A 45,147-nucleotide genomic window follows, 5' to 3' on the forward strand; every position below is an offset into this window, starting at 1 on the left:
GCTGTGCCGCCACATGGTGATCAGCACGGCCGGCAGCACGAGCAGCATCGTCTCCTTGGTGAGCACCGCGGCCGCGGCCGCCATGCCCGCCCCGAAGTGGTGCCACAGATGACGGTTCGGGGAAGCGGCGAGGGTGAACGCGAGCAGCGTCCACATCACCGCGATGTTGTCCAGGAAGATCTCGCGCTGCAGGACCACCGACAGCGGGGAGAGCCCGAACAGTGCCATCGCGAGCCCGGCCGCCCAGCGGGGCAGCGACAGGCGGCGCGCGAGGACGTACACGAGGACCGCGCTGATCGCGCTGATCAGCAGCATCATGACGCGCATCGAGCCGACGGTCATCGACTCGGGTGCGAAGTACGCGGGGATCCAGGTCAGCACGGCGATCTGGATCCAGCCGAAGGGCGGGTGGTCGTACCAGTAGGTGTAGTGGGCCAGGCCCCGGCCCTCCTGCACGGCCCAGGCCTGCGCGAGGTAGGTGCCCTCGTCGTCGCTGAGGGTCGGGTAGTCGGCGATGTTCCAGCCCTGCACGACCAGGATCGCCACGAGCAGCAGGCCGCACACGATGAGGTCGAGACGGGAGGAACGGAATCTCTTGGGCGGCTTTGCCCGGTGTGTCACACCGGATCTGGGCACAGCTGTCCGCTGCGCGGGGACCTTGACTCCGGTCGCCGCGGGAAGTGTGGAGGTCACGCAGGAACGTCCTCTCGGTTCACGTGCGCGAGATGTGCGCCGACGTGGCTGGTCAACTCCCAGTCGTTACGGCCGCGTTGCTCACGCCACACTGCGCGGACAGCGGCTCCGGCGAGGAGCACCTGGTAGAAGGGCCCGCCGATGATCAGCTTCAGGTAGTGCACCAGACGGACCCGGAGCCCGTACTGCTTGCCGAAGTCGTGCAGCCCGACGAGCTCGAACACGAAGGTGACGAACGCGGTGACGGCCGGCAGGAAGGTGATGAAGGCGACGCCGACCGGCACGTCGAGGAAGAGGGCGATGGCCACGTTCAGCGGGATGATCACGCCGGAGATCGCCTGGAGGTACGGCGTCATCAGGGTGTAGCGGGCGAGCAGCCGCTGACGGAAGCCGGGCAGCTGCTTCCAGTCCTTCTTCCGGTAGACCTGGAGGAAGCCCTGGTTCCAGCGGGTGCGCTGCTTGAGCAGGGACATCAGACTGCCGGGGGTCTCCTCACGGGTGACCATGTCGGAGTCGTAGGCGACGACGACCTTCTTGCCGACGCTGGACAGCCGCACGCCCAGATCGCAGTCCTCGGCCAGGCAGTTGGGGTCCCAGCCGTCGGCCTCGCGCAGCACCTCGGTGCGGACGAAGACCGTGTTGCCGCCGAGCGGGATGAACCCCTTCTGGGCGTGCAGATGAAGCCTGGAGCGGAACCAGAAGAAGTACTCCAGGCAGTTGCGCAGGCTGTACCAGCTGGAGTGGAAGTTGATCAGCTGCACCCCGCCCTGGACCACGTCCGCGCCGGTGGACCGGAACGCGTGGTCGACATGGGCGAGCAGTTCGGGGTGCACCTGGTCCTCGGCGTCGAAGACCCCGACGACATCGCCGCGGCAGTGCGCCAGCGCCGTGTTCATGGCCTTCGGCTTGTTCTTCTTCTCGTGGGTGTCGACGACGACCCGCACGCGCGGGTCACGGGCCTCCGCCCGCCGGGCCACCTCGGTGGTCTCCGGGTCGTCGTGCCCGACGATGACGATGATCTCGAAGTCGGTGTGGGTGGACTCCAGCAGGCGCTGGATGGTGTGGTCCAGTACGGCCTGCTCGTGCCGCGCCGGAAGCAGCAGCGAGAACGACACGTGCTCGGCGCCGTCCGGCCGGCTGAAACGGGTGGAGGCAAGCACTTCGGGCGTACGCCACGCGTGCATCTGCCACCAAAGAGTGAAGGCCGCCATCCAGAACAGGGCAAGCGAAACGGCGGCGATGAAGACAGACGTCAGCAAAAGATCCCCCCAGATCTTCAAAATCCCCCCAGGCGCGGCGGAGCAGTTCGTCCGCCGCGGCACTGTGGAGAGAGTAGGGGGGAAGTGTGAAGCGCGGTAGCTGTTCCGATAAATAGCTTGTTTCGGAACGGGACGGCGCCTAGCGGGACGTGTCCGAACACGTGCCCAATTGCGCAGCCGAGACTGGCGCCTGATCAGGCCTTCAGCGCCGCGCGCAGCCGTTCCGGATCCGTCGTCGGCGCGTCACAGGTGAAATTACGACACACGTACGCAGTCGGTTCGCCGCCCACCAGCGGACGGTCGGCGAGCAACGGGAACTCCTCGCTCCCCGGCACGCCGTACGCGACCACCGCACCCGGCGCGGTGCCGAGAAGTGCCGTGCGGTGCAGGGACCTCGTCGCCTCGTCGTCGAGCGCGGGACCCACGACGGCGACCTCACGCGGCCCGTCCAGCCAGGCCTCCGCGACCGCGAGGCCCCAGCCGATGAACCGCGGCACCCGCGACCCGAGCGCCTTCACCACACCCAACGCCTGCTCGGCGGCCGCGCGATGAGGCTCGGCGCCGGTCTGGGCGGCATAGCTCAGCAGCGCGCCCGCGGCCGCGGTCCAGCCGGACGGGGTGGCGTTGTCGGTCGGGTCCTGCGGACGGCGGATCAGCTTCTCGGCGTCGGCCGCGGTGTCGAACAGGCCACCCGTCTTCTCGTCCCTGAACCGCACAAGGACGTGGTCGAGCAGGAGCCCGGCGAATTCCAGCCAGACACCCTCACCGGTGACGGACGCCAGCGCGAGAAAGCCCTCGGCCACGTCGGCGTAGTCCTCCAGGACGCCCGCGCTGCCGCCGACCCTGCCGTCCTTGCTGGTCCGCGCCAGGCGCGCCTGATCGTCGAGGTGGACGCGGACGAGCAGGTCGGCGGCGGCGACAGCGGCCTCCACCAGGTCGGGGCGGTCGAAGTAGGCGCCGGTCTCGGCCAGCGCGGCGATCGCCAGGCCGTTCCAGGCGGCGACGACCTTGTCGTCCCGTCCCGGCGCCGGACGCTCGGCACGCGCCGCCAGCAGCCGCCGCCTGACGGACTCGACCTTCTGTGCGTCGAACACGCCGTCGGACTGCGGAAGTTGAAGGACCGAGGCGCCCTCCTCGAACGTTCCCTCCTCCGTCACCCCGAAGTACCGGACGGCGAGTTCGGCGTCGTCGTCCCCGAGGACCTCGCGCAACTGCGCGGGCGTCCACACGTAGTACGCCCCCTCGACGTGCTTCCCCGTCCCGTCGTCGCTGTCCGCGTCCAGCGCGGAGGCGAAACCGCCCTGCTCCGTACCGAGTTCGGCGACCAGGAAGTCCGCGGTCTCCAGCGCGACCCGCCGGGCCGGCTCGGAGCCCGTCGCACGCCACAGGTGGGCGTACACCCGGCACAGCAGGGCGTTGTCGTACAGCATCTTCTCGAAGTGCGGCACCACCCAGTCCCGGTCGACGGAGTACCGGGCGAAGCCGCCCCCGAGCTGGTCGTAGATCCCGCCCCGGGCCATCCGCTCACAGGTGTCCTGCGCCATCTGCAACGCGCCCTCGGCGCCCGTCCGGGCGTGATGGCGCAGCAGGAACTCCACGACCATGGACGGCGGGAACTTCGGCGCCCCGCCGAAGCCACCGCGCTGCGCGTCGTACTCCCGGGTCAGCCCGAGCAGCGCCTGCGCCAGCTCCTGCTCACCGGGCGCCTCGGAGCCGCCGAACCCGATCTCCCGCTCCGCGAGATCCCGCGCGATCTTCCCGGCCACGTCGGTGACCTCCGCACGACGGTCCCGCCACGCGGAGCCGACCCCCTCCAGCACCTGCCGGAAGGAGGGCATCCCGTGCCGGGGCGCCGGCGGGAAGTACGTCCCGAAGTAGAACGGCTCGCCCTCCGCCGTCAGGAACACCGTCATCGGCCACCCGCCCTGCCCGGTGGCCGCCTGCACGGCCTCCATGTACACGGCGTCGACGTCGGGCCGCTCCTCACGATCGACCTTGATGTTGACGAAGTGCTCGTTGAGGTAGTCGGCGGTGGCCTGGTCCTCGAAGCTCTCCTTGGCGAGGACATGGCACCAGTGACAGCTCGAATAGCCGACGCTCAGGTGCACGGGGACGTCGAGCCGTCGTGCCTCCTCGAACGCCTGCTCCGACCAGGGCCACCAGTCGACGGGATTGTCGGCGTGCTGAAGGAGGTACGGGGACGTCTCGTGCGCCAGTCGGTTCGGCATACCTCCATCCTGCCCGACGGCGCGGGAGGCTGCCGATACGACCGGCCGGGGGCAGGTGGGGGCGAGCGCGGCGGAGAGCTGCCGGAACGGCCGGCCGCCATCTCCCCCGGCCGGTGATCGCCGCCCTCTCGCCATCGCGGGCTCGCGCAAGGACACTCGTAGGTATGGCAGTTGGCGCCGGAGGGGGACGGGACATGCGGGACGGTCATCGGGTGGAGGCCGAGCGGCTGTTGATACGGGCGGTGGAGGAGGAGGTTCGGCGCTCCGGTGGCCGTAGCGACGGCAAGGTGCTGCTGGCGCGGGCGCGTGGGGAGCTGGACGCGATGGCGCGGACCGCCGCCGAGGAGTACGAGGCCTACACGCGGGCCCTGGACGAGACGGAGGCCGGCCGGCTGACGTTCGGGCAGCGCTACGCGCGCGAAGGGGCCGGTACGCCGCTGGTCGTGGCGGGGGTGGCCGCCGTGGCGGCGGTGGTCGCCGATCTGGCGTTCGGTACGGACACGTCGACGGCGCTCGGCGCGGGCGTGACCGTCGGGGTGGTGGGCGCGGCGACGACCGTGGTGAAGGTGGCCGGTTCGCATCTGCCGGCCGCGCACCACCGGGCCGGTGCGGTGGGCCAGCCGGGAGGGCCGGAACAGCTGCGGTTGCAGTGGCTGACGGCGCTGGAGGTACGCGGTATCCGTCCGTTCCTCGACCAGCAGCGGGTGCTGGCCGCGTCGACCGGTCCGAAGAAGCCCGGGCCCAAGCTGCTGGGCGCGGACAAGAGCGGGGCGGCGCGCGGGCGGAGTGTGCTGCAGCAGTCGTTCGGTCAGCTCCCGGAGCCGGTGGGTCCGTTCGCGGGCCGGCGGCAGGAGATGGCGCGGATCCGGCAGTGGGTGCAGGCGGCGCGCGCCAGTACGCAGACCCGGCCGACGGTGGTCGTGCTGCACGGGGCGCCCGGCAGCGGCCGCAGCACTCTCGCGGTGCGTGCCACTCACGACCTGAAGGACCAGTTCCGCGGCGCGTGCGTGGTCGATCTGCGCGGCGACAGCCGGGACGAGCCGCCGCTGTCCACCCGCGAGGCCCTGCTGCATCTGCTGAACCGGCTGGGCGCGCCGCGCGAGCAACTGCTGTTCCGGGAGCGTTCGTCGGCGGACCAGCAGGTCAAGCGGCTGAGTGAGCTCTACCACCAGCATCTGACGGGTGTGCCCGTCACCGTCGTGCTCGACGACGCCTCGGACCCCGGCCAGGTGCGCGCGCTGGTCCCCGAGCGGTCCGACAGCCTGGTCCTGGTCACCGCGCGGGCGCCGCTCGACCTGCCCGGCGACCTGCCGGCGTGGGTGCACCAGCTGGCCGTCGAGCCGCTCGACACGGCGGGCGCGGAGGAGCTGACGGGCGCGGCGGCGCAGGGCGAGACGGGGCCGTACGACGCCGAGTCCGCCGGCCTGATCCGGCAGTTGTGCGGTGGTCTGCCGCTGGCGCTGCGCATCGCGGGCTCCTCGCTGGGCCCGCGCTCACCCCGTCGGCTGGCGTCCGACCTCGGCGCGTACGGCCCCGTGGACCCGGTCGAGCGCGCCCTGTGGCTGCGCTACACCGACCAGAACGAACCGGCCCGGCGGCTGCTGCGGCGCCTGGCCCTCGTCGGCCGGGCCTCGCTCGGGGCCGCGGCGGCGGCGTCCCTGCTCGCCACCGACGAGGCCGAGGCGTCCCGGCATCTCGTCGCGCTGTCCCGGGCGGGTCTGATCGACCACGTCCGCGGCAGCCGCTACCGCCTGCACGACCTCGTCCGCGCCTTCGCGCACGCCCGGCTGGTGGACGAGGAGGAGGCGCATGAGAGGGCGGCGGCTCAGGAGCGGCTGATCGTGAACTACGCCGACCTCGCCGACTCCGTGCTGCGCCTGGTCGACGGCAACATGTCGACCCGCTCCGACCGCTTCGGCCCGCACGGCTTCACCTCGCTGGACGAGGCGCTGCGCTGGCTGGACGACGAGTCCAGCTTCATCACGGCCGCGCTGCGGCACGCGGAGGGCGTCGATCAGGGAGCCGTGCTGAACCTGCTGGGCGCGCTGTGCGACTACTGCCTGCTGCGCGGCGACCTCTACCGTCTCGGCGAGATCAGCGAACTGGCCCAGGCCGTCGACCAGGGCCTGCTGATCCGGTCGGTCCAGTGGCGCACCGGCATCGCGGCCCGCCAGCTGGGCGAGCTGGACAGGGCGCGCACGACGCTGACGTCGGTGGTCGACCTGTACCGGGAGGCGCACCACGACGCGGGCGCTGCCCGCGCCCTTTGCTCCCTCGGTATCACCCTGCACCACCAGGGCAACCTCACCGAGGCGGCGGCCCGGCTCCGGGAGGCCCTCGACATGCAGGCCGCGCCGTCGCTGGCCACGGACCGGGCCTGGACGATGCACGCGCTGGCCGCGGTGGAACGCGATCGCGCGCACCTCGCCGAGGCCTTCGACCTGCTGAACCGCTCCCTGGAGCTGCACCGCGCCGGAGAGTCCCTGCACGGCGAGGCCTGGGCCCACTTCCAGCTCGGCCAGCTGTACCTGCGCCTCGGTGACGTGCCGCGCGCCGAGGGGGAGCTGCGCGGAGCTCTGGAGCTGTACGGCCGTACGCGCGACGCCCGTGGCCAGGCCTGGGCCCTGACCCAGCTGGCCCGGGCCCGGCTGGTGGCGGGTGACGCGTTCCCGGCGGTGGAGGAGCTGCGCCGGGCGGCGGCCCGGCACCGCGACAACGAGGACGCGCGCGGCGAGGCGTGGACCCTCTTCTACCTGGGCCAGTCACTGGAGGAGGCGGGCGAACTCGACCAGGCGGTCCGCGAGCTGGAGCGCTCCCGCACGATGTTCTCGCGGATGCGTGACGTCTACGGCCTGGCCTGCGCCCGCCACCACTCGGCCCGGGCGACGCGCGACCAGCGCGCCGCCCAGACGGGCTCGCTGCGCAACTCGGGTTTCGCCCGCCAGCTCCTGGTCGACGCCCGCGCCGACTTCCACCGCATCGGCGTCGCCCACGGCGAGGCCTGGACCTGCTTGGAACTGGCCGTGGTCGACGCGGGCAACGCGCGCACTCCGGCGGCGCTGGCGCTGTGCGACGAGGCGGTCGGCCTGTTCGCGTCGTACGGCGACCGCCGCGGTGAGGACTGGGCCCGCTTCCTGCGCTGCACCCTGCTGCCGTACGCCGCTCCCGGTGGTGTGGAGGTCGGTACGGCGGTGGCGCAGGAGGAGCTGGCCCAGCTGTCCCGGGCCGGCCATCCGGCACGGGACGAGAAGCTGGACGACTATATGGAGGCCTACCAGCTGCTGCTGGAACGGGGCGTGGAACTGGAGGCCGGCTGGCAGGCCTGGCGCCTGGGAATGACCCCCGGCCGCCACGCCCGCGAGGTGATGGGGGTGGCGGTGGCTACGCCGTCCTGAGGCCGGGAGGACCACGGGGCGCAGCGGTACGCGGATCCAGGTCCGGGGGACCGCATGCCGGCGGATCGGCGGGCCTGCTGCGCCCCGCGAGCGCACGCTCCAGGCGGCCTTGCTGCCCCGCGAGCGCACGCTCAGGCGGCCTTGCTGCCCCGCGAGCGCAAGCTCAGGCGGCCTTGCTGCCCCGCGAGCGCAAGCTCAGGCGGGCCTGCTGACCCGCTCGGGTGCACGCTCGGGCCGCCCCGCTGGCCTCGCGAGCGCACGCTCAGGCGGGCCTGCCGACCCGCTCAGGCGGCCCCGCTGGCCCCGCGAGCGCAAGCTCAGGCGGCCCTGCCGACTCGCGAGCGCGCACGCTGCAACCGGGGGCGCGCACGCTCAGCGGCGACCCGCGGGCGCACGCTCAGTCCCACGGGCCCACGCTCAGGCGGGTGCCACCCGAGGGCGGACGCCCAGACGCAATCCGCGGACGCACGCTCAGGTGCGCCCGCGGAGCAAGTGGTCCTCGTCGCTCTCCCCGGCGGGCCGGCCGCTCAGGCCTGGGACGTCCTGCCCGGAGTGCCGGTTTCCGCCGTGTCCCTGCCGGAGGTCCCCGCCGGGTCCGGGGCCTCCTTGAAGTCGACCCGGCCCATGTGCCGGCTCATCGACTTCATCAGGCCCCAGACGGCCACGGCCATCACCGCGAAGACGATGAAGCCGAGGACGCCGGGGGTCACCTTGTCCTCGTCGATCTCCTTGGCGAGGGTGACGAGGTGGGTCATTGCCATGCTCGCGCTTGCGCTCATGTCAGGCATTGTCCCGGACGCCCGCGAAGAGGTCGTCCTCGGGGAGGGAGGTATCGGCGAGCGACTTCGCGAGCTCGTACTCCTCGGTCGGCCAGACCTCCTTCTGAAGCTCCAGCGGCACCCGGAACCAGCCCCCGTCGGGGTCGATCTGCGTGGCGTGCGCGATCAGCGCCTTGTCACGGATCTGGAAGTAGTCGGCACACGGAACGTGCGTGGTGAGCGTGCGGTCCTTGTGGCCGAACTCGTCCCAGCGCTTGAGCCACTCCCCGTAGGGGGACTCCATGTCACGGTCCAACAGCGCCTTGTGCAGTGCCTCGGTACGCGGCCGGTTGAAGCCCTGGTTGTAGTACAGCTTCAGCGGCTGGTACGCCGGGCCGTACTCGGACTCCGGGTACTTCTCGGTGTCCGCCGCGCCCTCGAACGCCACCATCGAGATCTTGTGGGTCATGATGTGGTCGGGGTGCGGGTACCCGCCGTTCTCGTCGTAGGTGGTGATCACCTGCGGACGGAAGGACCGGATCTTCCTCACCAGCTCACCGGCCGCCTTGTCGACGTCCTCCAGGGCGAAGCAGCCCTCCGGCAGTGGGGGCAGCGGGTCGCCCTCGGGCAGGCCGGAGTCGACGAAGCCGAGCCACTCCTGCTTGACGCCGAGGATCTCGCGCGCCTCGTCCATCTCCTTCTTGCGTACTTCGTGGATGTGCTCCTCGATGTACTTGTCGCCCTGCAGCTTGGGATTGAGGATGGAGCCGCGCTCCCCGCCCGTGCAGGTCACGACCAGCACGTCCACCCCCTCGGACACGTACTTCGCCATCGTGGCCGCGCCCTTGCTCGACTCGTCGTCGGGGTGCGCGTGGACGGCCATCAGTCGCAGCTGGTCAGTCAAGACTCAATCCTCGTTTGGTCGGCGCCCGGTGTGACCGGGTGCGAACGGCGGCTTCTATAGTGACCGAATCGGGGGGCGATTAATTCCGGGGGTACGGCCCGGAAGCCCCTTCGGGACATGGATCCCGCCCCGGCCGAGAGGACGATCATGAGCACGGCGAGCACTCGACTGCCCGAGGGCCGTTACGGCCGTTCCTCGGACGAGCGCGCCGACCGCACCCTCAAGGTCGTCGGTCTGGCCCTTGGTGCGGTGCTCATCGCTGTGATCGGTTATTTCGCCTACCACTACGTCGCGCAGAACAAGATCAGCGCCGAGGTGATCAGCTTCGATCTCTCGGACAACGCGGTGAAGGTCGAGCTGGCGGTGGAGAAGGACGCGGGCGCCTCGGGCTACTGCACGGTCCGCTCCCAGGCCGCCGACGGCGCCGAGGTCGGCCGGGCCGACTTCCGCTTCGGCGGGGACGCCGAGCGTGTCACCGAGGTGGTCACGCTGCGCACGACCGCTCCGGGCACCACGGCGGAGCTGCTGGGCTGCCACGCCGACTGACGTCACTCCTCATCCGCAGGCTCTGACCTGCGCTGACGTGATTTTGGGCACGAATGTCCTACCCCTTCCGCCCCTGAATTGTTAGGCTCGTGGTTTCGCCCACTCGCTGAGGAACATTCTTCTGGGTAGGGCGATGCTTTGTATCCCCAGTACCGACGAGGAGCACCTGTGACCCAGACCAGCGAGAACGTCACCTGGCTGACCCAGGAGGCGTACAACAAGCTCAAGGATGAGCTTGAGTACCTTACTGGTCCTGCGCGCACGGAGATCGCCGCCAAGATCGCGGCCGCGCGCGAGGAGGGCGACCTGCGCGAGAACGGCGGGTACCACGCGGCCAAGGAGGAGCAGGGCAAGCAGGAGCTTCGTGTGCGCCAGCTGACCCAGCTCCTCGACAACGCCCAGGTCGGCGAAGCGCCGACCTCGGCGGACGGCGCCGTGGCGCCCGGCATGGTCGTGACGATCGCCTTCGACGGTGACGAGGACGACACGCTGACGTTCCTGCTCGCCTCGCGCGAGTACGCGAGCGCCGACATCGAGACCTACTCGCCGCAGTCCCCGCTGGGGGCCGGCGTCATCGGAAACAAGGTCGGCGAGGACGCGGAGTACGAGCTGCCGAACGGCAAGAAGGCCTCCGTGAAGATCCTGAAGGCCGAGCCGTACAGCGAGTGAGCTGACGGGAGGCGCGGCGGCGAACCGCTGCCGCGCCGCCTCGGTCCGCCCACTCCCGACAGCCCCCGGCGTCCGCGCGACGCCGGGGGCTTCGTCATGCTCAGGTCAGCCGCAGTGGCCGGCCGACCGGACCCGGGCACGGATGCCTCACGCCGTGGCCGAGCGGTACTTCCGTACCGCGAGGGTCCGGAAGATGACGATGATCACGGCCGAGTAGATCAGTGAGGCCCAGACCGGGTGCTGCATGGGCCAGGCGTCCGACTGGGAGACGCCGGGGTTGCCGAAGAGCTCGCGGCTGGCCTGGACCGTGGCACTGAACGGGTTCCACTCGGCGATGTGCCGCAGCCAGGGCGTCATCTGGCTGGAGTCCACGAACGCGTTCGACACGAAGGTGACCGGGAAGAGCCAGACCAGTCCACCGGAGGTGGCCGCCTCGGGCGTCCGCACGGAGAGGCCGATCAGCGCGCCGATCCAGGTGAACGCGTATCCCATCAGAAGCAGCAGCCCGAACGCGCCGAGCACCTCGCCCACGTTGGTGTGGGTGCGCCAGCCGACCAGCAGGGCGACGATCGCGAGCACCAGCAGGGTGAGCGACGTCTGCACGAGGTCGGCCAGGGTGCGCCCGGTCAGCACCGCCCCACGCGCCATGGGCAGCGAGCGGAACCGGTCGACCAGGCCCTTGTGCATGTCCTCGGCGATGCCCGCGCCCGCGCCGGCCGTGGCGAAGGTCACGGTCTGGGCGAAGATGCCCGCCATCAGGAACTCGCGGTAGACGCCGGGCTCCGTGCTGCCGCCGATGTTCATGGAGCCGCCGAACACATAGCTGAACAGCACCACGAACATGATCGGCTGGAACAGCCCGAAGATGATCATCTCGGGGATCCGGGACATCCGGATCAGGTTGCGCCTGGCGACGATCAGGGAATCCCGGACGGACTGGCCGAGCGGATGCGGACGCGCGGCCCGCGGGGTGGCGTCGGTGACGGCACTCACTTGACGGACTCCTTCTTGCGCTTGCGGCCCTTGGCGTCGGCGGACGTGTCGCCGGCCCCCTCGGCCTTCTCCTCTTCCCTGACCTCGGCCGCGTGTCCCGTCAGGGACAGGAACACGTCGTCGAGGGTCGGGCGGCGCAGGCCGATGTCGTCGATCTCTATACCGCGGACGTCCAGTTCGCGGATCACCTCGGCGAGGAGCTTGGCGCCGCCGCTGACGGGCACGGTCAGCTTGCGGGTGTGCTCCTCGACGGTCGTCTCGCCCTTGCCGAAGCCGGCCAGCACCTCGGCGGCGGCGGCCATGTGCTCGCGCTCGTGCACCACGACCTCGACGCGCTCGCCGCCGGTGCGGGCCTTGAGCTGGTCGGAGGTGCCCCGGGCGATCACGCGGCCCTGGTCGACCACCGCGATGTCGTGCGCGAGGTGGTCGGCCTCCTCCAGGTACTGCGTGGTCAGCAGCAGCGTCGTACCACCGGAGACGAGCTGCTTGATGACCTCCCACAGCTGCTGGCGGTTGCGCGGGTCGAGGCCGGTGGTCGGCTCGTCCATGAACATCACGGGCGGCGAGACCACCAGCGCCGCGGCCAGGTCGAGCCGGCGGCGCATGCCTCCGGAGTAGGTCTTGGCGGGCCGGTCGGCGGCGTCCGCGAGATGGAACTGGTCGAGCAGCTCGCCCGCGCGGGCCTTCGCGGCCTTCGCGCTCATCTGGTAGAGCTGGCCGACCATCTGGAGGTTCTCCCGGCCGGTCAGGTACTCGTCCACGGCGGCGAACTGGCCGGACAGGCCGATGGAGCGCCGCACCTCGTCGGGGTGCGCGAGCACGTCGACACCCGCGACGACGGCACGGCCGCTGTCGGGGCGCAGCAGGGTGGTCAGACAGCGGACCGTCGTCGTCTTGCCGGCGCCGTTCGGCCCGAGCAGGCCGAGGACGGTGCCCTCGGGGACATCGAGGTCGACGCCGTCCAGTGCCCTTACGTCGCCGAAGGTCTTGACCAGACCTTCGGCATAGATGGCGCCTGGCATATGAGTCTCCACGTCGGTTGGGGTGCTGCGAGAGCACTGGGTCTGCGGGATTCGTCCCGGCTGATGGGCGGGGCCACGAGACACACCATAACGCGATGTATCGCGTCTCTCAATGACAGTTGCCCGAACGAGTGACGAAGAATTGGCGATCTTGACCCGGTCCTGGCCCGACCTGGGCCTTCGCGAGCAGTCCGCCGCCCGGCGGCGGCTCAGTCGATGACGGTGTAGCCCGCCTTGCGCAGGGCCTCCCCGACCTCGACGCAGTGCGCCGGGCCCTTCGTCTCCAGGTGCAGTTCGACCTCCGCCTCCGTGAGCCCGAGCCGAGGATCGGTCCGTACATGACTCACGTCGAGGACGTTAGCGTCCACCACTGACAACGCCCCGAGAAGCGTCGCGAGGGCACCCGGCCGGTCCGTCAGCCGCAGCCGTACGGCCAGGTAGCGGCCTTGCGCCGCCATCCCGTGCCGCAGCACGCGCTGCATCAGCACCGGATCCACGTTGCCGCCCGAGAGCACCGCCACGACCGGGCCCCCGAAGGCACCCGGATCGCTCAGCAGCGCCGCCACCGGACTCGCCCCGGCGGGCTCCACGACCAGCTTCGCCCGCTCCAGACAGAGCAGCAGCGCGGTGGACAGCTCATCCTCGCTGACCGTACGGACCTCGTCCACCAGATTTCCGACCAGTGCGAACGGCACGTCGCCGGGCCTGCCGACCTTGATGCCGTCGGCCATCGTCGCCGGGTTCTCGATCGACACCGGGCGTCCCGCCGCCAGCGAGGGCGGGTAGGCCGCCGAGCCCGCCGCCTGCACACCGACGATCCGCACCTCGGGCCGCAGCGCCTTCACCGCGACCGCGACACCGGCCACCAGTCCGCCGCCGCCCATGCCGGCGACGATCGTGCGCACCTCCGGGCACTGCTCCAGGATCTCCAGGCCGACGGTGCCCTGACCCGCGATCACGTCCGGGTGGTCGAACGGGTGGATGAACACCGCGCCGGTCTCGGCGGCGTACTCCTGTGCGGCGGCCAGGGTCTCGTCGACCACGTGTCCGTGCAGGCGTACCTCCGCGCCGTAGTCCCGCGTCGCGCTGATCTTGGGCAGCGGAGCGCCCTTCGGCATGAACACCGTGGAGTGGACCCCCAGCAGCGAGGACGCCAGAGCGACGCCCTGCGCGTGGTTGCCGGCGCTCGCCGCGACCACGCCGGCGGCGCGCTCCTCGGGAAGCAGGCCGGCGATCCGGACGTAGGCGCCGCGCAGCTTGAACGAGCCCGTCCGCTGGAGGTTCTCGCACTTGAGGTGTACGGGGGCGTCCACCAGCTGGGTCAGATACCTGCTGCCCTCCATCGCGGTGACCCGTGCGACGCCGCTCAGCATCTTCTGCGCACCGCGTACGTCGTCCAGGGTGACCGAGGGCAAGGAGGGGGCCTTGCGGTAGTTCATGACTCAAGTCTCGCAGTTCACACACCGCGAAACGCGTTGTGACCAACGTCCGAGACGGGTTTGCGCAGCGCCGGTACGACCCGCCTCCCGGCCGCGTACCCTGTCCCCCAACCCAGCACCCAGCATGAAGTGAGCCCCCGGCCATGCCCACAACACCTGAAATGTCGATGGACATGACGACCGTCGGTGACACCGGCCTTCTCGACGCGCTGCAGCACGAGGTGGCCGTGTTCGCCCGACGTGCCGAACAGACCCGGCTCGGCGGGGTCGGGCAGGTCCGCAATTCCATGGACCGCGCCGCGTACCTGCTGCTCAACCGGCTCGACAAGGAGGGGCCGATGGGTGTCAAGGCACTCGCCGCGAGCATGGGCATCGACTCCTCGACCGTCACCCGGCAGGTTGCTCCGCTCGTCGACACGGGCCTGGTCAAGCGGACGTCGCACCCCGAGGACGGGCGGGCCGTGGTGCTTCAGCTCTCCCCGCGCGGGTCGGCGCGGCTGGAGGAAGTGCGCTCGTCGAGGCGTCAGTTGATGGCCGAGCTGACGCAGGAATGGGACCCCGAGGAGCGCGAGGCGTTCTGCACCCTCCTCACCCGCTTCAACCACGCCCTCTCGGCCCGGATGGCCGTACCGGGCGTGCCGGGGGCGGAAGCGCCGTCGGCTTCCTGAGGTCCGTGGCCCCTTGAGGAACCGCGTCGCCTGACGGCCGTGGCCCCGCATGCCCCCGTCGCGGCCCGCATTCGGCATCCCACCGTGCGCGGCTCTTGACCGAAAGGGCGCGCCTGCCCTCATATGAGACCGGGTCCCCGCGGACGTACGCGGGCGCGCGACCGGCAGGCCGGGTGCGCCGGGTGCGGAGGCGGGATCCCCTTCCTCAGGTCGGCCTCAGGCGGGAGGCGCGGTGCGAGAACGGCAAGCGTTCCAAGGTGCCCGCCGGGCCCGGGAGTTCGAGGCGTTCGTCGCCGGCGCGGCGGGGCGGCTGCTGCACACCGCAACGCTGCTCACGGCCGAGGCCCCGAACGCCAACCCGCGCGCGCGGCGCCTGCTCACGCTGGCCCTGGCCCGGACGTACGCCTCCTGGGACCGGCTGCGCGGCGAGGACCCGTACGACCGCACGCGCGCGTGCCTCGCCGTCCGCTTCGCGCACCACTCCTGGCATCGGTACGGCGCCCTCGGCCGGGCCCGCCCGCACCCCGCCGGCACGCTGGCCGGGCTGACACCGCAGGAGCGCCTGGTCGTGGTCCTCAGGCTGTACGAGGGCGTAGGCGAGGAACAGACGGCGGCCCTGCTCGGGCTGCCCACGGAACGGGTCCACGCCCTCTGCGACCGGGCGACGGCGACCCTGCTGTACCCGCCCCGGCCGCCCACGCCCGCGGTGACCGGCGCCGAGATGGCGGCGTCATGACCGGGAGGTCCCCGTGAGCCGGGCCGAACGGGAGTCCGCCGCGCGGCGGATCATGGAGCGGACGCCACCCCGGGTGCCGCCGGACCTGGGCGCCGACGCCGTACGCCTCGGCGACCGCCTGCTGCGGCGCCGGGCCCTCGCCCTGCGTCTGGCCTGGCTGCTGCTGTTCGCGGTGACCGTGGCCTTCACCGTCTGGGCACTGACCGAGCGTCCCTGGGTGGAGCCGCCGTCGGAGACGACTCCACCGCTCACCGGCTGGTAGCCGTCAGGACCCGCCGAGTGCCTGCTGGAGGTCTTCCAGCAGGTCCTCGACGTTCTCGATGCCCACCGAGAGGCGCACCAGGTCGCCGGGGACCTCCAGGGCCGAGCCGATCACGGAGGCGTGCGTCATCCGGCCCGGGTGCTCGATCAGCGACTCGACACCGCCCAGGGACTCACCGAGGGTGAACACCTGGGTGCGGTTGCAGACCTCGACGGCCGCCTCCTCGCCGCCGTCGACCAGGAAGGAGATCATGCCGCCGAACGACCGCATCTGCTTGGCGGCGATCTCGTGCCCGGGGTGGTCGGGCAGCCCCGGGTAGAGCACGCGCGTCACGCGCGGGTGCCGGGTGAGCATGTCGGCGACCTTGACGGCGTTCTCGCTGTGCCGGTCCATGCGCACGGAGAGGGTCTTGGTGCCGCGCAGCACCAGCCAGGAGTCGAAGGGCCCGGCGACCGCGCCCATCGCGTTCTGGTGGAACGCCAGCTCCTCGCCGAGTTCCGTGTCACCGACGATCAGCGCGCCGCCCACCACGTCCGAGTGGCCGCCCATGTACTTGGTCAGGGAGTGCACCACGACGTCCGCGCCGAGCGAGAGGGGCTGCTGGAGGTACGGCGTGGCGAAGGTGTTGTCGACGACCAGGCGGGCACCGGCGTCCCGGGCGATCTGGGCGACGGCCGCGATGTCGGTGATGCCGAGCAGCGGGTTGGAGGGGGTCTCCACCCACACGACCTTGGTCTTCGGGGTGAGGGCGGCCCGCACGGAGGCCGGGTCGCTGGTGTCGGCGACCGACCACTCCACGCCCCAGCGGGCGACGACCTTCGCGAACAGCCGGAACGTACCGCCGTAGGCGTCGTTGGGGATGACCACGTGGTCGCCGGGGCTGAGCAGCGTACGCAACAGGCAGTCCTCGGCCGCCAGTCCCGACGCGAACGCGAGTCCACGGCGGCCGCCTTCCAGGGCGGCGAGGTTCTCCTCCAGGGCCGTCCTGGTCGGGTTGGCGCTGCGGCTGTACTCGTAGCCGCCGCGCAGGCCGCCCACCCCGTCCTGTTTGTAGGTGGACACCTGGTAGATCGGCGGGACGACCGCGCCGGTGACGGGGTCGGCCGTGTTGCCCGCGTGGATGGCGAGCGTCTCGAAGTGCTGACTGATGTGCCTGTCGCTCATGGGAACCGAGCGTAAGCGTTCCGCAGGAGGTGCCGCAGCGCGGCAGCCAAGTATTTCCGTGCCGCGCGCGTCGTGCGGGGCTGCTCAGCGGCTGTTTCGCGCCTCTTCGAGACGCCGGGCGCACCGCTCGCCGGAAGTTTTCCACAGGCAGGCGGAGGGGGTTGGCCAATTGTCGGCGGCGTCTGGTTCGCTTGAGACATGGAAATTCTCTGGGTTCTGTTCGCCCTGCTCATGATCGGCTTTGTGCTGGGTCCCGTCGTGATGCGCAGGCGCAGGGGGATAGAGCTGGTCAAGCCGGGCCACCCGGACGCGGCGGACCCCGCGAACTACGGGTTCCTCCTCCAGGAGGAGCTGGACATCCGCATGCCCGGCCCCGACCAGGACCTGCTGGACGTGCTGGACCTGGTGCAGCGCACGCAGGACCACCGCGCCGCCGCGCAGCTCCTCACGGGTACGGAGGCGGAGGGCGAGCGCCGCTGGCAGCGTGTGCAGGCCTTCGCCGGTGCCGCCTCGCTGGAGCTCCAGCAGCGACCGGGCGGCGTCAGCGAGACGCCGGGCGGCCAGTGGCTGCGGGTGTGGCGCACGGAGGCGCCCAAGGACGCGGGCGGCGCGGCGGTGCACGCCGAATTCCTGGTCCAGCAGGCGTGGCGGACGGCGACGCCGGGCACGGACGACTTCCGGATCATCATGGAGGAGGCGAAGGCGGCGTGCGGCGACGCGGCGCTGCTCGCCCCCGGCGACCCGATTCCGTACATCATCGAGCTGTCGGTGGCCCGTGGCCTGGGCTACCCGCGCGCGGAGTTCGAGCAGCTCTGGCTGAAGATCCTGGACCGCGCGCCGAACCACATGGGCGCGCACCTGGCCGCACTGCACTACTGGTGCGAGAAGTGGCACGGCTCGCGGGAGCTGGCGACCCAGTTCGCCGAGGCGGCCGCGGCCCGCGCCCCGCAGGGCTCGCTGCTCGCGGCGATGCCGCTGTTCTCGGTGTTCGAGCACCTCCCCGAGGTCAACCTGGTCGCCGGGTTCTACCAGAGCGAGGTGGTGACCAAGGCGATCCACGGCGCTCTCCACGCGGTCCACTCGGCCCGCGCCGACGACCCGATGCTGGCGCACGTGCGTCACCTGCTGGTCTTCTTCCTGGTCCGCTCGGAGCGGTGGGCGGAGGCCATGAGCCAGCTGATACACATCGACGGCCACGTCGGGGCCCTGCCCTGGACGCTGTCGTCCGACCCGGCCGCGGAGTTCGCGGTCTACCGGGCGCTGGCGGTGGCGGGCTACGAGGCGAACGGCGGCAGCCCGGCGACGCTGCTGCGCTGAGCACGAAGGCACCGGGACACGGACGCCGGGCGCCCGGCCGACGCAGGGCCGGGGCGAGCGGTGTCCGCGTGGAATGCGGGGCGGTGTTCGAATGTTCAACAAAATACCGCCCGCCCCGCCGCCATATGACGACGACGCGGCGGGCCCCGTATTCACCCCGGCAGAAGGAGCCCCCATGCTGTTCCGCCGTACGCCCAGCCTGCCCACCCCTGAGCAGGCACTGCAGGGCCGCGCGGAGCCCGCCTTCACCGTCCCCGACCGCCACACCGTCCTCGGCAACCCGCTGAGCGGCCCCTACCCCGAGGGCCTGGAGATCGCCGACTTCGGTCTCGGCTGCTTCTGGGGCGCCGAGCGCAAGTTCTGGCAGTTGCCCGCGGGGGTCTGGACGACCCTCGTCGGCTACCAGGGCGGCCACACCGAGAACCCCACGTACGAGGAGGTCTGCTCCGGACTGACCGGCCACACGGAGGCCGTGCGCGTGGTCTACGACCCGGACGTGATCTCGTACGACCGCCTCCTGAAGACCTTCTGGGAGGCGCACGACCCGACGCAGGGCTTCCGCCAGGGCAACGACGTCGGCACGCAGTACCGCTCGGCGGTCTACACCCACACCCCGGAGCAGGCCGCGGCGGCGGAGGCGTCCCGCGAGGCGTATCAGAAGGTCCTGACCGGCTCCGGCCACGGCCGCATCACCACGGAGATCCTCCCGGCGCAGACCCGCCGTTTCTACCCGGCGGAGGGCTACCACCAGCAGTACCTGGACAAGAACCCGGCGGGCTACTGCGGCATCGGCGGCACGGGAGTCTCGTGCCCGATCGGGGTGGCCACAGCCGAGGGGTGAGCCGGCGGACGCTGATCCGGGTCCCGGTGCGGACGCCGGATCGGTGCAGGGCACACAGGGCGCGGCCGTGCGGCGGAAACGTCGCGCGGCCGCGCCATGTTCGCGGATGCTCAGCGCAGCATTCCGCCCGCCGCACCCCTCGTCACCGCCTGCCAGTCGACCCGGCGTGCCTCGGGTGCCTCGATGGACAGGACACGGTCGCGCAGGACGGGGAGTTCGGAGCGGATACGGGCGACCTCCGCCATGTCGCAGTCGACCGTCACCGTCTCCGCGTGGGCGCCGGCCTCGATGTCGTGGCTGCCTCCCCATCAGGGTCGCCTCGCCGGTGTCGAAGCCGTACCGGTGAATCTTGCGGTAGTGACCGCGCAGGTCACCGACCGGGGCGAAGAGGAGCGCGGTGTAGTACAGCGTCCCGGTCCCGGTCCCGTTCGACGAGCGACCCGGTGCGGATCCACACCCCGGCCCGGCGGGCGGCGGCGGACATGGCCTCGGCCGTGGGCCCGTCGAGCGCTTCGGCGTCGCGCCCCCACCCGTCGTACGACCAGGCGCCGGCCGCCCACAGCTCCGGCAGGACCACGAGATCGTCGCCCGTCCTGCCACGGACCAGCGAGGCCGCTCTGCTACGGCGCTCGGCACCTCCACCGCCCGGCTCGGGGCCCGCAAGCTCATCGGCGCCGGCGGCTGAAACGCCATGGCGAACATCTTCGCGGTCGGAGACTTCTCCGGCGACGGGCGCCCCGACCTCGCCACGGTGACCAACGAGAAGTACATGATCGACGGCTACCCGGGCCACCTGGGCTGGCTGGTCACCTACCGGGGCCGGGACACCGGCGCCCTGCTGGCCGGCGAACGGACCGACGGCGAGTGGTGGGGCCTGAACGGCCTCTTCTAGCCCCGCCTCAGTTCGACGACGTAGAGGATCCCGTCCCGGCCCTGGTCGCGTCCCTGCCCCAGCTGGCCAGGAGGCGCAGGCCCTCCGCGGCCGGGGAGCTCGGCTCCGCGTGGTAGGTGATCAGGGACTGCTCGGCGTCGTCGACCAGACGGAAGGTCTCGAAGGAGAGGGCCAGGTCGCCGACGAGCGGGTGACGGAGCCGCTTGACGCCGTGGCTCTTCTCCTTGACGTCGTGGGTGGCCCACAGACGCCGGAATTCGGAGCTCTTGACGGAGAGCTCGCCCACCAGGGCCGACAGGCGCGGGTCGTCCGGGTGGCAGCCGGCGTCCATGCGCAGGAAGGCGACGATGTCGAAGGCCTTCTGGTCCCAGTCGAGGAACAGGTCGCGGTACTCCGGCTTCAGGAACACCAGCCGCGCCCAGTTCCGCTCCTGCGCCGGCATCTCCGCCCAGTCGCCGAAGACGGCCGCGGCCATCCGGTTCCAGACCAGGATGTCCGAACGGCGCCCCACGATGTACGCCGGGATGCCGTCCATGGTGTCCAGCAGCTGCCACAGCGCGCCCCGCACCTGCCGCGTACGTGGCGCCGTCTTCTTCTTGTGCTGCTTCGGCCTGGCCAGGTGTGTGAGGTGGGCGTGCTCGGCGTCGGTCAGCCGCAGCGCCCGCGCGATCGCGTCGAGCACCTCCCCCGACACGTTGCGCCCGTTGCCCTGCTCAAGCCGCGTGTAGTACGCCACCGACACCCCGGCCAGCTGCGCCAGCTCCTCACGGCGCAGCCCGGGGACCCTGCGGTGCCGTCCGTAGTCCGGCATCCCCACGTCCTCCGGCTTCAGCCGGGCCCGCCGGCTGCGCAGGAACTCGCTGAGCTCGGCACGCCGGTCCAGGCCGCCGCCGGGCTCCTCCACGCTCGCGGGCTGTTCGTCCATACGTCCAGTATTCACGGTCGTACTCACACGAACCTGCCCCCGCCAGTGGTAGGCACAGCAAACGTACGCAAAGCCGTGGCCTGGGTGGATGTGTCGTCCCGCGGCAGCCTGGACGATGTGCCCGGCAGGAAGGCAGCCGGGTGCGGATCACATCGCTAGGAGACCCCCGGCATGACTACTGTCACCGCGTACGCCGCCCCCGCCCCCAAGGCCCCGCTGGAGCGCACCACGATCGAGCGGCGGGAGGTCGGTGAGTTCGATGTCCTGATCGACATCAAGTACGCCGGAATCTGTCACTCCGACATCCACCAGGCCCGTGAGGGCTGGGGCGAGGCCATCTTCCCGATGGTGCCCGGCCACGAGATCGCCGGCGTCGTCGCCGAGGTCGGCACCGGCGTCACCGGGTTCGCTGTCGGCGACCGGGTCGGCGTCGGCTGCATGGTCGACTCCTGCCGTGAGTGCGACAACTGCAAGGCCGGTTTGGAGCAGTACTGCACCAAGGGCGCCGTGATGACGTACAACGGCGTCGGCAAGGACGGGCAGCCGACCTACGGCGGCTACTCGCAGAAGATCGTCGTCGACGAGAACTACGTCGTCGGCATCCCGGAGGGCATCGGCCTCGACGAGGCCGCGCCGCTGCTGTGCGCCGGCATCACCACCTACTCCCCGCTCAGGCACTGGAACGCGGGCCCGGGCAAGAAGGTCGCCGTCCTCGGCATGGGCGGCCTCGGTCACATGGCCGTCAAGCTCGCGCACGCGCTCGGCGCGGAGGTGACGGTCCTGTCGCAGTCGCTGCGCAAGCAGGAGGACGGGCTGAAGCTGGGCGCCGACCACTACTACGCCACGAGCGACCCCAGGACTTTCGAGGAGCTGGCGGGCACCTTCGACCTGATCGTGTCGACGGTCTCGGCCCCGCTCGACTTCGGCGCGTACCTCGCGCTGCTGAGGACCGACGGCGCGCTGGTGAACGTGGGCGCCCCCGAGGAGCCCATCTCGCTCAACCTGTTCTCGGTGATCACCGGACGCAAGACCCTCGCCGGGTCGGGCATCGGCGGCATCCAGGAGACCCAGGAGATGCTGGACTTCTGCGCCGAGCACGGCCTCGGCGCCGAGATCGAGGTGATCCGCGCGGACCAGATCAACGAGGCGTACGAGCGGGTGCTGGCGAGCGACGTCCGGTACCGGTTCGTGATCGACACCGCCACGATCTGATCGTTCAGGTACCTCGGCGGCCCGGCGGCAAAGCGCTTCCGGGCCGCCGAGGGCTGTGGGCCCGACTCTCGGGGTCCGCGCGGAAGAGTCCGCCCCCACGTGGGCGTTGCACGAGAAGACGGGACGGCCGAAAGCCCCGCAGGAGACCGAGGAGGCCACCGATGACCGTCCAGCTGAACCACACCATCGTCGCCGCCCACGACAAGGAGGCCTCGGCCCGCTTCCTGGCCGACCTCCTGGGACTGGAGGTGAGCCCGCACTACGGGCCCTTCACCCCCGTCGAGATCCCGAACGGCGTGACCCTGGACTACATGGACACACCGGGCGACATCACGCCCCAGCACTACGCCTTCCTCGTCTCGGAGTCCGACTTCGACACGATCTTCGCCCGCATCGAGGAGCACGGCCTGACCCACTGGGCGGACCCGCACCACTCCCGCCCCGCAGCGATCAACCACAACGACGGCGGCCGGGGCACGTACTTCGAGGACCCGAACGGACACAACATGGAGATCCTCACCCGCCCCTACGGCAGCGGCGACTGACGCCCCGGCCACCTCCGACGATGGTTCACGTCGATCCCGAAGTGGTCGTGCTTCAGGACCCGTTGGCCCTCGCAGCCGCCCCTCACCCCCGATGGGGCGGCATCACACCCCACCCCCACCGAGGTACCGGCTGCTCCCCCGGTGCCGTCGCCTGGGCGCCCGAGAAGTGCACCGCGAGCCTCGTGCCCCACTCCACGTACGCCAGGAACGCCGAGCGGAACTCCGCGTCCGTCGGGAGGCCCGCCTCGTCCGCGGCGTCCTGGATGAGGTCGACCCAGCGGCGGCGCTGGGGCTCGGTGATGCCGCGGCCCATGTGCTTGGCGACCATGTGGCCGTGGCCGCCCTGGGTCCCTGAGTAGCCCGGCGGGCCGCCGAAGACCTCGGCGAACCACAGGGCCACGTGCTCGGCGTGCTCGGGGGACAGGCCGGTGAAGACGGGGGCGAGGACGTCGTCCTCGACGACCTTGGCGTAGAAGGCCTCGGTGAGGCGCGTGAAGGCCTCGGCGCCGCCCGCCCACTCGTAGAGGGTGGGCAGCGCGGCCCCGGCGCCGCGGACGGTCGTCGGCGTGTAGTGGCGCATCTCGTCGATCGCGCCGATGTACGGGCGGATCTCGGCGAGGAAGTCAGGGAACGTCTCCGACTTGCGAAAGCCCTCCAGGTGGTCCTCCGTGGAGGTCCACACGATGCGCAGGACGTAGTGCTCGAAGTCCTCCTCGCAGCGGGCGAGCTCGTAGTCGACGCACTGCGGGGCCGCCGCCAGATGGACGGCGGCGCGGGTCCAGGCGGCCAGGAACTCCGCCGACTGCTGCTCGGAGATGCGGTACCTGATGTATTCGACCGTATGGGCAGTCATGTGCTCACCGAAGCACGAAAGCCCGCCGGAGGCAGAACTTCCGGTGGGCTTTCGCTCATGGCTTCACCGGCGCCGCGCCAACCCGGCGCGGCGGGTGATCACTTGCCGTAGTAGGCGTTGTAGATCGAGATCGTCGACTTGTTGTTCTTCTTGTCGGTGATCTTCGCGTGGAACGAGATCGCCTTGCCCTTGGCCGGGTTCTTGACGGTGATCTTGCCGTTCTTGACGGTGACCTTCTTCCAGGTCTGGCCGTAGTCGTACGACACCCATACGCCCAGCGACTTCAGGTTGGCGCCCTGGGCCGCGCCCTCGACGGTGACCGGGAAGGTGGCCGTGCGGCCGGCCGTGACGCGGCTGTCCAGGCTGGTCAGCGCGTTGAACCGGACGGTGGACGCGGGCAGCTTGGCCCTCTCGGTGGTCGGCTTCCGGGAGCGGAAGGTCCAGCTGGCGTCGATCCGCGTGGCCGCCGCGGCGACCTTGACGGTCCGCTTCACCGAGGTGGTCAGCCGGTACTCGGCGTCGCCGGACGGGACCCTGAACGCCTTCTCGCCGAACAGCGGGTCGTCGTGCGAGCCGACCTTGGCACCGTTGCGGTAGAGGGTCGTGGTCACCGAGGTGAACAGCGACGAGCCCGCGTGCCGGGAGCCGTCGGCGAACAGCGGCACGGAGCCGTAGATGTCGTCGCCCTCGCGGTACAGGCCGAACTCGCCGTTCAGGGTCGGGCCGAAGACCGCCTTGTTGAAGGTCTGCGTGTACGACTTGCCCGCCTTGTACGGCAGCGGGTCGCCGAGCGTGTAGTACGCCTCCGAGATCGGGGACCCCTCGGGGTCCTTGCCGCCGTACTGCTCGAAGTCGAACGACCACTGGATGCCCTGGGACGTCGACAGGTACAGCGTGCGGCTGCCGGGCAGCTTCTGCTCCACGGGCTCACCGGCGTAGTAGTCGGTGGGGAAGAGACCGACGGCGACGAGCGCGCCCGTCTTGCCGGAGGTGGAGGCCCCGAGGTTGCCCTTGACCGTGGCGAGTTCGCTCTTGCTGAACCTGCGCACCTTGTCGCCCTGGATCTTCTTGACGGTGGCGGTGGTCGCCACGTCGTACTCGGTGGCGGCGCCCTTCGTCCACTGGCCGCCCCAGGTCTGGGTCAGGCCGCCGGCGATCTCGCCGCCCAGGTGGGCCATCCGCAGGTCGGCGAAGGACCCGGCGCCGAAGCCGAAGCCGATGCCCGCGCTCTCCAGGAAGTAGCTGACCATCGCCGACCGTGGCTTGGCGGCGGTGTCCGGGACCGTGATGGTCGCGGACCTGGCCGTCCGGGCGTCGATCGTCACCGAGGTGTTCCTGGTGACGGTCAGGCGGGGCTGGACCAGCCAGTCGAGGCCGCCCTCCAGGGTGACGAAGTCCTTGGCGATCCAGGCGTCCAGCAGATAGGTGCCCTTGGGCACGCGCACGGTGGCGGTGCCGGACGCGACGGCCGGAACCTGGTAGCCGCGGCCGTCGCCCAGGCCCGAGTAGCCGAGCAGCGCGGTGTTGTAGTCGGCCGTCCCCTGCCCGTCCCGGCCGATGTGCCTGACCGTGACGTCGTACGACTCCACCTCACGCTGCACGGCGGCGGCCGTACGGACGCTCTGCCCGCCGCCCGTCGCGGTCACGTACGCGGAGTACGCGCCGTCGACGGTGCCGCCCAGCTTGGTGTCGACGGTGAGGCCGACGGAGGCCTTGCCGCCCGCCGGGACGGTCACCTCGGTCGCGCCGAGCGTGAAGAAGCCCGCCGGGGCCGCCTGGCCCCTGGGGTCGGTGGCGGTGGCCTTCAGGTCCAGCGTGACGTCGGTGGTGCCGAGGTTGCGGTACGTCAGCTGCCTGGCGACCGGGGTGTCGTCGCTGTGCGGCCACTGCTGGACGCCGAAGCTCACCGACACCGGGTCGGCGATCACCGTCTGCCGGATGGCCTTGTCGACCTGGATCCGGCCGGAGCCCTGCTGGAAGGGCGTGTAGGCGCCGCCCTTGGTGGAAGCCGTCAGCGCGCCCTTGAGCTCGGCGTACGTCCAGTCCGGGTGCTGCTGCTTGAGGATCGCGGCGGCGCCGGCGACGTGCGGCGTCGCCATCGACGTACCCGAGATGGTCAGGTAGCCGGCCGGACTCTCGCCGACCTCCTGGGCGATGGCGCTGCCCGGGGAGGCGGCCGCGGTGATGTCGACGCCGGGCGCGGTGACGTCCGGCTTGACGGCGCCGTCGCCGACGCGCGGTCCGGTGCTGGAGAACTCGGCCAACTTGTCCTGGTCGTCCACGGCGCCGACGGTGAGCGCGGCCTCCGCGCTGCCCGGCGAACCGATCGACTCGGGGCCGGAGTTGCCGGCCGCGATGGCGAAGAGGATGCCCTTCTCGGCGGACAGCCGGTTGACGGCCGCCTCCAGCGGGTCGATCTCCGGGGTGTCCATGCCGCCGAGGCTGAGGTTGACGACGTCGGCGCCCTGCTCGGCCGCCCACTCCATGCCGGCCAGGATGCCGGAGTCGTCGCCGAAGCCGCTGTCGTCGAGGACCTTGCCGTTGAGGATCTCGGCGCCGGGCGCCACGCCCTTGAACCTCCCACCGGACTTCGCGCCGGTGCCGGCCGCGATGGAGGCGACGTGCGTGCCGTGGCCCTGCCTGTCGGTGGCGTCGGCGGCGGTGGTGAAGTTCTTCGACGCCACCACCTGGGACTTGAGGTCGGCGTGGGTGGCGTCGACGCCGGTGTCGAGGACGGCGATCTTCACGCCCTTGCCGTCGTAGCCGGCGGCCCAAACCTTGGGGGCGCCGATCTGTGGCACGGACTTGTCGAGGGTGGCCTTGCGGACGCCGTCGAGCCAGACGTGCGCGACGCCGGAGACGGTCCGGCCGTCGTCGGTGACCGCGTCCCACAGCTCGGGCGTGTCCTTGTGCGTGGTCTGCAGGGCGTCCGCGTTCAGCGTCTTCAGGTTCTGCCGCAGGGTGCCCGCGTCACGGACCTCGGCCTTGGCGGTGGTGGCGGCGCCCTTGTAGCCGACGATGACCTTCAGGCCGTTCTTCTGGGCCTTGCGGGTCGCGGTCTTGTTCAGCTCGGTGATGTCGAACAGCCGCTGGTCCAGCTTGCCGTCCGCGACCAGGCGGGCGGCGTCGGCGGGTATCACCAAGGTGTGGCCGTCGGCCCTGCGTATCTGCACCGGTATGTGCGCGCGGCCCTCGGCCCGGTCCAGGCCGACGATCCGCCCCTTGGCGTCCACGGAGACCCGGTCGCCGGTGATCAGCGTGATGCGGTGGTGAGACGTCAGCTTCGCGGGGCCGTTCGGGCCCTGCTCCGGCTTCGCGCTCGCCGGGCTGGTCAGTCCCGCGGCGAGGGCGACGGCGGCCGCGGTGGCAACCGCGGCGGCACCGGCTCTCTTCACTTGTGTGCGCAAAACTCCCCCTGGAGTTGAGGAACCGGGCGAATTCCCCATTCACCCGGCCGGGGACTGTTTCGCACAGATGCGCGGCACCCCCCGGAATCACGCAGTATGCCGGGGGGTGATCAGCCGCCTCAAGAGAGTGGCCCGTCACGGGTTGGCACTGAGGGCGAAATGGCCGTGAACATCTCCCGCGGGGCCGAGTGCCGCTATGAGTTGGCGTTCTCCGTCACCGTGATCCGGCCCTTTCGGATCGTGGCCACCCGCGGGGCCTTCCGCGCGAGGGCGGAGTCGTGGGTGACCATGATGAAGGTCAGTCCCAGCTCCTTCCAGGTGCGTTCGAGTACGTCCATGATCTCGTCGCGCGTCGACTCGTCGAGGTTTCCGGTCGGTTCGTCGGCCAGCAGCACCTTCGGCCGCTTCACCAGCGCCCGCGCGATGGCGACGCGCTGCTGCTGACCGCCGGACAGTTCCCCGGGCAGATGCCCGAGCCGCTCACCGAGCCCCACCGACTCCAGCGCCTCGGCGGCACGTTCCCGCCTCTCCTTGGCCTTGACGCCGAGGGGTACGAGGGCGGTCTCGGCGTTCTCCTGGGCGGTGAGCGTGGGGATGAGGTTGAAGCTCTGGAAGACGAAACCGATGCTCTCGCTGCGCACCCGGGTGAGCCGGGCCTCGGGCAGCCGGGCCAGGTCGGTCCCGTCGAGGACGATCTCGCCGGAAGTGGGCCGGTCGAGCCCGCCGAGCATCTGGAGCAGCGTCGACTTGCCGCCGCCGGTGGGGCCCTGGATGACCAGCCGGTCGCCGTCGGCGACGACGAGGTCCACGCCGTCCAGCGCGCGCACGGTGTCCTTGCCCCGGCGGTAGTGCTTGGTGACGCCTTTGAGTTCGTACATGGTGATGCAACTCCTGGGATGTGTCGGGGTGGTGGCCGGCGTGCGGAGCGGCCGGGCAGGTGCGGTGCGCACCGAGGGGGCGAGGGGGAACCGGCGAACCGGCCGCGACGGGACCGCGGACGAGCCACGGCACGGCCCCGTCGCGGCGGCACGCGGCTACTCCACGCGCCGCAGCGCGTCCGCCGGCCGCAGGCGCGAGGCCCGCCACCCGCCGAACGCGCCGGCGACGAGCCCACCGGTCACGGCCAGCCCCACGGCGAGGGCGATGGTCGCGACGCCGACGGGGGCCGTGAGGGCGACGTCCAGCGTGCGGGCGGCGGCCTGCCTCGCCGGGCCACCTCCGAAGCCACCGCCGGGGCCGGCCGGTCCGCCCCCGGTGCCGCCGAGTTCGGCCTGCAGGGTCGGGCTGACCGCGGTGACGACATACGCCCCCGCCAGCCCGAGCGCGATCCCGAGCGCACCGCCGACCAGGCCGGTGACGACGGCCTCGCCGACCACCTGCCGGGTCACCCGCCCCGACCGCCAGCCCAGCGCCTTCAGCGTGCCGAACTCCCGTACCCGCCGGGACACCGCCGAGGACGTGAGCAGCCCGGCCACGAGGAACGCGGCCACCAGCACCACGATCGACAGCCACTTGCCGACACTGCCGGCGAGGTCGGAGGCGGTGGACAGGGAGCCGGAGACGGTGTCCGCGAGGTCGGCGGAGGTCGTCACGGTCGTACCGGGGATGTTCTTCCGGATCTGCGACTTGACGGCGTCGATCCGCTGGGAGTCGGTCGCCTCGACGTAGATCGTGGTGACCTTGTCCGCCGCGTCGCCGAGCGTCTGCGCCTGCTTCAGAGGGATGTAGAGGTCGGCCGCCGCGTCGCCGCTCTCCGGGGTGGCGATGCCGATGACCTCGTAGGTGACGCCCTTGATGGTGACCGTGGCGTCGACGGCCAGCTTCTTCTCCTTGGCGTACGAGGCGTCGGCGACCGCGACCTTCGCGTCGGTCTCGGCGGCCCCGAAGGCCCGGCCGCTGGTGATCTTCGAGGAGGTCAGCGGGCCGAGCTCGGGCTCGGTGACGTCGGTGCCGAAGACGGAGTAGCTGTTGACGCCGAAGTCCGCGCCGCCGCCCTGGATCCGGCCCTCGCCGGGCTGACCGGACGGCACGCCGCCGTCACCGCCGCCGCCCTGCTGGATCCGGCCGCGGGTGAACTCGCCGCTGACCTTGAGGACCTGCAGGCTCAGGCCGCCGACCGCGTTCGAGACGCCGTCCTGCGAGCCGACCTTCGCGACGGTGGAGCTCGCCAGGGTCTCGAAGCCCTGGACCATGACCCGGTCGCTGCTCTGCTCCTCGCCGGAGCCGCTGTCGCGCGCGTCGAACCGGAACCGCGGCCCCTGTGCCTGTCCTTCCTCTGCGGGGTCGGCCGCCTTGGTGACGGTCATGTCGGTGCCGAGGCCGTACAGGGACTGCAGGATCTTGTCCTGTGCCTGCCCCATGCCGGACGACACGGAGTTGACGACGATGACCAGCGCGATACCCAGCGCGAGTCCGGAGGCGACGACGAGGGCCGCCTTTCTGCGGCGGCGCAGTTCGCGCCTCAGGTAGGTGAAGAACATGCGCCGCAAACTAGGCACGCACCCTGATGACCTGATAAGGCGGAGATAAAAGAAGGATGAGAAGCGACCGGGAAATCCTTGGTGGGAGAAGGCGAAAGGCCGCCCTGGGCGGGCGGCCTTCGTCCTGGAGCGGGTGTGGCTGAACGTGGGTCAGACGGCGGAGCCGGCCTTCCACTGCTCCCAGCTCATGTTCCAGCCGTTGAGGCCGTTGTCCGGGGCGATGGTCTTGTCACCCGTGTTCTGGACGACCACGAGGTCACCGACGATCGAGTTGTTGTAGAACCACGCGCCCTCGGTGTTCGGGTCGTTCGCGCCCTTGGTGTCGTTCAGGCCGACGCAGCCGTGGCTGGTGTTGACGCTGCCGAAGATGGAGTCGTCGCCCCAGTAGTTGCCGTGGATGAAGGTGCCGGAGCCGGACAGCCGCATGGCGTGCGGGACGTCCTTGATGTCGTACTCGCCCTTGCCGTCGTCGTCGGTGAAGCCGACCGTCGCGCCGTTCATCCGGGTCTCCTTGAACTTCTCGGAGATCACCATCTGGCCCTCGTACGTCTTGTTCTCGGGCGAGCCGGCGGAGATCGGGATGGTCTTGACGACCTTGCCGTCCTGCGTGACCTTCATCTGCTTGGTCTGCGCGTCGACGTAGGAGACCTGGTTGCGGCCGATGGTGAAGGAGACCGACTTCTGCTGGACGCCGTAGACACCCTCGGCGCCCTCGACGCCGTCGAGCGCCAGCTTCAGCGTGACGGTCGAGCCTTCCTGCCAGTAGTCCTCGGGGCGGCAGTCCATGCGGTTGGCGTTGAACCAGTGGCAGGCGACCTCCTGGCCGCTGCTGGTGCTGACGGTGACGCCCTTCTGGACGTCCGCCTTGTTGGTGATCGCCTTGTCGAAGTTGATCGAGACCGGCATGCCGACGCCGACGGTGGTGCCGTCGTCCGGCGTGAACGAGCCTATGAAGCTGTTGTCCGGGGAGACCGTGGTGAAGGACGCGTTCTCGTGGGCTTTCAGGCCCTTGGCGTCCTTCGCGGTCACGGCGACCTTGTAGCGCGTGGAGCGCTCCAGCTGGACGCTGGGCTTCCAGCTGGTCTTGTCGGCCGAGATCTCGCCCTCGACGGCGCCGCCGTCGGCCGTCGTCATCGTCACCTCGGTGAGCGTCCCCTTGCTCACCGTGACGGCCGCCGAGTTGTTGATGGAGGCGTTGGCCGAGCCGTCCTTGGGTGTGATCTTGATCTGGGCCTCTGAGGTCTTCTGCGCGGCCGCCTCGTCGACCTTGGACTGCGAGCTGTTGCCGCCGTCGCTGCCGGCGGCCTCTTCGCCGCTGGAACACGCCGAGAGCACCAGCCCACCGAGCAGTACGGACGCGACCGTCAGGCCCCTGCGCCGCTTACTGTTCGTCATCACACGCTTCTCCATCGTTGCCGAATCCCCAGAACCCCGAGAGTCCCCGTCGAGAGTCCCCATCAACCAATTTCAACGCTACGACCGGTTCGTCCCGTTCCACATTCCTTCGATGTGTGGGCCACACCACGCCCGCCGGGCCGGTGACCCGTGATGCGGGTGTCGGACCGTGCGCCCCTTGAGACGAACGAACCCCGGGCGGTGGTTGCCGCCCGGGGTCACGATTTTCCCAAGCCGCGTCAACCGACCCGCTCTTCTTCTTCGTCGTCGTCCACATCATCCTCGTCGAGGTCCCAGTCCGGCGAATCAGGGTCGTAGTCCACCTGCTCGCTGCTCCAGGAGGCCTGCTGGAGTTCGATCCCGGGCACCTCGCTGACCAGGTCGAACGGATCGACGAGATACGCGAGTGCCTCCGCGGTGTCTTCCGTCACAGTGCTCTCGGCGTGTACCCGCTCCTCGGTCGGCATATCGCCGTCCTCGGAGATCCGCCGCTGTGCCGCCCGGGTCACGGCCTCGGCGTCGTCGATCTGGAGGACGAGTTCCACCCGAAGCCGTACAAAACCTGCTGTCTCTGGAGTGCTCATGCCCGGAGCGTACGGCCAGGGGCCTCCGCGACTTTCCCACGACCCGCGACTTTCACTAGCATCGCCCCACACGGCCAATTCGCCAGCGTCACAAGGGGATCGATATTCCGTGTCATCCGCTCGCCGTCCGTTGCTGACCGCCACCGCCGCGGGCACCCTGCTGGGGGCCCTGTGGTTCGTCCCCTCCGCCAACGCGACATCGGACGGGCCGCTGAGAGAGCCGGCCATGGCGGTGATGACGCAGGCCAGAGCCACGACCACGGACGCGGACCCGGCCGACCTCACCGACACGGATACCGGGACGCAGTCGGAGACGGAGACGGCGATATCCGGGACCGGCGGGACCCGGCTCGCCGACACCGGCAGCTTCGACAGCACTCCCTACGTCCTCGGCGGTGCGCTCTGCCTCACGCTGGGTGCCGGATTCGTCGTGTACTCGGTGCGCCGCGAACGCCTCGGACTCTGAGCGTGGTGCAAGAAGTTCGCTTGACGTGCTCTTACCTGCGTCGCATAGTCCGATCATGAACAGAACATCGGGTGCGCGATGGTGCGCCACGGTTGCCGTGAGTGCGCTGTCGCTCGCCCTCGTCACGGGTTGTGCCGAAAGCGGTTCGGACGACTCCAAGGGGTCGGACTCGTCGTCGGCCGCTCCGGCCGCCCCGGCCGAGAAGGCCCTCGGCGCCGCCGAGTTGAAGAAGCTGATCATCGCCCAGGGCGATGTGGAGGGGTACGAGGTCAAGGCGCCCGACGCCCAGCTCCCCGCCTCCCAGAGCGAGGTCAAGGTCGACAAGGCGGAGTGCGAGCCGCTCGCCTTTGCGATGAGCGGTCTCGCTCCGGGCGAACCGGCCGCGGACGCCCGCAACATGGCGACCGAGAAGAAGTCCCCCACCGACACGGCCTCCAAGTCCATGGAGGACATGACGGAGGGCGACTTCGAGGACGCGTTCTCGGACGCCCTGAGCGTCAACATGACCGCCGTCGGACTCTCCTCCTACGACGGTGACGGCACCGCGGCGACCTTCAAGTCCGTCTCCGACGCGATCGCCGACTGCGCGGGCGGCTTCACCCTCACCACCAAGGGCACCGCCCAGAAGGTCGTCAAGGTCGCCACGGAGAAGGGCTCCGGCACCGGTGACGAGTCGGTGGCGTTCTCCGCGTCCGTCGAGATGGAGGGCCAGGAGGCCCCCGGCACGGTGCACGCCGAGGTGGTGCGCCACGGCGGCACGCTCGCGACGTACTACACGATCAACATGGGCGCGCTGCTGACCGGCGAGGAGTACGAGATCCCCGCCACGGTGGTCGAGGCCCAGGCCGCCAAGCTCAAGTAACCACTTGCGGAGCCCCGGCCGACGTACGCCGGGGCCCCGTCGTCTCTTCGGGCCTGCGCGGGGCCCCGTCGTCTCTCCGGGCTACTGCAACGGCCCGGTGACCGTCTGCACCGCCTCGACCAGCCGCCCGTCCCGCACGAACGCGTCGGCCGCCGCCAGGTCGGGGGCGAGGAAACGATCCGGCCCGGGACCGGCCACCCCGGCGGCCCGTGCGGCGTCGATGACGGCCCGCGTGGCCGGCGCCGGGGTCAGCCCCTCACGCAGTTCGACGGCACGGGTGGCGGCGTACAGCTCGACCGCGATGACCCGGGTCAGGTTGCCCACGGCCGTGCGCAGCTTGCGCGCCGCCGACCAGCCCATGGACACGTGGTCCTCCTGCATCGCGGAGGACGGGATGGAGTCCGCGGACGCCGGTACGGCGAGCCGCTTCATCTCGCTCACCAGCGCGGCCTGCGTGTACTGGGCGATCATCAGCCCGCTGTCCACCCCGGCGTCGTCGGCGAGGAACGGCGGCAGCCCATGGCTGCGGTTCTTGTCCAGCAGCCGGTCGGTGCGCCGCTCGGCGATGGACGCGAGGTCGGCTGCGGCGATGGCGAGGAAGTCCAGCACGTAGGCGACCGGCGCGCCGTGGAAGTTGCCGTTGGACTCGACCCGTCCGTCGGGAAGTACGACGGGGTTGTCGACGGCGGAGGCGAGTTCGCGGTCGGCGACGAGGCGGGCGTGGGCGAGGGTGTCGCGTCCGGCGCCCGCGACCTGGGGCGCGCAGCGCACGGAGTAGGCGTCCTGGACGCGGGGCGCGTCGTCCTGGTGATGGCCCGTCAGGCCGGAACCCTTCAGCACGGCCAGCATGTTGGCGGCGCTGGCGGCCTGGCCGGGGTGCGGACGGATGGCGTGCAGTTCGGGTGCGAGGACCTTGTCGGTGCCGAGCAGGGCCTCCATGGACAGGGCCGCGGTGACGTCGGCGGACTTGTAGAGGGTGTCGAGGTCGGCGAGGGCCATGAGCAGCATGCCGAGCATGCCGTCGGTGCCGTTGAGGAGGGCGAGGCCCTCCTTCTCCCTCAGCTCGACGGGTGCGATGCCGTGCGCCGCGAGCAGCTCGGCGGCGGGGCGCACGACCCCGTCCGGGCCCTCGGCGTCCCCTTCGCCCATCAGGGTGAGGGCGCAGTGGGACAGGGGCGCGAGGTCGCCGGAGCAGCCGAGGGAGCCGTACTCCTGCACGACGGGGGTGATCCCGGCGTTCAGTACGTCGGCCATGGTCTGCGCGACCTCGGGGCGCACACCGGTGTGCCCGGAGCAGACGGTCTTCAGCCGAAGGAACATCAGCGCCCGGACGACCTCCCGCTCGACGGCCGGCCCCATGCCGGCGGCGTGCGAGCGGACGATGTTGCGCTGGAGCTGGGTGCGCAGTTCCTGGCCGATGTGCCGGGTCGCGAGGGCGCCGAAGCCGGTGGAGACGCCGTAGACCGGGTCGGGCTTGGCCGCCAGGGCGTCCACGATCTCGCGGGCCGCGGTGAGGGCGGCCACCGCCTCGCCGGAGAGTTCGACGCGGGCGCCGGCGCGCGCCACGGCGAGAACGTCGGACGCGGTGACACCGGACGTCCCCACCACCACAGTGTGCATATCCATATTCAGGAGCGTACGCAGTGAATTCGACGCTGTCACGAGTGGGGGCGGGATGTGACCCTTACCGCCCGATGCGCGTGGCTCGGCACCGGACGCCGCCCGGGCGCGCGTGGCTCAACCGCGGCCACGGAAGCGGCGGCGTTCGCCGGCGGGGCCCTCGGGGGGCGCGTCCGCGAGGCGCACGACGGGGTCGTCGGGGCCCTCGCGGCCGGCCACGACCGCCTTGGCGGCGCGCAGGCCCTTGGCCCGGTACTGGGCGGCGTCCGCGAGCCGGAACAGGCGGCGGGCCGAGCCGACCTGGCCGATCGGGTCCTCGGTGGAGGCGACGCCGCAGGCGACACCGTCGCCGAGTTCCAGTTCGGCGGCGCGGCGGCACAGCTCGTCGGCGACCTTGACGACCTCGTCGGCGGGCGGGCCGACGGCGAGCAGGCAGAACTCGTCGCCGCCGAGGCGGGCGGCGAGGGTGCCGGGCAGCATGGCGCCGCACAGCGACAGCACCGAGCCGAAGCGCTCGAGGAGCCGGTCACCGACGGCGTGCCCCCGGGTGTCGTTGACGCGCTTGAGGCCGTTGAGATCGCAGACGACCAGGCTCACCACGGCCCCGTCCCTGCGGTGCCGCTCGATGGCCTCCTCCAGGCGCGTGTCCACTGCGCGGCGGTTGGCGAGGCCGGTGAGCGAGTCGGTGAACGCGAGCCGCCGGGCCTCCTCCAGCCGCTCGGTCTGCGCGATCCCGGCGGCGACGACGGCGGCCAGTACCGTGGCGAAGTCGGCGTCGCCGCGGTCGAAGACGGGGACGCCGAGGGGCCGGGCGACGTACAGCTCGCCCCAGGCGCGGCCGTGCAGTACGACGGGGGCGACGACGCAGCAGCCCCGGCCCCTGCGCCGCAGGGCGGCGACCCGCTGATGACAGAAACCGGCGCGGCCCGCGGTGGGCCCCTCGGCGGTCTCCACCCAGGCGTCGGGCTCGCCGCCGCCCGCCCACCGCTCGTGCAGGAACTCGGTGATCTCGGCGAACTGGTGCACCGGGTAGGTCTCGTCCTCCGGGAACTCCTCCTCGTCCTCCACCCGCTCACCCACGTTGACGAGCACCCGCAACCGCCCGAGGTCCCGCTCCCACACCGAGAGCGCGGCGAAACTCCCGTCCAGCGCCCGGCAGGCCCCGAGCGCGGCGGCACGCCACGAGTCCCGCACCGACTGCGCCGCAGCCATCCCCTGCGCCAACGCCACCACAGCCGCGAGCCGGCTCTCCACACCCATCTCCCCAGGCTAGGGAGATTCGGGATGAATGGGGATGTTTGCGGGGCGCTGGGGTGAGGGGACTACGACGGCGGAGAGCCGGGGGGTGACGGGCGGCAGGAGCGCGACCACGGGCGGGGGCCGCGCACCCTCCCGCCCCGGAGAGCGCCCCTCACTGGCCCGGCCACTGGGGCTTCCGCTTCTCGTTGAACGCCGCGACGCCCTCCGCCCGGTCCCCCGAGAACGCCACCGACCGCCACGCCGCGTCCTCGACCTCCAGGCCGGCCGGCAGGTCCAGCCCGTGCCCGAGGCGCAGGGCCCGCTTGGCCGCGCGCAGGCCCACCGGGGAGTTCGCGGCGATGCGGGAGGCCAGCGCCAGCGCCTCCTCCCGGTCCCGTCCGTCCTCCACGAGCACGTCCACCAGCCCCAGCTCACGCGCCTCGGCCGCCTCGACCCGCCGCGCGGTGAAGATCAGCTCGGCCGCCCTCGCCGCCCCCACCCGCCGCGGCAGCAGCTGCGTACCGCCGCCCCCGGGAATCACTCCCACGGACACCTCCGGCAGCCCCACCACCGCCGTACCGTCCGCCACGATCACGTCGCACGACAGCGCCAGCTCGAACCCGCCCCCGAGCGCGAACCCGTGCACCGCCGCCACCGTCGGCACCGGCAGTTCCAGCACACCGGTGTACGCCCCCCGCGCCACCGGCCGCTGCCGTACGAGCTCGGCGTCACTCAGCGAGTTCCGCTCCTTCAGGTCGGCCCCCACGCAGAACGCCCGCTCATGCGTCGACGTCACCACGACCACGCGCACGTCCCGGTCGGCCCCCAACGACGCGCACGCCCCGGCGATCGACCTGGCCATCTCCGTGGACACGGCGTTCATGGCCTTGGGCCGGTCGAGTGCCAGCTCCGCGATGTGCCCGTCCCCGTGCCGCCGCACCAGCACGAACTCCCCGAACCGCTCCTCGCTCATGACACCCTCCCGGTTAACGCGGGTTAACAAGACTCGGCCCGATCATTCCAGCCGCACCCCTCCGGGGGAAGGCCGATCTCCCGCGCGCCCGGTTCCCCGATCACCCTCCGACACCCCGTTCGAGTGACATACCACCCGACTCCCTCCCCCGCTCCCGGAGGAGCGCATAGCGTGCGAGCGCCATGGCGCACCGGGGGGCGCGCCGGCGCATCGGGGAGGGACCGGCATGAGGACCGACACGCCGACGGGCATCCCGTCGAGGAACGGCCAACGGAACGGCCAGCGAAGCACCACCCAGGAGAACGGCCAGGGCAGCGCCCCGAAGGACAGCCAGGGGAGCACTCGAAAGGACAGCCCAGAGAGCACCCGGCAAGGCTGCCCGGGAGGCGCCCGGAAGGGCGACCAAGGGAGCACCCGAAGGGACGGCCAGGGGAACACCCCGGAAGGCGTCCCGGCGAGAACCCCGAGGGCCGCCCCGGAAAACAGCCAGGAGGCCCGCCCGGGAACCAGCCGGAAGGCCGGCCAGGCGAGGACCCAGAAGGACAGCGGCCAGGGCGGCCAGGGGAGCACCCCGGCAAAAGCCCTGCGCGCCGGCCTGACAGCCACCCCGGCCAACACTCGCACCACGGGCCCCACTGTTAACCCGACGAACGGCCGACCCACCGGCCCTCCTGCCACCACGGGCCGCGAACCCCAAAGCCCCACGGGCACCCCGAGAAGCGGCCAGCCCACCAGCCCCACGACGACGCCAGGGGAGACCGGCGGACCCACCCGCCCCACGGTCGCCGGCCCCGGAAACAGCCGAACCACCAGCCCCACGACGACCCCGGGAACCGTCCGGCGAAACAACCAGGGCATCGACGCGACCGACGGCAGCACGAGCAAGCCACCGCCCGCACCGCCCCGGACCCGCGCCTCCGGCACCAGCACCAGCACCAGCACCAGCACGGCAAACGCGCCCAGCGCCGCGCTCCAGGGCGCCTTGGCCACCGTCGGCCGTGGCCGTCACCGTCGGCCGCGCCCCCGCAAGGTGCTCCTCGCCGCGGGCGCCCTCGTCCTGGCCGCCGGTGTCCTGGGCCTCGTACGCCTGGTGCTGCCGGACTCCGGGAACGGCGGCCTCGGAACCGCGGCGGCCGGACCCACCCCCGACGCGGCGGTCAGCAGCGACCAGGCCGCCAACGACTCCGCCACCGTGCCCCCCGGCACCCGCACCGCGGGCCCCTCCGCCCCGGGCCCCCTGAACGGCCCGGGCACGCCTCACGCGCACGGCACTACGCCGACCGCACCGAGGTCCCCGCACGCCTCGTCACAGACCCACGACCACGCACCGGCCCTGGGGACCGCCACGACCATCCCGGAAGCCCCGAACCCCCCGGACGCCCCGGACGCGGCATCGACCCCCGGAGGGACCGGCTCCGGCGGCCACACCACCCCGTCCCCGCGCCCGCCCACCACGGGCCCGGCCCCCGAGCCGACACCCACTCCGAGCGCTCCGGCACCGCAGCCCGAGAAGCCCAGCCTCTGCGTGCCGATCCTCGACCTGTGCCTCGGCCCCCTGGCCGGGTGGTGAGGTGGGAGTCCCGCTACGGCGCGCCGTCCCGCCGCGTGAGCAGCCAGGGCTCGACCACGCCCAGCCCACGCACCGGCCGCTGCCACATCGGCTGGAGCCCGAAGCGGTACGTCGGCGGCTCCTCGCCCTCCTTCTCCGCGGCCGCCGCAGCCTCGGCCGCCTCCGCCTCGGAGGCGGGGGCCTCACCGCTGCGGATCAACTCCTCGGCGAACGCGCTGTCGACCAGGACCGCGTCCCGTGGCGCTATGGACGTCAACCGGGAGGCCAGGTTCACCGTCGTTCCGAAGACATCACCCATACGGGTCGTCACCGTGCCGAAGGCGATGCCGACCCGCAGCTCGGGCATCGTCTCGTCGTTCGCCAGGGTCTCGATGAGCCGCAGCGCGATCTCGGCAGCGACACCCGCGTCGTCCGCGGCGTACAGCACCTCGTCGCCCAGCGTCTTGATCAGCCGGCCGCCCCGCGCGGCCACCAGGTCGGCCGCCGTGGTCTCGAAGGCCTCGACGAGTTCGCCGAGTTCCTCCTCCTCCAGGCGACGGGTCAGCCGTGTGAATCCGACCAGGTCGGCGAAGCCGACGGCCAGCCGCCGGTCCACCATCTCCTCGTCGTCCCCCGCCTGCACGACCCGTCCGGTCGCGGCGGCGAGCTGGCGCCGCCAGACGTAGACGAGGAACTCCTCCAGCTCCGGCAGGAGCAGCTCGACCAGGGGGTAGGTCACCTCGGTGCGGGTCATGCCGGGCTCGGGCGGCTCCGTCAGGCCCTCCAGGAAGGAGTCGATCTGCCACTCGGCGAGCCGGGCCGTGGTCTGTCCGGTGGAGCGGGCGACCTGCACGGCCATCGCCTCGCTGAGCAGTCCCGCCTCGACCAGACCGGCCAGGCGCCGCAGCGCCAGGACGTCCGCCTCGGTGAGCGCCTTGGCCTGGCCTATGTCGGCGAAGCCCATGGCGCGCCAGAAGCGGGAGGCCAGTTCCATGGAGACACCCGCGCTGCGAGCCGCCTGGAACGGTGTGTAGCGCCGCTCGGCGCCCAGGATGAGCCCTTCGAGCCGCAGGGCGAGCGGGTCCTCGCCGGAGTCGGCGCCCTGCGGGTCCGTGCCGGAGCCCGTGTCGTCGACGGTCACGCCTGCTGCCCTTCCGATCTGCCGCGGTCAGGTATCGACCGGCCCCAACTTTACGTCAGCTGTGCCCCAGGTCACTCCTCCCGGCACTGCGGTCATACCCCCCTCAAGTGCACGATGTCACCGGCGCCGACCGGCTCCTGCATGCCCTCCTCCGTCGCCAGCACCAGCCGTCCGTCCCCGTCCACCGCGACCGCCTCTCCGATGATCGACCGGTCTCCCGGCAGTTCGGCGCGGACCACCCTCCCCAGCGTCGCGCACCCGGCGGCATACGTCTCCTGCAAGCCACTGGTCACCGGGTCGCCCCCGGCGGTCCGCCACCGCCGGTACCACTCCTCCAGCGACCGCAGCACGGCCCTGAGCAGCGGGTCCCGGTCCGTGTTCACCGCCCCGGCCAGCGCCAGCGAGCCCGCCGTCGGCACCGGTAGCTCCTTCTCGCGCAGCGTGACGTTGAGGCCCACGCCGATGACCACGCCGTCGTCCGCCGCCCGTTCGGCGAGGATGCCGCCGGCCTTGCGCTCCTCGCCGTCGACCGTCACCAGCAGGTCGTTGGGCCACTTGAGTGCCGTGTCGACCCCGGCCGCCCGGGACAGGCCCGTGGCCACGGCCACGCCCGTGAGCAGCGGCAGCCAGCCCCAGCGGGCCACCGGGATCTCCGTCGGGCGCAGCAGCACGGAGAAGAACAGCCCGGAGCGTGGCGGAGCGGTCCACCTGCGGTCCAGTCGGCCCCGCGCCGCGGTCTGCTCCTCGGCGATCAGCACCGCCCCCTCCGCGGCCCGGCCCTCGGCGGCCCTGGCCACCAGGTCGGAGTTGGTGGAGCCGGTCCGCTGCACGACGTGCACCTCGGTCCACAGGCCGTCCTCGCGCACGAGTGCCTTGCGCAGGGCCGCGGCGTTCAGGGGCGGCCGGTCCAGATCGGTCCAGCGGTTGTTCGGGTCTGAGGCATCTCGGGGCGTCATGCAAGCCACCCTAGGTGTGGTAAACGCCGCACTGCCGATCGATAGGCACCCCACTACGCTACGGATGAGTAACCGTCCCCCCTTTTGAGCAGGCAGGGAGCCGCATCCCGATGTCCGAGCCGGAAGAGCGTCAAGAGCGTCACGAGATCGACATCCACACGACCGCGGGCAAGCTCGCGGATCTCCAGCGCCGTATCGAGGAAGCGACGCACGCCGGCTCCGCTCGCGCCGTCGAGAAGCAGCATGCGAAGGGCAAGTTGACGGCGCGTGAGCGGATCGCGCTGCTGCTCGACGAGGACTCCTTCGTGGAGTTGGACGAGTTCGCCCGGCACCGCTCCACCAACTTCGGCCTGGAGCAGAACCGCCCTTACGGCGACGGCGTGGTGACCGGGTACGGCACCGTCGACGGCCGTCCCGTCGCCGTCTTCTCGCAGGACTTCACCGTCTTCGGCGGGGCGCTCGGCGAGGTCTACGGGCAGAAGATCGTCAAGGTGATGGACTTCGCGCTGAAGACCGGCTGCCCGGTCATCGGCATCAACGACTCCGGTGGCGCCCGGATCCAGGAGGGCGTGGCCTCCCTGGGGGCGTACGGCGAGATCTTCCGCCGCAACACCCACGCCTCGGGCGTGATCCCGCAGATCAGCCTGGTCGTCGGGCCCTGCGCGGGCGGCGCGGTGTACTCGCCCGCGATCACCGACTTCACGATCATGGTCGACCAGACCTCGCACATGTTCATCACCGGCCCGGACGTCATCAAGACCGTCACCGGCGAGGACGTCGGCTTCGAGGAGCTGGGTGGCGCCCGCACCCACAACACCGCCTCGGGCGTGGCCCACCACATGGCCGGCGACGAGAAGGACGCCATCGAGTACGTCAAGCAGCTGCTGTCGTACCTGCCGTCCAACAACCTCAGCGAGCCCCCGGCGTTCCCGGAGGGGGCGGACCTCGCCCCCACCGACGAGGACCGCGAGCTGGACACGCTGGTCCCGGACAGCGCGAACCAGCCGTACGACATGCACACGGTGCTCGAACACGTGCTGGACGACGCCGAGTTCTTCGAGACACAGCCGCTGTACGCGCCGAACATCATCACCGGCTTCGGCCGCGTGGAGGGCCGTCCGGTCGGCCTGGTCGCCAACCAGCCGATGCAGTTCGCGGGTTGCCTCGACATCGCGGCCAGCGAGAAGGCGGCGCGGTTCGTGCGGACCTGCGACGCGTTCAACGTCCCGGTGATCACCTTCGTCGACGTCCCCGGCTTCCTGCCCGGCGTGGACCAGGAGCACGACGGCATCATCCGGCGCGGCGCCAAGCTGATCTTCGCCTACGCGGAAGCCACCGTCCCGCTGATCACCGTCATCACGCGCAAGGCCTTCGGCGGCGCGTACGACGTCATGGGATCCAAGCACCTGGGCGCCGACCTCAACCTGGCCTGGCCGACCGCCCAGATCGCCGTGATGGGCGCCCAGGGCGCCGTCAACATCCTGCACCGCCGCACCATCGCCGAGGCGGACGACGTCGAGGAGACCCGGGCACGCCTCATCCAGGAGTACGAGGACGCCCTGCTCAACCCCTACGTCGCGGCAGAGCGGGGATACGTCGACGCGGTGATCATGCCGTCGGACACCCGCAGCCACATCGTGCGCGGTCTGCGTCAACTGCGCACCAAGCGGGAATCCCTGCCTCCGAAGAAGCACGGCAACATCCCCCTCTAGACGACCCCGAGCCGCTGGAGCAGATATGACGATCAAGGTCGTACGGGGCAATCCGACCCCCGAGGAGCTGGCCGCCGCCCTGGCGGTGGTCCGCGCCCGCGCCGCGGCGGCGTCGGCCCTGCCGCCCGGCGCGCCCCGCCCGCGGGACTCCTGGTCCGATCCGGCCCGCCTCGCCGCCCAGCACGTGCCCCCCGCGGGCCCGACGGCGTGGGCGCGCACCTACTGGCCGGCCTGAAGCACGTCCGCGACGGCTTCGGCCATCACCTCGTAGCCCGCGTCGTCCGGGTGCAGGTGATCGCCGAAGTCGTACGCCGGGTGCAGCCGGTCCGGGTCCGCCGGGTCGGCCAGGACGCGGTGCAGGTCCACCACCGCGTCGTACTCGCCCGAGCATCTGATCCACTCGTTGAGCTCATGGCTCACCTTGGCCGCGCGCTCGCCCCAGTGGTCGGAGCCGCCGAAGGGCACCAGGGTCGCGCCGGCCACCCGTAGCCCGGCTCCCCTCGCCTGGCGTATCACCTCCCGGTGCCCGGCGACGAGTTCCGCGGCCTCCAGCACGGGAGCGGGCCGGTACGTCGGCTGCTCGTCCGTCTCGCTGAAGCCGATGTCGTTCACCCCCAGCAGCACGACCAGCGTGTCCACGCCCGGCTGGTCGAGGACGTCCCGCCGGAGCCGCCGGACACCCCTCTCGCCGTACCAGGCGGAGTCGTTGAGCAGCAGGTTTCCGCCGATCCCCGCGTTGATCACCGGCCGTCCGGTGCGCCGGGCGAGGGCGTCGGACCAGCGGCGGTCGCTGCCGGGGGTGGAGCCGAAGCCGTCGGTCAGGGAGTCGCCGAACAGGGCGATCCCGTCGGTGCGCCGGGCGTCGACCTCGACGGCGGCGAGGAAGTACCAGGACTCGGTCATCGCGTCGAAGCCCGCACCCGTGGCGTCCTCGAGCAGGTCGCCGGGGCCCCGGTGGGCTGCGGTGAAGGCCTGGGCGTGGAAGGTCGCGGGGCCGGTGGCCGCGTCGAAGTGCAGCGTCACGGTGACCGCCTCCCGCGCGCCCACCACCAGTTCCACGGCGTCGCTCAGCAGCTGCCCGCGCGCCGGTATCCCGGCGTCGTACGCGCCCCCGAAGGTGAGCCGGCGGACCGAGCCCGGCTCGACGGCGGCACCGGCGGCCGTACGCGCCACCGTCGCGCCCGCGACCCGCACGGGTGAGGTGCCGTAGGCGTTCGACAGTCGGACGCGCAGCCGGCCGCCGCCCGCCGTGAGCCGGACGGTCTGGCGCAGCGACTGACGCCAGAAGCCCTCGCGTGACCAGTTGGGGGTGAAGCCTTCGCTGGGGACCTGGGGTGAGGCGGTCCAGGCGGTGGTGAACATGGCGCGACCTCTCAAACGGGACTGCGGTTTCCTTAGACTAACGGAATCACAGACCCGTTTATTCAAGTTGAGTACGCGTACTCAGGCGCCGCCCGGCATCGCCGACTCACGATCGAAGGCATGCTGTGGTCCGACCCGGAGAACGAACCGCCGAAGGAACTGCGTGACATGCAGGAGATGTTGCGGCGGCTGGGCGTTCTCATGGCGCTGGCCATGGTCCTCGCGATGATCGTGATCGGCCTGGGATGAGCCGTCCGGAGTACGCCGATACGCTGACCGCATGACTGATCAGCCGCGCCGCCGACTCGTGCTCGCCTCCCAGTCCCCCGCCCGGCTCGGGCTGCTGCGACAGGCCGGACTCGCCCCCGAGGTGATCGTGAGCGGCGTCGACGAGGACGCCGTGACCGCTCCCACGCCCGCCGAGCTGGCGCTCGCCCTCGCCGAGGCGAAGGCCTCCGTCGTGGCCGCCCGGCCCGAGGTAAAGGGCGCCCTGGTGATCGGCTGCGACTCGGTTCTCGACCTGGACGGCGAGGCGCTGGGCAAGCCGGCCGACGCCGAGGAGGCCACCGCGCGCTGGAAGGCGATGCGCGGCCGGGTCGGGACGCTCCAGACGGGCCACTGCGTCTACGACACGCTGAGCGGGCGCTACGCGTCCGCCACCGCCTCCACCGTCGTCCGTTTCGGTGACCCCACCGACGAGGAGATCGCCGCGTACGTCGCCTCCGGCGAGCCCCTCCACGTCGCCGGGGCCTTCACCCTGGACGGCCGCTCGGCGCCGTTCATCGACGGCATCGACGGCGACCACGGCAACGTGATCGGGATCAGCCTGCCCCTCGTGCGCCGCCTGCTGGCGGAACTGGGGGTCGCGATCACTGAGTTGTGGGCGCCGGTGGAGGGCTGACCGGAGCGTCGGTGATCGGGGAGCCGCCCTCGGGGGACTCCTCCGCGCCGTCCGTGCCGCCCGCGCCGTCACCGGCCTTCCCGGACGCGGGCCGCTCCTGACCGTCGTACGTCATCAGGAGCAGCACGAGGAGGCCCATCACCACCATCAAGAACAGGAACGCGTCCGAGCCCACCAGCCCCCAGGCGACCGCCCCCAGCACGCCGTGCACCACGGCCGCGCTGATCAGCAGGACACGCCCGAGGCCGGCCGGGGCGCGGTCGCGCGCGGCGACCAGGAGGGCGATCACGCCGCACAGGGCGAAGTAGAGCCCGAAGGCCACGCCGCCGATCTTCGAGGACAGGGACATCACGTCCGGGTCGAGCCCCGCCAGGGACATGTCCTGGTTGTCGACCATCATGCCCATGATCCACTGAAGCGCCGCGATACCGAATCCTTCGACGACGAGCACGAGCGCCACGATCCACGCCACCGGCCTGCGCACCACCGGTCCCCACCCACTTTCGACCGCCGTACCGCCACAGGGGGCCGTTACCCCGAGTACGTCCGAGTACGTCCGAGTACATCGCGCACGCTACTAACGGGTAAACCGCGGGACAAGGGTTCCGCCGCGGGCAAAGAATCATTGGGCCATTCGTAGGGACTCCACAAAGAATCGGAGTGGGGCGCAGCACGCTCTCACAGAGACCTTGACCACATGAGAGGGCTAGGGTTTCCCGGAGGAATCCTGCGTACCGTGCTGCGACAAGGGATTTCGCGGGTCGAGCAAGCCTCGCATCACGCTCCGTGTGGGCAAGCTCACCACTGGGGACGGGTCGAAGTGCCGTGTCGGCAGTCCCTAAACTCGGCTTGTTTCAAGGAGGGAGCCTCTATCGTGCGCAAGGTGCTCATCGCCAACCGTGGCGAAATCGCTGTCCGCGTGGCCCGGGCCTGCCGGGACGCCGGGATCGCGAGCGTGGCCGTCTACGCCGAACCGGACCGCGACGCTCTGCATGTCCGCGCCGCGGATGAGGCGTTCGCCCTGGGTGGTGACACCCCCGCCACCAGCTACCTCGACATCGGCAAGGTCCTGAACGCCGCCCGAGAGTCGGGGGCGGACGCCATCCATCCGGGTTACGGCTTTCTGTCGGAGAACGCCGAGTTCGCGCAGGCCGTGCTGGATGCCGGTCTGATCTGGAT

General features: G+C 71.3%; 43 protein-coding genes and 1 pseudogene (1 of these 44 running past the window's edge). 19 read left to right on the plus strand and 25 right to left on the minus strand.

The window, feature by feature from the left end; all coding sequences use genetic code 11:
- The 3 genes from ACFV6X_RS25625 to ACFV6X_RS25635 form a co-directional block, all read right to left on the minus strand.
- Nucleotides 1–693: the 5' portion of an ArnT family glycosyltransferase gene (locus ACFV6X_RS25625; protein WP_385387146.1), read on the minus strand. The gene continues 957 nt to the left of window position 1, outside the view; 693 of the gene's 1,650 nt are visible here — the first part of the coding sequence; its start codon is at nucleotides 691–693; its stop codon lies off the left edge, out of view.
- Nucleotides 690–1,952, minus strand: coding sequence for a glycosyltransferase (locus ACFV6X_RS25630; RefSeq protein WP_385387147.1), 1,263 nt, complete (start codon nucleotides 1,950–1,952; stop codon nucleotides 690–692). The genes ACFV6X_RS25625 and ACFV6X_RS25630 overlap by 4 nt, the downstream gene beginning before the upstream one ends.
- Nucleotides 1,953–2,146: 194 nt before the next feature.
- Nucleotides 2,147–4,180 carry a thioredoxin domain-containing protein gene (locus tag ACFV6X_RS25635; RefSeq protein ID WP_385387149.1) on the minus strand — a complete coding sequence of 678 codons (2,034 nt, stop codon included), beginning with the start codon at nucleotides 4,178–4,180 and terminating at the stop codon, nucleotides 2,147–2,149.
- 194 nt (nucleotides 4,181–4,374) lie between these two features.
- Between ACFV6X_RS25635 and ACFV6X_RS25640 the strand changes: the two genes are divergently transcribed.
- A complete protein-coding gene (locus tag ACFV6X_RS25640; RefSeq protein WP_385387150.1) occupies nucleotides 4,375–7,575 on the plus strand; it encodes a tetratricopeptide repeat protein in 3,201 nt (1,066 codons plus the stop codon).
- A 527-nt stretch (nucleotides 7,576–8,102) separates the two neighbouring features.
- On the opposite strand, the gene ACFV6X_RS25645 is transcribed toward ACFV6X_RS25640, so the two are convergent.
- Together ACFV6X_RS25645 and mca are read right to left on the minus strand one after the other, a co-directional pair.
- Nucleotides 8,103–8,363 (minus strand): hypothetical protein, encoded by a 261-nt coding sequence (locus ACFV6X_RS25645; protein WP_385387152.1) that lies wholly within the window; start codon nucleotides 8,361–8,363, stop codon nucleotides 8,103–8,105.
- Entirely contained in the window at nucleotides 8,356–9,216 is an 861-nt protein-coding gene (mca, locus tag ACFV6X_RS25650) for a mycothiol conjugate amidase Mca (protein WP_385387223.1), read from the minus strand. Before mca ends, ACFV6X_RS25645 begins: the two co-directional genes overlap by 8 nt.
- Nucleotides 9,217–9,384: 168 nt before the next feature.
- Between mca and ACFV6X_RS25655 the strand changes: the two genes are divergently transcribed.
- Both ACFV6X_RS25655 and greA read left to right on the plus strand, forming a co-directional pair.
- A complete protein-coding gene (locus ACFV6X_RS25655) occupies nucleotides 9,385–9,783 on the plus strand; it encodes a DUF4307 domain-containing protein (protein ID WP_385387153.1) in 399 nt (132 codons plus the stop codon).
- A gap of 168 nt (nucleotides 9,784–9,951) precedes the next feature.
- A complete protein-coding gene (gene greA / locus ACFV6X_RS25660; protein ID WP_365447033.1) occupies nucleotides 9,952–10,452 on the plus strand; it encodes a transcription elongation factor GreA in 501 nt (166 codons plus the stop codon).
- A 147-nt stretch (nucleotides 10,453–10,599) separates the two neighbouring features.
- On the opposite strand, the gene ACFV6X_RS25665 is transcribed toward greA, so the two are convergent.
- The 3 genes from ACFV6X_RS25665 to ilvA all read right to left on the minus strand — a co-directional run bounded on the left by ACFV6X_RS25665 (nucleotide 10,600) and on the right by ilvA (nucleotide 13,906).
- Nucleotides 10,600–11,445 carry an ABC transporter permease gene (locus tag ACFV6X_RS25665; RefSeq protein WP_385387155.1) on the minus strand — a complete coding sequence of 282 codons (846 nt, stop codon included), beginning with the start codon at nucleotides 11,443–11,445 and terminating at the stop codon, nucleotides 10,600–10,602.
- Complete coding sequence (locus ACFV6X_RS25670; protein WP_385387157.1) at nucleotides 11,442–12,467, minus strand: ATP-binding cassette domain-containing protein; 1,026 nt, start codon at nucleotides 12,465–12,467, stop codon at nucleotides 11,442–11,444. Before ACFV6X_RS25670 ends, ACFV6X_RS25665 begins: the two co-directional genes overlap by 4 nt.
- Before the next feature lie 209 nt (nucleotides 12,468–12,676).
- A complete protein-coding gene (ilvA, locus tag ACFV6X_RS25675; protein ID WP_385387159.1) occupies nucleotides 12,677–13,906 on the minus strand; it encodes a threonine ammonia-lyase in 1,230 nt (409 codons plus the stop codon).
- Nucleotides 13,907–14,067: 161 nt separating this feature from the next.
- On the opposite strand from ilvA, the gene ACFV6X_RS25680 reads away from it, so the two are divergent.
- The 3 genes from ACFV6X_RS25680 to ACFV6X_RS25690 all read left to right on the plus strand — a co-directional run bounded on the left by ACFV6X_RS25680 (nucleotide 14,068) and on the right by ACFV6X_RS25690 (nucleotide 15,572).
- Entirely contained in the window at nucleotides 14,068–14,574 is a 507-nt protein-coding gene (locus ACFV6X_RS25680) for a MarR family transcriptional regulator (RefSeq protein ID WP_365447123.1), read from the plus strand.
- Nucleotides 14,575–14,806: 232 nt separating this feature from the next.
- Nucleotides 14,807–15,310 (plus strand): sigma factor-like helix-turn-helix DNA-binding protein, encoded by a 504-nt coding sequence (locus ACFV6X_RS25685; protein ID WP_385387161.1) that lies wholly within the window; start codon nucleotides 14,807–14,809, stop codon nucleotides 15,308–15,310.
- A gap of 13 nt (nucleotides 15,311–15,323) precedes the next feature.
- Nucleotides 15,324–15,572 (plus strand): hypothetical protein, encoded by a 249-nt coding sequence (locus tag ACFV6X_RS25690; protein ID WP_385387163.1) that lies wholly within the window; start codon nucleotides 15,324–15,326, stop codon nucleotides 15,570–15,572.
- A 3-nt stretch (nucleotides 15,573–15,575) separates the two neighbouring features.
- Here the strand turns inward: ACFV6X_RS25690 and ACFV6X_RS25695 are convergent, their stop codons facing one another.
- A complete protein-coding gene (locus tag ACFV6X_RS25695; RefSeq protein ID WP_385387165.1) occupies nucleotides 15,576–16,736 on the minus strand; it encodes a cystathionine gamma-synthase in 1,161 nt (386 codons plus the stop codon).
- Between the two features lie 198 nt (nucleotides 16,737–16,934).
- Here ACFV6X_RS25695 and ACFV6X_RS25700 point away from each other — a divergent pair, with 198 nt between their 5' ends.
- The gene (locus tag ACFV6X_RS25700; protein ID WP_385387167.1) at nucleotides 16,935–18,053 is read left to right on the plus strand and encodes a hypothetical protein; all 1,119 of its coding nucleotides are present in this window, start codon (nucleotides 16,935–16,937) and stop codon (nucleotides 18,051–18,053) included.
- A gap of 175 nt (nucleotides 18,054–18,228) precedes the next feature.
- Complete coding sequence (gene msrA / locus ACFV6X_RS25705; protein WP_385387169.1) at nucleotides 18,229–18,894, plus strand: peptide-methionine (S)-S-oxide reductase MsrA; 666 nt, start codon at nucleotides 18,229–18,231, stop codon at nucleotides 18,892–18,894.
- A gap of 110 nt (nucleotides 18,895–19,004) precedes the next feature.
- Here the strand turns inward: msrA and ACFV6X_RS25710 are convergent, their stop codons facing one another.
- Nucleotides 19,005–19,157, minus strand: a complete 153-nt coding sequence (locus ACFV6X_RS25710) for a hypothetical protein (RefSeq protein WP_385387171.1) — start codon at nucleotides 19,155–19,157, stop codon at nucleotides 19,005–19,007.
- Between the two features lie 40 nt (nucleotides 19,158–19,197).
- Nucleotides 19,198–19,501 (minus strand): annotated as a pseudogene (locus tag ACFV6X_RS25715) (nitrilase-related carbon-nitrogen hydrolase); the annotation flags it as partial.
- Between the two features lie 84 nt (nucleotides 19,502–19,585).
- Here ACFV6X_RS25715 and ACFV6X_RS25720 point away from each other — a divergent pair.
- Nucleotides 19,586–19,786: a hypothetical protein gene (locus tag ACFV6X_RS25720; protein ID WP_385387173.1), complete on the plus strand. Its 201-nt coding sequence runs from the start codon at nucleotides 19,586–19,588 to the stop codon at nucleotides 19,784–19,786.
- Between the two features lie 7 nt (nucleotides 19,787–19,793).
- Here the strand turns inward: ACFV6X_RS25720 and ACFV6X_RS25725 are convergent, their stop codons facing one another.
- Entirely contained in the window at nucleotides 19,794–20,711 is a 918-nt protein-coding gene (locus ACFV6X_RS25725) for a helix-turn-helix domain-containing protein (RefSeq protein ID WP_385387175.1), read from the minus strand.
- A 171-nt stretch (nucleotides 20,712–20,882) separates the two neighbouring features.
- Between ACFV6X_RS25725 and ACFV6X_RS25730 the strand changes: the two genes are divergently transcribed.
- On the plus strand, nucleotides 20,883–21,923 hold the full coding sequence (locus ACFV6X_RS25730; protein WP_385387177.1) for an NAD(P)-dependent alcohol dehydrogenase: 1,041 nt from the start codon (nucleotides 20,883–20,885) through the stop codon (nucleotides 21,921–21,923).
- A gap of 161 nt (nucleotides 21,924–22,084) precedes the next feature.
- Entirely contained in the window at nucleotides 22,085–22,468 is a 384-nt protein-coding gene (locus ACFV6X_RS25735; protein ID WP_385387179.1) for a VOC family protein, read from the plus strand.
- Between the two features lie 82 nt (nucleotides 22,469–22,550).
- Here the strand turns inward: ACFV6X_RS25735 and ACFV6X_RS25740 are convergent, their stop codons facing one another.
- The 6 genes from ACFV6X_RS25740 to ACFV6X_RS25765 all read right to left on the minus strand — a co-directional run bounded on the left by ACFV6X_RS25740 (nucleotide 22,551) and on the right by ACFV6X_RS25765 (nucleotide 31,187).
- Nucleotides 22,551–23,321, minus strand: coding sequence for a group II truncated hemoglobin (locus ACFV6X_RS25740; RefSeq protein ID WP_385387181.1), 771 nt, complete (start codon nucleotides 23,319–23,321; stop codon nucleotides 22,551–22,553).
- A gap of 98 nt (nucleotides 23,322–23,419) precedes the next feature.
- Entirely contained in the window at nucleotides 23,420–26,716 is a 3,297-nt protein-coding gene (locus ACFV6X_RS25745) for a S8 family serine peptidase (protein ID WP_385387183.1), read from the minus strand.
- A gap of 206 nt (nucleotides 26,717–26,922) precedes the next feature.
- Nucleotides 26,923–27,606: an ABC transporter ATP-binding protein gene (locus tag ACFV6X_RS25750; RefSeq protein ID WP_385387185.1), complete on the minus strand. Its 684-nt coding sequence runs from the start codon at nucleotides 27,604–27,606 to the stop codon at nucleotides 26,923–26,925.
- 156 nt (nucleotides 27,607–27,762) lie between these two features.
- Complete coding sequence (locus ACFV6X_RS25755; protein ID WP_385387187.1) at nucleotides 27,763–29,208, minus strand: ABC transporter permease; 1,446 nt, start codon at nucleotides 29,206–29,208, stop codon at nucleotides 27,763–27,765.
- Nucleotides 29,209–29,358: 150 nt separating this feature from the next.
- The gene (locus ACFV6X_RS25760) at nucleotides 29,359–30,603 is read right to left on the minus strand and encodes an Ig-like domain-containing protein (protein WP_385387189.1); all 1,245 of its coding nucleotides are present in this window, start codon (nucleotides 30,601–30,603) and stop codon (nucleotides 29,359–29,361) included.
- A 239-nt stretch (nucleotides 30,604–30,842) separates the two neighbouring features.
- Nucleotides 30,843–31,187, minus strand: a complete 345-nt coding sequence (locus ACFV6X_RS25765; protein ID WP_385387191.1) for a hypothetical protein — start codon at nucleotides 31,185–31,187, stop codon at nucleotides 30,843–30,845.
- A 109-nt stretch (nucleotides 31,188–31,296) separates the two neighbouring features.
- Here ACFV6X_RS25765 and ACFV6X_RS25770 point away from each other — a divergent pair, with 109 nt between their 5' ends.
- Both ACFV6X_RS25770 and ACFV6X_RS25775 read left to right on the plus strand, forming a co-directional pair.
- Nucleotides 31,297–31,653, plus strand: coding sequence for an LPXTG cell wall anchor domain-containing protein (locus ACFV6X_RS25770; RefSeq protein WP_385387193.1), 357 nt, complete (start codon nucleotides 31,297–31,299; stop codon nucleotides 31,651–31,653).
- A gap of 55 nt (nucleotides 31,654–31,708) precedes the next feature.
- Nucleotides 31,709–32,515 carry a hypothetical protein gene (locus ACFV6X_RS25775; RefSeq protein WP_385387195.1) on the plus strand — a complete coding sequence of 269 codons (807 nt, stop codon included), beginning with the start codon at nucleotides 31,709–31,711 and terminating at the stop codon, nucleotides 32,513–32,515.
- Nucleotides 32,516–32,596: 81 nt separating this feature from the next.
- Here ACFV6X_RS25775 and hutH read toward each other — a convergent pair whose 3' ends face one another.
- The 3 genes from hutH to ACFV6X_RS25790 all read right to left on the minus strand — a co-directional run bounded on the left by hutH (nucleotide 32,597) and on the right by ACFV6X_RS25790 (nucleotide 36,347).
- A complete protein-coding gene (hutH, locus tag ACFV6X_RS25780; RefSeq protein WP_385387225.1) occupies nucleotides 32,597–34,135 on the minus strand; it encodes a histidine ammonia-lyase in 1,539 nt (512 codons plus the stop codon).
- Nucleotides 34,136–34,252: 117 nt separating this feature from the next.
- Nucleotides 34,253–35,395 (minus strand): diguanylate cyclase domain-containing protein, encoded by a 1,143-nt coding sequence (locus tag ACFV6X_RS25785; protein ID WP_385387197.1) that lies wholly within the window; start codon nucleotides 35,393–35,395, stop codon nucleotides 34,253–34,255.
- Nucleotides 35,396–35,546: 151 nt separating this feature from the next.
- On the minus strand, nucleotides 35,547–36,347 hold the full coding sequence (locus ACFV6X_RS25790; protein ID WP_385387199.1) for an enoyl-CoA hydratase/isomerase family protein: 801 nt from the start codon (nucleotides 36,345–36,347) through the stop codon (nucleotides 35,547–35,549).
- 982 nt (nucleotides 36,348–37,329) lie between these two features.
- Here ACFV6X_RS25790 and ACFV6X_RS25795 point away from each other — a divergent pair.
- Nucleotides 37,330–37,917, plus strand: coding sequence for a hypothetical protein (locus ACFV6X_RS25795; protein WP_385387201.1), 588 nt, complete (start codon nucleotides 37,330–37,332; stop codon nucleotides 37,915–37,917).
- A gap of 13 nt (nucleotides 37,918–37,930) precedes the next feature.
- Here ACFV6X_RS25795 and ACFV6X_RS25800 read toward each other — a convergent pair whose 3' ends face one another.
- Both ACFV6X_RS25800 and ACFV6X_RS25805 read right to left on the minus strand, forming a co-directional pair.
- The gene (locus ACFV6X_RS25800; protein WP_385387202.1) at nucleotides 37,931–39,037 is read right to left on the minus strand and encodes an adenylate/guanylate cyclase domain-containing protein; all 1,107 of its coding nucleotides are present in this window, start codon (nucleotides 39,035–39,037) and stop codon (nucleotides 37,931–37,933) included.
- A 92-nt stretch (nucleotides 39,038–39,129) separates the two neighbouring features.
- A complete protein-coding gene (locus ACFV6X_RS25805; protein ID WP_385387204.1) occupies nucleotides 39,130–39,993 on the minus strand; it encodes a biotin--[acetyl-CoA-carboxylase] ligase in 864 nt (287 codons plus the stop codon).
- Nucleotides 39,994–40,103: 110 nt separating this feature from the next.
- Here ACFV6X_RS25805 and ACFV6X_RS25810 point away from each other — a divergent pair, with 110 nt between their 5' ends.
- Complete coding sequence (locus tag ACFV6X_RS25810) at nucleotides 40,104–41,705, plus strand: acyl-CoA carboxylase subunit beta (protein WP_385387205.1); 1,602 nt, start codon at nucleotides 40,104–40,106, stop codon at nucleotides 41,703–41,705.
- A gap of 25 nt (nucleotides 41,706–41,730) precedes the next feature.
- On the plus strand, nucleotides 41,731–41,940 hold the full coding sequence (locus ACFV6X_RS25815) for an acyl-CoA carboxylase epsilon subunit (RefSeq protein ID WP_385387207.1): 210 nt from the start codon (nucleotides 41,731–41,733) through the stop codon (nucleotides 41,938–41,940).
- Here the strand turns inward: ACFV6X_RS25815 and ACFV6X_RS25820 are convergent.
- Entirely contained in the window at nucleotides 41,925–43,067 is a 1,143-nt protein-coding gene (locus tag ACFV6X_RS25820; RefSeq protein WP_385387208.1) for an SGNH/GDSL hydrolase family protein, read from the minus strand. The genes ACFV6X_RS25815 and ACFV6X_RS25820 overlap by 16 nt on opposite strands.
- Nucleotides 43,068–43,187: 120 nt before the next feature.
- Between ACFV6X_RS25820 and mmpB the strand changes: the two genes are divergently transcribed.
- Both mmpB and ACFV6X_RS25830 read left to right on the plus strand, forming a co-directional pair.
- The gene (mmpB, locus tag ACFV6X_RS25825) at nucleotides 43,188–43,316 is read left to right on the plus strand and encodes a morphogenic membrane protein MmpB (protein ID WP_351849390.1); all 129 of its coding nucleotides are present in this window, start codon (nucleotides 43,188–43,190) and stop codon (nucleotides 43,314–43,316) included.
- Nucleotides 43,317–43,347: 31 nt separating this feature from the next.
- Nucleotides 43,348–43,968, plus strand: a complete 621-nt coding sequence (locus tag ACFV6X_RS25830; RefSeq protein WP_385387210.1) for a Maf family protein — start codon at nucleotides 43,348–43,350, stop codon at nucleotides 43,966–43,968.
- On the opposite strand, the gene ACFV6X_RS25835 is transcribed toward ACFV6X_RS25830, so the two are convergent.
- Nucleotides 43,937–44,455 (minus strand): hypothetical protein, encoded by a 519-nt coding sequence (locus tag ACFV6X_RS25835; protein WP_385387211.1) that lies wholly within the window; start codon nucleotides 44,453–44,455, stop codon nucleotides 43,937–43,939. The two genes, ACFV6X_RS25830 and ACFV6X_RS25835, sit on opposite strands and share 32 nt — an antisense overlap.
- A 387-nt stretch (nucleotides 44,456–44,842) precedes the next feature.
- Here ACFV6X_RS25835 and ACFV6X_RS25840 point away from each other — a divergent pair.
- On the plus strand, nucleotides 44,843–45,147 hold a 305-nt coding region (locus ACFV6X_RS25840; protein ID WP_385387213.1), incomplete at its 3' end, for a biotin carboxylase N-terminal domain-containing protein.

Origin of the sequence: Streptomyces sp. NPDC059861, assembly GCF_042731435.1 — a bacterium.
Taxonomy (GTDB): domain Bacteria; phylum Actinomycetota; class Actinomycetes; order Streptomycetales; family Streptomycetaceae; genus Streptomyces.

Excerpts from the sequence above, each read along its gene's own strand:
- ACFV6X_RS25765 (WP_385387191.1), bottom strand. The coding sequence starts at position 31,187 with ATGAGCACTCCAGAGACAGCAGGTTTTGTACGGCTTCGGGTGGAACTC.
- ACFV6X_RS25820 (WP_385387208.1), bottom strand. The coding sequence starts at position 43,067 with ATGTTCACCACCGCCTGGACCGCCTCACCCCAGGTCCCCAGCGAAGGC.
- ACFV6X_RS25775 (WP_385387195.1), top strand. The coding sequence starts at position 31,709 with ATGAACAGAACATCGGGTGCGCGATGGTGCGCCACGGTTGCCGTGAGT.
- ACFV6X_RS25645 (WP_385387152.1), bottom strand. The coding sequence starts at position 8,363 with ATGCCTGACATGAGCGCAAGCGCGAGCATGGCAATGACCCACCTCGTC.
- ACFV6X_RS25750 (WP_385387185.1), bottom strand. The coding sequence starts at position 27,606 with ATGTACGAACTCAAAGGCGTCACCAAGCACTACCGCCGGGGCAAGGAC.
- ACFV6X_RS25785 (WP_385387197.1), bottom strand. The coding sequence starts at position 35,395 with ATGGGTGTGGAGAGCCGGCTCGCGGCTGTGGTGGCGTTGGCGCAGGGG.
- hutH (WP_385387225.1), bottom strand. The coding sequence starts at position 34,135 with ATGCACACTGTGGTGGTGGGGACGTCCGGTGTCACCGCGTCCGACGTT.
- ACFV6X_RS25760 (WP_385387189.1), bottom strand. The coding sequence starts at position 30,603 with ATGACGAACAGTAAGCGGCGCAGGGGCCTGACGGTCGCGTCCGTACTG.
- ACFV6X_RS25720 (WP_385387173.1), top strand. The coding sequence starts at position 19,586 with ATGGCGAACATCTTCGCGGTCGGAGACTTCTCCGGCGACGGGCGCCCC.
- ACFV6X_RS25670 (WP_385387157.1), bottom strand. The coding sequence starts at position 12,467 with ATGCCAGGCGCCATCTATGCCGAAGGTCTGGTCAAGACCTTCGGCGAC.
- mca (WP_385387223.1), bottom strand. The coding sequence starts at position 9,216 with ATGGCCGTCCACGCGCACCCCGACGACGAGTCGAGCAAGGGCGCGGCC.
- ACFV6X_RS25655 (WP_385387153.1), top strand. The coding sequence starts at position 9,385 with ATGAGCACGGCGAGCACTCGACTGCCCGAGGGCCGTTACGGCCGTTCC.
- msrA (WP_385387169.1), top strand. The coding sequence starts at position 18,229 with ATGCTGTTCCGCCGTACGCCCAGCCTGCCCACCCCTGAGCAGGCACTG.
- ACFV6X_RS25740 (WP_385387181.1), bottom strand. The coding sequence starts at position 23,321 with ATGACTGCCCATACGGTCGAATACATCAGGTACCGCATCTCCGAGCAG.
- ACFV6X_RS25725 (WP_385387175.1), bottom strand. The coding sequence starts at position 20,711 with ATGGACGAACAGCCCGCGAGCGTGGAGGAGCCCGGCGGCGGCCTGGAC.
- ACFV6X_RS25640 (WP_385387150.1), top strand. The coding sequence starts at position 4,375 with ATGCGGGACGGTCATCGGGTGGAGGCCGAGCGGCTGTTGATACGGGCG.
- ACFV6X_RS25815 (WP_385387207.1), top strand. The coding sequence starts at position 41,731 with ATGACGATCAAGGTCGTACGGGGCAATCCGACCCCCGAGGAGCTGGCC.
- ACFV6X_RS25730 (WP_385387177.1), top strand. The coding sequence starts at position 20,883 with ATGACTACTGTCACCGCGTACGCCGCCCCCGCCCCCAAGGCCCCGCTG.
- ACFV6X_RS25735 (WP_385387179.1), top strand. The coding sequence starts at position 22,085 with ATGACCGTCCAGCTGAACCACACCATCGTCGCCGCCCACGACAAGGAG.
- ACFV6X_RS25805 (WP_385387204.1), bottom strand. The coding sequence starts at position 39,993 with ATGACGCCCCGAGATGCCTCAGACCCGAACAACCGCTGGACCGATCTG.
- ACFV6X_RS25755 (WP_385387187.1), bottom strand. The coding sequence starts at position 29,208 with ATGTTCTTCACCTACCTGAGGCGCGAACTGCGCCGCCGCAGAAAGGCG.
- ACFV6X_RS25830 (WP_385387210.1), top strand. The coding sequence starts at position 43,348 with ATGACTGATCAGCCGCGCCGCCGACTCGTGCTCGCCTCCCAGTCCCCC.
- ACFV6X_RS25700 (WP_385387167.1), top strand. The coding sequence starts at position 16,935 with ATGGAAATTCTCTGGGTTCTGTTCGCCCTGCTCATGATCGGCTTTGTG.
- ACFV6X_RS25810 (WP_385387205.1), top strand. The coding sequence starts at position 40,104 with ATGTCCGAGCCGGAAGAGCGTCAAGAGCGTCACGAGATCGACATCCAC.
- ACFV6X_RS25790 (WP_385387199.1), bottom strand. The coding sequence starts at position 36,347 with ATGAGCGAGGAGCGGTTCGGGGAGTTCGTGCTGGTGCGGCGGCACGGG.
- ACFV6X_RS25680 (WP_365447123.1), top strand. The coding sequence starts at position 14,068 with ATGTCGATGGACATGACGACCGTCGGTGACACCGGCCTTCTCGACGCG.
- ACFV6X_RS25635 (WP_385387149.1), bottom strand. The coding sequence starts at position 4,180 with ATGCCGAACCGACTGGCGCACGAGACGTCCCCGTACCTCCTTCAGCAC.
- ACFV6X_RS25695 (WP_385387165.1), bottom strand. The coding sequence starts at position 16,736 with ATGAGCGACAGGCACATCAGTCAGCACTTCGAGACGCTCGCCATCCAC.
- ilvA (WP_385387159.1), bottom strand. The coding sequence starts at position 13,906 with ATGAACTACCGCAAGGCCCCCTCCTTGCCCTCGGTCACCCTGGACGAC.
- mmpB (WP_351849390.1), top strand. The coding sequence starts at position 43,188 with ATGCTGTGGTCCGACCCGGAGAACGAACCGCCGAAGGAACTGCGTGAC.